This window comes from Achromobacter sp. D7-1 (assembly GCF_059760445.1).
This window is the reverse complement of sequence record NZ_JCBAMT010000031.1, coordinates 1-54,033: the sequence shown is the minus strand read 5'-3', so window position 1 is coordinate 54,033 and position 54,033 is coordinate 1. Positions and strand designations below refer to the sequence as shown.

57 protein-coding genes (1 of these 57 only partly in view) are annotated in these 54,033 nt (G+C 67.2%); 28 read left to right on the top strand and 29 right to left on the bottom strand.

Annotated elements, in window-relative coordinates:
• Nucleotides 1-54, bottom strand: partial view of an amino acid permease gene (locus AC6LKD_RS15480; RefSeq protein WP_492275321.1) — the start only. Its footprint begins 1,482 nt before the window's first position; only the first 54 of its 1,536 coding nucleotides appear in the window; its start codon is at nt 52-54; its stop codon lies beyond the left edge, outside the window.
• Between the two features lie 183 nt (nt 55-237).
• Between AC6LKD_RS15480 and ypfH the strand changes: the two genes are divergently transcribed.
• On the top strand, nt 238-942 hold the full coding sequence (ypfH, locus tag AC6LKD_RS15475) for an esterase (RefSeq protein WP_013394152.1): 705 nt from the start codon (nt 238-240) through the stop codon (nt 940-942).
• Here ypfH and AC6LKD_RS15470 read toward each other — a convergent pair whose 3' ends face one another.
• From AC6LKD_RS15470 to queE, 7 genes are all read right to left on the bottom strand, one after another.
• On the bottom strand, nt 943-2,364 hold the full coding sequence (locus tag AC6LKD_RS15470; protein WP_498116697.1) for an efflux transporter outer membrane subunit: 1,422 nt from the start codon (nt 2,362-2,364) through the stop codon (nt 943-945).
• 52 nt (nt 2,365-2,416) lie between these two features.
• A complete protein-coding gene (locus tag AC6LKD_RS15465; RefSeq protein WP_013394150.1) occupies nt 2,417-3,331 on the bottom strand; it encodes an efflux RND transporter periplasmic adaptor subunit in 915 nt (304 codons plus the stop codon).
• A 2-nt stretch (nt 3,332-3,333) separates the two neighbouring features.
• On the bottom strand, nt 3,334-3,546 hold the full coding sequence (locus tag AC6LKD_RS15460; protein WP_013394149.1) for a DUF1656 domain-containing protein: 213 nt from the start codon (nt 3,544-3,546) through the stop codon (nt 3,334-3,336).
• On the bottom strand, nt 3,543-5,594 hold the full coding sequence (locus AC6LKD_RS15455) for an FUSC family protein (protein WP_498116696.1): 2,052 nt from the start codon (nt 5,592-5,594) through the stop codon (nt 3,543-3,545). The genes AC6LKD_RS15460 and AC6LKD_RS15455 overlap by 4 nt, the downstream gene beginning before the upstream one ends.
• Nucleotides 5,591-6,067, bottom strand: a complete 477-nt coding sequence (locus AC6LKD_RS15450) for a MarR family winged helix-turn-helix transcriptional regulator (RefSeq protein ID WP_013394147.1) — start codon at nt 6,065-6,067, stop codon at nt 5,591-5,593. Before AC6LKD_RS15450 ends, AC6LKD_RS15455 begins: the two co-directional genes overlap by 4 nt.
• 193 nt (nt 6,068-6,260) lie before the next feature.
• Nucleotides 6,261-6,704: a 6-carboxytetrahydropterin synthase QueD gene (gene queD, locus AC6LKD_RS15445; RefSeq protein WP_164793776.1), complete on the bottom strand. Its 444-nt coding sequence runs from the start codon at nt 6,702-6,704 to the stop codon at nt 6,261-6,263.
• Nucleotides 6,705-6,732: 28 nt separating this feature from the next.
• Complete coding sequence (gene queE, locus AC6LKD_RS15440; protein WP_041653863.1) at nt 6,733-7,365, bottom strand: 7-carboxy-7-deazaguanine synthase; 633 nt, start codon at nt 7,363-7,365, stop codon at nt 6,733-6,735.
• Nucleotides 7,366-7,458: 93 nt separating this feature from the next.
• On the opposite strand from queE, the gene arfB reads away from it, so the two are divergent.
• Both arfB and AC6LKD_RS15430 read left to right on the top strand, forming a co-directional pair.
• Nucleotides 7,459-7,875 carry an alternative ribosome rescue aminoacyl-tRNA hydrolase ArfB gene (gene arfB, locus AC6LKD_RS15435; RefSeq protein ID WP_498116695.1) on the top strand — a complete coding sequence of 139 codons (417 nt, stop codon included), beginning with the start codon at nt 7,459-7,461 and terminating at the stop codon, nt 7,873-7,875.
• A 2-nt stretch (nt 7,876-7,877) separates the two neighbouring features.
• Nucleotides 7,878-8,561, top strand: coding sequence for a DUF2238 domain-containing protein (locus AC6LKD_RS15430; RefSeq protein WP_498116694.1), 684 nt, complete (start codon nt 7,878-7,880; stop codon nt 8,559-8,561).
• On the opposite strand, the gene AC6LKD_RS15425 is transcribed toward AC6LKD_RS15430, so the two are convergent.
• Nucleotides 8,533-9,474, bottom strand: a complete 942-nt coding sequence (locus AC6LKD_RS15425; protein ID WP_013394142.1) for a LysR substrate-binding domain-containing protein — start codon at nt 9,472-9,474, stop codon at nt 8,533-8,535. The two genes, AC6LKD_RS15430 and AC6LKD_RS15425, sit on opposite strands and share 29 nt — an antisense overlap.
• Before the next feature lie 131 nt (nt 9,475-9,605).
• Between AC6LKD_RS15425 and AC6LKD_RS15420 the strand changes: the two genes are divergently transcribed.
• From AC6LKD_RS15420 to AC6LKD_RS15405, 4 genes are all read left to right on the top strand, one after another.
• The gene (locus AC6LKD_RS15420) at nt 9,606-10,592 is read left to right on the top strand and encodes a Bug family tripartite tricarboxylate transporter substrate binding protein (protein ID WP_013394141.1); all 987 of its coding nucleotides are present in this window, start codon (nt 9,606-9,608) and stop codon (nt 10,590-10,592) included.
• A gap of 27 nt (nt 10,593-10,619) precedes the next feature.
• Nucleotides 10,620-12,029 (top strand): amidase family protein, encoded by a 1,410-nt coding sequence (locus tag AC6LKD_RS15415; RefSeq protein ID WP_498116692.1) that lies wholly within the window; start codon nt 10,620-10,622, stop codon nt 12,027-12,029.
• Between the two features lie 114 nt (nt 12,030-12,143).
• Nucleotides 12,144-12,491, top strand: coding sequence for an ArsR/SmtB family transcription factor (locus AC6LKD_RS15410; protein WP_013394139.1), 348 nt, complete (start codon nt 12,144-12,146; stop codon nt 12,489-12,491).
• Between the two features lie 49 nt (nt 12,492-12,540).
• The gene (locus AC6LKD_RS15405; protein ID WP_498116691.1) at nt 12,541-13,593 is read left to right on the top strand and encodes an alkene reductase; all 1,053 of its coding nucleotides are present in this window, start codon (nt 12,541-12,543) and stop codon (nt 13,591-13,593) included.
• A 16-nt stretch (nt 13,594-13,609) separates the two neighbouring features.
• Here the strand turns inward: AC6LKD_RS15405 and AC6LKD_RS15400 are convergent, their stop codons facing one another.
• Nucleotides 13,610-14,458 carry a CPBP family intramembrane glutamic endopeptidase gene (locus AC6LKD_RS15400; RefSeq protein WP_498116689.1) on the bottom strand — a complete coding sequence of 283 codons (849 nt, stop codon included), beginning with the start codon at nt 14,456-14,458 and terminating at the stop codon, nt 13,610-13,612.
• Between the two features lie 141 nt (nt 14,459-14,599).
• On the opposite strand from AC6LKD_RS15400, the gene AC6LKD_RS15395 reads away from it, so the two are divergent.
• Entirely contained in the window at nt 14,600-14,974 is a 375-nt protein-coding gene (locus AC6LKD_RS15395; protein ID WP_013394136.1) for an MAPEG family protein, read from the top strand.
• A gap of 12 nt (nt 14,975-14,986) precedes the next feature.
• Nucleotides 14,987-15,964, top strand: coding sequence for a glycerophosphodiester phosphodiesterase family protein (locus AC6LKD_RS15390; protein ID WP_498116688.1), 978 nt, complete (start codon nt 14,987-14,989; stop codon nt 15,962-15,964).
• 6 nt (nt 15,965-15,970) lie between these two features.
• On the opposite strand, the gene AC6LKD_RS15385 is transcribed toward AC6LKD_RS15390, so the two are convergent.
• The 10 genes from AC6LKD_RS15385 to AC6LKD_RS15340 all read right to left on the bottom strand — a co-directional run bounded on the left by AC6LKD_RS15385 (nt 15,971) and on the right by AC6LKD_RS15340 (nt 26,049).
• On the bottom strand, nt 15,971-16,405 hold the full coding sequence (locus tag AC6LKD_RS15385) for a carboxypeptidase-like regulatory domain-containing protein (protein ID WP_013394134.1): 435 nt from the start codon (nt 16,403-16,405) through the stop codon (nt 15,971-15,973).
• A 120-nt stretch (nt 16,406-16,525) separates the two neighbouring features.
• Nucleotides 16,526-17,314, bottom strand: coding sequence for an NRDE family protein (locus tag AC6LKD_RS15380; protein ID WP_498116687.1), 789 nt, complete (start codon nt 17,312-17,314; stop codon nt 16,526-16,528).
• A gap of 3 nt (nt 17,315-17,317) precedes the next feature.
• Nucleotides 17,318-19,297 carry an FUSC family protein gene (locus tag AC6LKD_RS15375; RefSeq protein ID WP_498116686.1) on the bottom strand — a complete coding sequence of 660 codons (1,980 nt, stop codon included), beginning with the start codon at nt 19,295-19,297 and terminating at the stop codon, nt 17,318-17,320.
• Nucleotides 19,298-19,323: 26 nt separating this feature from the next.
• Entirely contained in the window at nt 19,324-19,806 is a 483-nt protein-coding gene (locus AC6LKD_RS15370) for a YbaK/prolyl-tRNA synthetase associated domain-containing protein (protein ID WP_013394131.1), read from the bottom strand.
• 118 nt (nt 19,807-19,924) lie between these two features.
• Nucleotides 19,925-20,641, bottom strand: a complete 717-nt coding sequence (locus tag AC6LKD_RS15365; protein WP_013394130.1) for a transcriptional regulator — start codon at nt 20,639-20,641, stop codon at nt 19,925-19,927.
• Nucleotides 20,642-20,772: 131 nt separating this feature from the next.
• On the bottom strand, nt 20,773-22,254 hold the full coding sequence (locus AC6LKD_RS15360) for an efflux transporter outer membrane subunit (protein ID WP_498116685.1): 1,482 nt from the start codon (nt 22,252-22,254) through the stop codon (nt 20,773-20,775).
• Between the two features lie 6 nt (nt 22,255-22,260).
• Nucleotides 22,261-23,406, bottom strand: coding sequence for an ABC transporter permease (locus AC6LKD_RS15355; RefSeq protein WP_498116684.1), 1,146 nt, complete (start codon nt 23,404-23,406; stop codon nt 22,261-22,263).
• The gene (locus AC6LKD_RS15350; protein ID WP_498116683.1) at nt 23,403-24,365 is read right to left on the bottom strand and encodes an ABC transporter ATP-binding protein; all 963 of its coding nucleotides are present in this window, start codon (nt 24,363-24,365) and stop codon (nt 23,403-23,405) included. Before AC6LKD_RS15350 ends, AC6LKD_RS15355 begins: the two co-directional genes overlap by 4 nt.
• Nucleotides 24,362-25,330 carry an HlyD family secretion protein gene (locus tag AC6LKD_RS15345; RefSeq protein WP_498116682.1) on the bottom strand — a complete coding sequence of 323 codons (969 nt, stop codon included), beginning with the start codon at nt 25,328-25,330 and terminating at the stop codon, nt 24,362-24,364. Before AC6LKD_RS15345 ends, AC6LKD_RS15350 begins: the two co-directional genes overlap by 4 nt.
• A 2-nt stretch (nt 25,331-25,332) precedes the next feature.
• Complete coding sequence (locus AC6LKD_RS15340) at nt 25,333-26,049, bottom strand: TetR/AcrR family transcriptional regulator (protein WP_207465297.1); 717 nt, start codon at nt 26,047-26,049, stop codon at nt 25,333-25,335.
• A gap of 164 nt (nt 26,050-26,213) precedes the next feature.
• Between AC6LKD_RS15340 and curA the strand changes: the two genes are divergently transcribed.
• The 3 genes from curA to AC6LKD_RS15325 all read left to right on the top strand — a co-directional run bounded on the left by curA (nt 26,214) and on the right by AC6LKD_RS15325 (nt 28,705).
• Entirely contained in the window at nt 26,214-27,263 is a 1,050-nt protein-coding gene (gene curA, locus AC6LKD_RS15335) for an NADPH-dependent curcumin/dihydrocurcumin reductase (RefSeq protein WP_498116681.1), read from the top strand.
• Nucleotides 27,260-27,940, top strand: a complete 681-nt coding sequence (locus AC6LKD_RS15330; RefSeq protein ID WP_498116680.1) for a type 1 glutamine amidotransferase domain-containing protein — start codon at nt 27,260-27,262, stop codon at nt 27,938-27,940. Before curA ends, AC6LKD_RS15330 begins: the two co-directional genes overlap by 4 nt.
• Before the next feature lie 165 nt (nt 27,941-28,105).
• Complete coding sequence (locus tag AC6LKD_RS15325; protein ID WP_492275297.1) at nt 28,106-28,705, top strand: HD-GYP domain-containing protein; 600 nt, start codon at nt 28,106-28,108, stop codon at nt 28,703-28,705.
• 73 nt (nt 28,706-28,778) lie between these two features.
• Here AC6LKD_RS15325 and AC6LKD_RS15320 read toward each other — a convergent pair whose 3' ends face one another.
• A complete protein-coding gene (locus AC6LKD_RS15320; protein WP_498116679.1) occupies nt 28,779-30,377 on the bottom strand; it encodes a glycerol-3-phosphate dehydrogenase/oxidase in 1,599 nt (532 codons plus the stop codon).
• Nucleotides 30,378-30,382: 5 nt separating this feature from the next.
• Nucleotides 30,383-31,174 (bottom strand): DeoR/GlpR family DNA-binding transcription regulator, encoded by a 792-nt coding sequence (locus AC6LKD_RS15315; protein WP_013394120.1) that lies wholly within the window; start codon nt 31,172-31,174, stop codon nt 30,383-30,385.
• A 211-nt stretch (nt 31,175-31,385) separates the two neighbouring features.
• Here AC6LKD_RS15315 and AC6LKD_RS15310 point away from each other — a divergent pair, with 211 nt between their 5' ends.
• The 7 genes from AC6LKD_RS15310 to AC6LKD_RS15280 all read left to right on the top strand — a co-directional run bounded on the left by AC6LKD_RS15310 (nt 31,386) and on the right by AC6LKD_RS15280 (nt 39,152).
• Complete coding sequence (locus tag AC6LKD_RS15310; protein ID WP_498116678.1) at nt 31,386-32,471, top strand: ABC transporter ATP-binding protein; 1,086 nt, start codon at nt 31,386-31,388, stop codon at nt 32,469-32,471.
• Entirely contained in the window at nt 32,471-33,559 is a 1,089-nt protein-coding gene (locus tag AC6LKD_RS15305) for an ABC transporter ATP-binding protein (RefSeq protein ID WP_013394118.1), read from the top strand. The genes AC6LKD_RS15310 and AC6LKD_RS15305 overlap by 1 nt, the downstream gene beginning before the upstream one ends.
• The gene (locus tag AC6LKD_RS15300) at nt 33,556-34,446 is read left to right on the top strand and encodes a carbohydrate ABC transporter permease (protein WP_013394117.1); all 891 of its coding nucleotides are present in this window, start codon (nt 33,556-33,558) and stop codon (nt 34,444-34,446) included. The genes AC6LKD_RS15305 and AC6LKD_RS15300 overlap by 4 nt, the downstream gene beginning before the upstream one ends.
• The gene (locus AC6LKD_RS15295) at nt 34,439-35,251 is read left to right on the top strand and encodes a carbohydrate ABC transporter permease (protein ID WP_013394116.1); all 813 of its coding nucleotides are present in this window, start codon (nt 34,439-34,441) and stop codon (nt 35,249-35,251) included. Before AC6LKD_RS15300 ends, AC6LKD_RS15295 begins: the two co-directional genes overlap by 8 nt.
• A 28-nt stretch (nt 35,252-35,279) precedes the next feature.
• Nucleotides 35,280-35,588 carry a DUF2160 domain-containing protein gene (locus AC6LKD_RS15290; RefSeq protein WP_013394115.1) on the top strand — a complete coding sequence of 103 codons (309 nt, stop codon included), beginning with the start codon at nt 35,280-35,282 and terminating at the stop codon, nt 35,586-35,588.
• Between the two features lie 117 nt (nt 35,589-35,705).
• Nucleotides 35,706-37,436, top strand: a complete 1,731-nt coding sequence (locus tag AC6LKD_RS15285; RefSeq protein ID WP_498116677.1) for an ABC transporter substrate-binding protein — start codon at nt 35,706-35,708, stop codon at nt 37,434-37,436.
• 165 nt (nt 37,437-37,601) lie between these two features.
• Nucleotides 37,602-39,152 (top strand): alpha/beta fold hydrolase, encoded by a 1,551-nt coding sequence (locus tag AC6LKD_RS15280; protein ID WP_498116676.1) that lies wholly within the window; start codon nt 37,602-37,604, stop codon nt 39,150-39,152.
• 15 nt (nt 39,153-39,167) lie between these two features.
• Here the strand turns inward: AC6LKD_RS15280 and AC6LKD_RS15275 are convergent, their stop codons facing one another.
• Nucleotides 39,168-40,070 carry a LysR family transcriptional regulator gene (locus AC6LKD_RS15275; protein WP_013394112.1) on the bottom strand — a complete coding sequence of 301 codons (903 nt, stop codon included), beginning with the start codon at nt 40,068-40,070 and terminating at the stop codon, nt 39,168-39,170.
• A gap of 109 nt (nt 40,071-40,179) precedes the next feature.
• Between AC6LKD_RS15275 and AC6LKD_RS15270 the strand changes: the two genes are divergently transcribed.
• The 5 genes from AC6LKD_RS15270 to AC6LKD_RS15250 are packed head-to-tail and all read left to right on the top strand — an operon-like array spanning nt 40,180 to nt 44,818.
• Nucleotides 40,180-41,178, top strand: a complete 999-nt coding sequence (locus tag AC6LKD_RS15270) for a Bug family tripartite tricarboxylate transporter substrate binding protein (RefSeq protein WP_013394111.1) — start codon at nt 40,180-40,182, stop codon at nt 41,176-41,178.
• A gap of 43 nt (nt 41,179-41,221) precedes the next feature.
• Nucleotides 41,222-42,274, top strand: a complete 1,053-nt coding sequence (locus AC6LKD_RS15265) for an Ldh family oxidoreductase (RefSeq protein WP_498116675.1) — start codon at nt 41,222-41,224, stop codon at nt 42,272-42,274.
• Between the two features lie 32 nt (nt 42,275-42,306).
• Nucleotides 42,307-43,287: a Bug family tripartite tricarboxylate transporter substrate binding protein gene (locus AC6LKD_RS15260; RefSeq protein ID WP_498116674.1), complete on the top strand. Its 981-nt coding sequence runs from the start codon at nt 42,307-42,309 to the stop codon at nt 43,285-43,287.
• A gap of 3 nt (nt 43,288-43,290) precedes the next feature.
• Nucleotides 43,291-44,061 (top strand): MBL fold metallo-hydrolase, encoded by a 771-nt coding sequence (locus AC6LKD_RS15255; protein WP_013394108.1) that lies wholly within the window; start codon nt 43,291-43,293, stop codon nt 44,059-44,061.
• Between the two features lie 22 nt (nt 44,062-44,083).
• Entirely contained in the window at nt 44,084-44,818 is a 735-nt protein-coding gene (locus AC6LKD_RS15250; protein ID WP_498116673.1) for an ABC transporter substrate-binding protein, read from the top strand.
• A gap of 19 nt (nt 44,819-44,837) precedes the next feature.
• Here AC6LKD_RS15250 and AC6LKD_RS15245 read toward each other — a convergent pair whose 3' ends face one another.
• Nucleotides 44,838-45,932, bottom strand: a complete 1,095-nt coding sequence (locus AC6LKD_RS15245; RefSeq protein ID WP_498116672.1) for a sensor domain-containing diguanylate cyclase — start codon at nt 45,930-45,932, stop codon at nt 44,838-44,840.
• Nucleotides 45,933-46,092: 160 nt separating this feature from the next.
• Here AC6LKD_RS15245 and AC6LKD_RS15240 point away from each other — a divergent pair, with 160 nt between their 5' ends.
• The 3 genes from AC6LKD_RS15240 (at nt 46,093) to AC6LKD_RS15230 (ending at nt 49,987) form a co-directional block, all read left to right on the top strand.
• Nucleotides 46,093-46,914, top strand: coding sequence for an SDR family oxidoreductase (locus tag AC6LKD_RS15240; RefSeq protein WP_013394105.1), 822 nt, complete (start codon nt 46,093-46,095; stop codon nt 46,912-46,914).
• A gap of 3 nt (nt 46,915-46,917) precedes the next feature.
• The gene (locus AC6LKD_RS15235) at nt 46,918-48,735 is read left to right on the top strand and encodes a glycoside hydrolase family 15 protein (RefSeq protein ID WP_013394104.1); all 1,818 of its coding nucleotides are present in this window, start codon (nt 46,918-46,920) and stop codon (nt 48,733-48,735) included.
• Nucleotides 48,736-48,859: 124 nt separating this feature from the next.
• Complete coding sequence (locus AC6LKD_RS15230) at nt 48,860-49,987, top strand: acyl-CoA dehydrogenase family protein (protein WP_498116671.1); 1,128 nt, start codon at nt 48,860-48,862, stop codon at nt 49,985-49,987.
• A 10-nt stretch (nt 49,988-49,997) separates the two neighbouring features.
• Here AC6LKD_RS15230 and AC6LKD_RS15225 read toward each other — a convergent pair whose 3' ends face one another.
• The 5 genes from AC6LKD_RS15225 to AC6LKD_RS15205 all read right to left on the bottom strand — a co-directional run bounded on the left by AC6LKD_RS15225 (nt 49,998) and on the right by AC6LKD_RS15205 (nt 52,526).
• Nucleotides 49,998-50,372 (bottom strand): DUF2784 domain-containing protein, encoded by a 375-nt coding sequence (locus AC6LKD_RS15225; RefSeq protein WP_498116670.1) that lies wholly within the window; start codon nt 50,370-50,372, stop codon nt 49,998-50,000.
• Between the two features lie 13 nt (nt 50,373-50,385).
• Nucleotides 50,386-50,961, bottom strand: a complete 576-nt coding sequence (locus AC6LKD_RS15220) for a restriction endonuclease (RefSeq protein WP_013394101.1) — start codon at nt 50,959-50,961, stop codon at nt 50,386-50,388.
• A 33-nt stretch (nt 50,962-50,994) separates the two neighbouring features.
• A complete protein-coding gene (locus tag AC6LKD_RS15215) occupies nt 50,995-51,240 on the bottom strand; it encodes an RNA-binding S4 domain-containing protein (protein ID WP_498116669.1) in 246 nt (81 codons plus the stop codon).
• Between the two features lie 33 nt (nt 51,241-51,273).
• Complete coding sequence (locus AC6LKD_RS15210) at nt 51,274-51,933, bottom strand: DUF502 domain-containing protein (RefSeq protein ID WP_498116704.1); 660 nt, start codon at nt 51,931-51,933, stop codon at nt 51,274-51,276.
• A 125-nt stretch (nt 51,934-52,058) separates the two neighbouring features.
• The gene (locus AC6LKD_RS15205; protein WP_013394098.1) at nt 52,059-52,526 is read right to left on the bottom strand and encodes an Lrp/AsnC ligand binding domain-containing protein; all 468 of its coding nucleotides are present in this window, start codon (nt 52,524-52,526) and stop codon (nt 52,059-52,061) included.
• Nucleotides 52,527-52,661: 135 nt separating this feature from the next.
• On the opposite strand from AC6LKD_RS15205, the gene AC6LKD_RS15200 reads away from it, so the two are divergent.
• Nucleotides 52,662-53,963, top strand: a complete 1,302-nt coding sequence (locus AC6LKD_RS15200; protein WP_492275284.1) for a D-amino acid dehydrogenase — start codon at nt 52,662-52,664, stop codon at nt 53,961-53,963.
• Nucleotides 53,964-54,033 lie beyond the last annotated feature (70 nt).

Here is a 54,033-nt window from a genome sequence, read left to right as displayed (position 1 = left end):
CAGCTGGTTCTGGCTGGCAGGCGTGGCGCCGGATTCTGTCGTCGGAGTTTGCATTGCTGGGTAGGTGGTTGCCGGGGCGGCGGACCCATCAGGCACGGGCATGCGGGCCTGCCCGCCGGGCAACGCCGCAAGCCAGCCGGTCCGTGGCGGTGCGGCAAAGGTTGCTTCAAGGCGCGCATTTTACAATGCGGCTATTCCGGGGCTGTTCGGCGGCCCCAGCCAGCACGGAGCGGTTTCATGGCGTCTTCCTCTTCTATCGAATTCCTTCCCGATGCCGGCGTCGACGTGCGCCAGCTGTTCATCCTGCTGCACGGCGTGGGCGGCACCCCCGCTGACATGCAGCCCCTGGCGCAGGCGGTGCGCGCGGCGTTCCCCAGCGCGGCGGTGCTGGTGCCCCAGGGTTTCGAGCCCTTCGACGGCGGTGGCGAGGGCCGGCAATGGTTCTCGGTGCGCGGCGTGACCGAGGAAAACCGCCCCGAGCGCGTGGCGCGGGCGCTGCCGCCCCTGGAAGCCTATATGCGCGAGGCGCAGGCGCGCTTCGGCCTGCTGCAATCGGACACGGCGCTGGCGGGTTTTTCGCAGGGCGCCATCATGGCGCTGGAACTGGTGCAGGCGCACGACGGCATGGCTGGCCGCGTGATCGCGTTTTCAGGCCGCTATGCGCAGTTGCCCAAGTCCGCGCCGCAGTACACCACGCTGCACCTGCTGCATGGCGAGGCCGATCCCATCATGAGCGTGGACCACATCCAGGCCGCCCAGGCGCGCCTGAGCGAACTGCATGGGGATTCGACCATCGATATCGCCAGCAATGTGGGGCACGCGCTGCATCCGGCCCTGATCGAGCGCGCCATCGTGCGCCTGAAGACCTGCGTGCCGCTGCGCAGCTGGGAGGCCGCGCTGGGCCTGAACCAGACGCCGCCGGACGGCGCCTCGGTGCATTGATCACTTTTCCCAGCCGCCGCCCAGCGCCAGGAACAGCGCGATCTGGTCGTTGCTGAGGTCGGCCTGCGAGGCGGCCAGCGCGCTTTCATTGGTAGCCAGCGTGCGTTCGGCGTCCAACACCGTCAGGTAGTCGGTCTTGCCGTACTGGAACAGGCGGCTGGCCTGCGAGGCCGCCTCGGCGCTCTGGTCGCGCGCGGCGCGCAGGGCGGCGTCGCGGTCCAGCTGGCGCGCGTAGACCACCAAGGCACTTTCCGTTTCCCGCAGGGCGTTCAGCACGGTGGCGTCGAAACGCGCCGCCGCGGCCTTGGTGCTGGCCTGGGCCTCGGCGATACGGGCTTGCGCGGCGCCGGTGTTGGGGATGGTCCAGGAGATCAGCGGACCGACGCTCCAGCTGAAGGTGCCGCGGTCGCCGAACATGCTGGCCGGTCCGCCCGAGGCGGACGACAGGCCCAGCGAGATTTTCGGATACAGGTCGGCCGTGGCCACGCCGATGCGGGCGGTGGACGCGGCCAGCGTGCGCTCGGCCTGGCGGATGTCCGGACGGCGGCGCAGCAGTTCGGCGCCATCGCCCACGGGGATGGTCTCGGTCAGGCGCGGCGCTTGGGCGCATTGCAGCAGCGCGGGCGAGATTTCACTCGGCGTCTGGCTGGTCAGCGCCGCCAATCGGTACAGAGCCGTGCGCTGCTGGGCCTGGAACGGCGGCAGGTTGGCCTGCAATTGTTGTAGCTGGCTGCGGGCTCGGGTCACGTCCAGTGTGGTGCCGCGGCCGGCGCGTTGCAGCCGGTCCACTGCGTCCAGCGATTGCTTCTGCACTTGCACCGAATGCTGGGCGGAAGCCAGTTGCATGCCGGCCGCGCACATATTGGCGTAGGCGCGGGCGGTCTCGGCGGCCACGGTGACGCGGGTGGCGTCGTAGGCCGCCTGCGCGGCCTGCTCGTCGCCGCTGGCCGCTTCCACGGCGCGGCGGATCTGGCCGAACAGATCCAGCTGATACGACACGCTGGCGCCCATGGAATAGGACCAGCGGTTGGGCGGATCGATGCCGGGTTGCAGCTCCTGCAAGCCCGACACGTGGCCGAAAGTGGGCGAGGCATTGACGCCGATCGTGGGCTGTTGCTGCGCCTGGGTTTCCTTCACCGCGGCCTGGGCGCGTTCCAGGTTGGCGCTGGCGACGCGCAGGTCGGTGTTGGCCGCCAGGGCTTTCTCCACCAATCCGTCCAGCACGGGATCGTCGTACAGACGCCACCAGTGGCCAGGCACCGCATCCTGCCGGAAGGCCGCGTTGCGCGCTTCCGTGAAAGGCGTTTGCGCGCTCTGCCGCTCGGCCACCGATCCGGCGGGCACCTGATAGTCAGGGCCCACGGTGGTGCATCCGGCCAGCGTCAGGGCCAGCAGCAGCGGCAGGAGGTGTCTGGTGTTCATGGCAATTACGGCTGTGCGTCGATTAGGGGTGAGAGGTTGAAAAAAACGGCGATCAGGACGGCTGGTGAGCCTCGTTCAGCGCATGGGCCGGGCCGGAATCCACCGACACGGTGGCGGTCTGGCCGGCCACCAGGCGCACGCCTTCCGGCACGTCGTCGATCTTCACGCGCACTGGAATGCGCTGCGCCAGGCGGACCCAGTTGAACGTGGGATTGACGTTGGGCAGCAGGTTGGCACCCGTGCTGCGGTCGCGGTCGGCGATGCCCATGGCGATGCTTTCCACGTGGCCGCGGATATGGTGCGAATCGCCCATCAGCGTCACGGTGACGGGATCGCCCTCGTGGATGCCGGGCAGCTTGGTTTCCTCGAAATAGCCTTCGACATAGAACGAACCGGAATCCACCAGCGCCATCACGCCGCGGCCGGCGGTGGCGTAGGAGCCGGCGCGCAGGTCCAGGTTGGTGACACGGCCGTCGTTGACGGCCAGCACCCGGCTGCGGTCCAGGTTCAGGCGCGCGGTATTGAGCTGCACTTCGGCTTGGGCCAGCGCGGCTTCGGTCTGCTGCAGCTTGGTCTGGCTTTGTTCCAGCGCCTCGGCGGCGACCAATTGCCCCAGCGAGCGGTTGCGCTTGGCGTCGCGCACCGCCTGATCGCGCGCCACCTGCGCCGACCGCACCGAGGCCTGGGCCTGATCAAAGGCCAGCTGGAAGCGCGCGCGGTCGATTTCAAACAGCACGTCGCCAGCCTTGACGTCCTGGTTGTCGTGCACCGGCACGCTGGTCACCAGTCCGGAGACATCGGGCGCCACCTGCACCACGTAGGCCTTGACGCGGCCGTCGCGGGTCCAGGGTTCGACTTCATAGTGCACCCAGAGCTGCCAGCCGGCGTAGGCGGCCGCGGCGACGACGACGGCGGTCACCGCGAACTTGCCGATGGCTGCGGGGCGCAGGGCATTGGGGAGTTTCATGCTTATCTCTGGAGTAAATAGGGGGAAATGAGGGATACGCCGTACAGCAGCACCACGAACAGCGCCAGGTCGAATAGCGCGGGGTGCCACACCAGGCGGTACAGCCCGGCGCGGGCCAGCACGCGGCGCACCGCCCAGGCTACGCCCAGGGTCACCACGCCCAGCACCAGCAGCCAGGGGAAATAGACGCCGTAAAGATTGAATTCGCCGATCATGATGCTTGGCCCTCCAGGGTGGGATGGGCGGGTTGGTAGTCGGGCGCGTCGGGGAAGAACGCGCGGCGCAGGCCCACCAGGGCGACCACGGCCCGGTCGCGGGCGGCGGCGCCCGGGGGCGTGGCGGCCACGCTGGCCAGCGCGCGGTCGATCTGCGCCAGGAACTCGGGCGTCTTCTCGCCGACTTGCCAGGCCGAGCGGGCGTGGAAGAATCGGGCCAGACCGTCCAAGACCGGCTGGATGGCCGGTTCCGCCATGGGCAGGTGACGCCGGGCGCGCTGCAGTTCGGTGATGTCGCGGCCCACGCGCAGGTCCTTCAGCGCGTCGGCGGCCACGACATCGTCCGGACGCTGGGCCAGCGCCAGGCGTGGCTGCAACAGGCCGATGCGGTCCAGCATGCGGGCGGCATAGGTATGGCGCGAGGGCGCGCGCGGCGAGCTTGCCAGCGTTTCCAGTTCCTTCCAGTTGGCGGCCTGGATGCGGCGCGCGCTCCAGTCGGCGCTGACGGTGCGGAAGATGGCGGCGATGATGGCCGCCGTGGCCACGCCCATGCACTGCGCGACCTGCGTGTCGATGAACGACACGATGTCGGCGGTGTTGGTGTCCTGCAGCGCCATGGTGCCGAGGAAGCCGAACAGCATCGCCATGGCCTTGCCGGCCGTGGCCGGACGGGCGATGAAGATGCCCAGCACGAAGGTCGTGGGCAGCATGGCCAGGGCCAGCATTTCGAACGAGTGCAGGGCGGGCATGATGCCCAGCAGGTACAGCGCCGACAACGGAATCGAATACACCGTGTAGGTCAGGAACTGCATGATGCCGGGGACGGGGTTGTCCTGCGACGCGAAAAAGCAGCTGAAGATGGCGGCCATGAGCGCGGCGGTGGCGCCGTTGCTCCAGGCCGTGCCGATCCAGAAAGCGCAGCAGACTGAAATGGCCACGCCGGCGGCCAGGGCCGACAGCAGCGCCATGCCGCGGTCGCGGTGCAGCGCGGCGTTGGGCGCGGGCTTGGAGCGCGGCGCGCGCAGCGGCGCGCCGGCCAGGCCTGCGCGGATCTCGCGGCGCAGCGCCAGGCATTCGTCATAGGTGTCGACCAGTTCGCGCAGCCGCGTCATCAGGCTGGCCAGCAACACGTCGCGCCAGCTGGAGCGGCTGTCGATGGCGGGCGTGAGTTGGGTCGCGGTGGCGCGCAACTGCACCGCGGTCTCGTGCGTGGCCTGGGCGCCGGCGTTGATCCATTCGGAGATGTCTGCCAGCAGGGCCGAGACTGGCTCCGGCAGCGGCTGGCCGCCGGCCTGCAGGGCGCGCATGCGGTCTTCCACGGCGGACACGGTAGGCGTCAGGGCCGCGATCTGGTCCTGCATGGCGCGCACCGCGCCCGAGGTCCAGCGCAGGTTGCTGGTGTCGAAAGGCACGTGGGTGGACATCAGGCGCAACTGGGTGATGTCGTTGGCCAGCACGCGACGGTCGCGGTCCTTCTGTTCGGTGGCCTGGCCGCTGAGCGTGTCGTGCATCCAGTTGCGGGCGTCGCGCACGGCCTTGTCCAGCATCAGCGTCAGGGCCGGGGCCAGGCCGCGCGGCAGCACGATGCTGTGGATCAGGGTGGCGCAGACGATGCCCAGGCTGATTTCCTCGACGCGGGCGAGCGCGGTGTCGAACACCAGGGCAGGAGCCGTCACGCTGGGAAAGCCGATCATCGCGGCGGTGTAGCCCGCCAGCATGAAAAGGTAGGAGCGCGGAGTGCGGTCCAGCACCGACAGGTACAGGCAGGCGCCCACCCACAGCACCATGGCGGCGGTCATGACCACCGGCGAATTCGACAGCCGCGGCACCAGGTAGACGGTGGCGGCCGAGCCGAAGAAGGTGCCGGCCAAGCGGTACAGCGCTTTGGAGCGCACCGCGCCCGACCAGGGCTGGGCTACCACATAGGCCGTAGTCATGGCCCAGAACGGACGCGGCAAACCCATGCTGTAGGCCAGGTAGAGCGCCATGATGGCGCTCAGGTAGCTCTTGAGCGAGAAGATGGATTCGCGGACGTTGGGGAGTTTCACGCTTGTTCGTCCTGTGGCTGGGTGCCCGCGCCGCCGCGGCCCAGGGTGACTTTCAGGCTGTCGAAGACCCGCAGGCAGGCTTCCAGATCCGCTTCGCTCACGCCGCGGAACAGACGGCGGCGCAGGTCGACCAGCACGTCCTCGACCGTGGCGCGCAGCGCCTGGCCGGCGTCGGTCAGGTGCAGGGTCTTGGCGCGGCGGTCGTGCGGGTCTTCGCGGCGTTCCATCAGGCCGGCGGCGACCAACTGGTCCAGCACCCGCACCAGCGAGGGGCCTTCCACGCCCAGCGCCTCGGCCAATGCGCCCTGGCGCACGCCGTCTCCCAGCCGGCCGGCCAGGATCACGGGCCAGGCGGTGGCCTGGGACAGGCCGTAGTCGGCCAGGGCTTTGTCGGCGGCGCCGCGGTAGGCGCGCGACAGCACCATCAGGGCAGAGGTGGTGGCCATGAGCTGGGAGTCGGTGGGCGTGTTCATGGAATAGATTGTATCCTATCTATTAGCTTACTAATAATTGAAAATGGCGATTATCTCCATGGATTTTCTCAATCGGGAAAATAGGGGGCGGACTTTCCAGCTATGGAAAGCCGGAGAGCGCGGCTAGGAATTTGGTGTCGCGGAGGCGACTCGGGCGCAAATCGGGCGCGGCAGCGGCGGCCGCGCCCGGCGTTCAGCCGTTGCAGTCCGCCCAGCAGTTGGGCGTTTCGTACAGCCGCACGCGGGTCAGGCGCAGTTCGGCGCCGTAGTGGCCGTGATAGTGCGGCGCCAGGGTCTCGAAGACGATGGCGGCCAGGTTTTCGGCCGTGGGGATGCGGTCCAGCACCACGGTCTTGTGGCCGGGCAGGCTGTCCAGGAAGCCGCGCACCGCGGCGTCGCCTTCATAGACCAGGAAGGCATGGTCCCAGACGTCCACGATGTGGGTCTTGGCGATGTGCTTGATTTCGGAGAAATCCATCAGCATGCCGTTGTCGGACTCGCCGGGCGCCTGCACCACGTCGCCGGTCAGGGTGATTTCCAGCACATAGCGGTGGCCGTGCAGGTTGCGGCACTGGCTGCGGTGGTCGGGAATGCGGTGGCCGGCGTCGAACTCCAGCCTGCGGGTCACGGAAATCATGGCGCGCTCCGCAGGGGGCAAGGGTAAATCATGGAATGCCTATGTATTTGTGGGTCTGCAGGCTGAGCCGCCATTGCGGGTGCTGCATACAGTACTGGACAGCTTGCTCGGTGTTGGCCGCGCGCGCGGGGCCGTCCATGGGTTGCAGGAAGAAGTGGTCGAAGTCCAGGTGCGCAAAGGCTTCGGGGCGCGCGTTGGCTTGCGGATAGACCAGCTTGAGCTCGTCGCCGCGTTCCAGGACCACGGGCGCCGTGCCCTTGGGGCTGACGCAGATCCAGTCGATGCCGGCGGGCGGCTTGATGGTGCCATTGGTTTCGATGGCAATGGTGAAGCCGCGCGCGTGCACGGCAGTCAGCAGGGGCGCGTCCAGCTGCAGCAGCGGTTCGCCGCCGGTAAAGACCACGTAGCGGTCAGTGGCGCCGGGGCCCCAGGCCGCGGCGATGGCGTCGGCCAGCAGCTCGGGCGTGGCGAACTTGCCGCCGCCTTCGCCGTCAGTGCCGATGAAGTCGGTGTCGCAGAAGGTGCAGGCGGCGCTGGCGCGGTCGCTTTCGCGGCCGGTCCAGAGGTTACAGCCGGCAAAGCGGCAGAAAACCGCCGCGCGGCCGGCGTGGGCGCCTTCGCCCTGCAGCGTCTTGAAGATTTCTTTGGCGGAATAAGTCATGGTGGTGCCGGCGGCCGGATAAGGCCGGACCTCGGATAAATCAGGCAAAAGCGCATTATTTTACTTTGCGCGGCGCATCTATACTTGCGGCCTATGTTTCACGTCCAAGATTCCATCTACCTCGATGAACGCGACCTGGCGTTCACCATGATCCGCGCCCAGGGCGCGGGCGGCCAGAACGTCAACAAGGTGTCCAGCGCTGTGCACCTGCGTTTCGACGTGCGCGCCTCCAACCTGCCCGAGGAAATCAAGGAAGCGTTGTGCGCGTTGAGCGATCACCGCGTCTCCAAGGACGGGGTCATCGTCATCAAGTCGCAGGCGTTCCGCAGCCAGGAAAAGAACCGCGCCGAAGCCATCGAATGCCTGATCTCCATGGTGCGCGCGGCGGCGCGCACCGACAAGCCGCGCCGCCCGACCAAGCCCACCCGCGCCTCGCAACGCCGGCGCGTGCAGCGCAAGGTGCTGCACGGCGAAGTCAAGCGCCTGCGCGGCCGGGTCCAGGGAGACTGACCGTGGCCGACCCGCGCCGGCGCTACCTGTACACGCTGGGCGCGCTGTTCGCGCTCATCTGGACGGCATTGGCCATCGCGCCGCACGACCGCGCGGACTGGGCCCTGGAGAACGCGCTGGTGCTGGCTTTCGGCGCGGCGCTGTTCTTCACGCGCCGCTGGTTCGTGTTTTCGCGGACCTCGTACACGCTGATCTTTCTTTACCTGTGCCTGCATGCGGTCGGCGCGCATTACACCTATTCGCTGGTGCCTTATGACGACTGGTGGCGGGCGCTGACGGGCCACAGCTTCAACGGCATGATTGGCTGGGAACGCAATAATTTCGACCGCGTGGTGCATTTTTCCTACGGCCTGCTGCTGGCCTATCCCATCCGCGAGATCTTCCTGCGCGTGGTCGAGGTGCGGGGCTTCTGGGCCTACTTCCTGCCCATGGACGTTACGCTGTCGACCTCGGCGCTCTACGAATTGCTGGAATGGGGCGCCGCCGCCACCGTGGGCAGCGAGCTGGGAGCGGCCTATCTGGGCACGCAGGGCGACATCTGGGACGCGCAGAAGGACATGGCGCTGGCGGCCGGGGGCGCGGTCATCGCCATGGCTATCACCGCTTTGGTCAACCGGCGCGCCCGCCGTGACCTGGCGCGCGATTGGGCCGACAGTCTCAAGCCGCGCCGCCAGCCTGGCGGTTAGCTACGGCACCTGCCTGGGTCAGTCGCTGGATGCGGCGCCGGAACAGGTCCGCCATGGTGGACGCCGCCAGCGACAGTGGCGTCCCCCGCAGCGTCATGATGCCTATGCTGGCGACCGGCATGGGCGCCTCCGTCAGGATTTGGCTGGCTTCAGCGCCGTAGGGCGGGATATCGAGCATGCCCGCCGGGCAGACGATCAACGCGTCGCTGCGGACCATCAGGTTCCACATCACCCCGAACGTATCGCAGTCGATGACGCGTTCGGGTGGCTTCAGACCGTTTGCGCGCAAGCCTTGCAGAAAGGCGTCGGTGTGGCTGCCGCCCGAGGTGTTGAGCAGCCATTCGCAGCCCGCGATGTCGTGCCATCGCGTGGCGCCCGCCAGCGGATGCCCGCGGCGGCAGGCGACCATGAATTCGAGCGGCCGCAGTTCCTCGAAGTCGAATTCCTGCCCGCCATGGTTGTCCGCCATGCTGGACGCCAACGCGAAATCCAGCGTGCCGTTGCGCAGCGCGGGCAGGACCGCCGCCAGCAAGCCTTCCGAAACCTTGAGTTTGGCCGCGGGCATGCTTTGCCTGAAATCGCTCAGCACCTCGGGCAGCACGCTCAGCATCACCATGGGCGTCACGCCCACGGCCACCCGCGCCTGGGCGCCGCTGAGCAGTTGGCGGATGTCCTGGCGCGCCAATGAGAGTTGGGCCTGGGCGAGTTGCGCCCGCACCGTCAGGTGCGCGCCGCATTCGGTGACCTCGATGCCCTGGGGGCTGCGCGTGAGCAGCGGCGCTTCGAGTTCGGTTTCCAGTTCCTTGATGGCCTTGGTCACCGCGGCCTGGCTCAGGTGCAGGCTGCGGGCGGCGGCCCGGATGCTGCGCAGTTCGGCGACCTTCAGCCAAGCCCGGAGATGGTGGTCTTTCATGCGCCCTCGATAGCGACAACTTGAAGTTGTCACCTTAACAAAGAAATAGCCTTATGCGCAGCGCGGGCGGTCTCTAAGCTTCACGACGACAAGACTCGGTGCAGTCCCGTACTTCAGTTCAGGAGCAAGCCATGCAGATCTTTTCCCCTCGTGTCCGTCAGGCCATTTCTTTGTGCTTTGCCTTGCTGGGAGCGGCCGGCGCCGGCACGGCCCAGGCGGATTGGCCCGAGCGGCCGGTCAAGCTGATCGTGCCGTATGTGGCGGGATCCGGGCCCGACGTGGTGCTGCGGCCGATAGCCGATGCCCTGGGGCGCGAACTGGGCCAGCCGGTGATCGTCGACAACCGCGGCGGGGCGGGCGGCATCGTCGGCACCCAGGCCCTGGCCGCGGCGGCGCCGGACGGCTACACGATAGGCTTCGGCAATCTGGTGACGCTGGCGATCAACAAGAGCATGTATTCGAAGCTGCCTTATGACCCGCAACGCAGCCTTGCGCCCATCAGCCTTGCCATCAGCAATGCCCTGGTGCTGATCGCCCGCAACGACTTCCCGGCAAGCAATGTGCAGGACCTGATCAGCTATGCCAGGCAACATCCGGGCAAGGTCAGCGTCGGTTCGTTGGGCGTGGGTTCCAGCGCCCACCTGGCCGGAGAAATGCTCAAGAGCGAAACCGGCACGACCATGCTGCACGTCCCTTACAAGAGCGGCCAGCAGGCGGTGGGCGACATCGTGGGCGGCCAGCTCGACGTGATGATCGACAACGTTGCGGGCGTGCTGCCCTTCATCCGCTCCGGCCAAGTCAAGGTGCTGGGCGCGACCAGCCTTGCGCGCGTGCCGGTCCTGCCGGGCGTGCCTACCGTCGACGAATCCGGCTTGAAGGGATTCGAAGTGGTGTCCTGGGGCGGCATCGTCGCACCCGCCGGCACTCCCAAGCCCATCATCGACAAGCTCAACGCCGCCATCGCCAAGGCGCTGCGGGATCCCGCGGTCCTCAAGCTCAATGAAACGCTGTCCGTCGACGCGACGCCTTCCACGCCTGAACAATTCGCCAGCCTCATCGCCACCGAGATTCCGCGCTGGGGCGAAATGGTGAAGCGCTCCGGCGCGTCGGCCGACTGACCGCGTTCACAATCATCCGGAGCCATCATGACGAACGAACTCTGGCGCTGGAGCGCCGTCGACCTGGCCCTTGCCATCCGCAAGCGGGAAGTTTCCAGCCGCGAAGCCGTGCAGAGCTGCCTGCAACGGGCGGAGCAACTCAACCCGGTCTTCAATCCGCTGACCGAGATCTGCGCCGAGCAGGCCCTGAAGGCGGCCGACGCCGCCGACGCCGCGGTGCGCGAGGGGGCGCAGTTAGGCCTCCTGCACGGCGTGCCAGTGACGATCAAGGCCAATGCCGATCTGGCGGGATCGGCCACGACCAATGGCGTCGTCGCGTACCGTGACCTTATTGCCCGCGAGAACAATCCGGCGGTCGACAACTGGCTCAAGGCGGGCGCGGTCGTGATCGGCCGCAGCAACGTCCCGGCATTTTCCTGGCGCTGGTTCTCGGACAACGACCTGCATGGCCGGACCCTCAACCCATTCGATGCCGCGCGCACGCCGGGCGGATCCAGCGGCGGCGCGGCCGTCGCCGCCGCCCTGGGCATGGGCCCGCTGGCGCACGGCAGCGACCAGGGCGGATCGATCCGCTACCCGGCCTATGCCTGCGGCGTGGCGGGGCTGCGGCCATCGCAAGGCCGGGTGCCGGCCTACAACGCCACCCAGAAGTCGGAGCGTCCGGTCGCCTCCCAACTGGCTGCGACCCAGGGGCCATTGGGCCGCAGCATCGCCGACCTGCGGCTGGGCCTGGAAGCCATGTCCGCCGGCGATACCCGCGATCCGTGGTGGGTGCCGGCGCCGCTGGATCTGCGGCGGCCCGGCGATAGCCGGCGGGTGGCGCTATTCTGCGGCACCTCGGCCTTGCAGCCCGATCCCGCCGTAGTGGACGCCTTGCTGCGTGCCGCCAAAAGCCTGGAAGACGCCGGCTACATCGTCGAAACGGCGGCGCCGCCCAGGTTCGAGGAGGCTGCCGAGCTCTGGCGCAATGTGCTGATGAACGAGGCGTCCGGCTCCATGGGCCGCGAAATCGAGCGCGCCGGCGACGCGGCGATCCAGCGCGCGTACCGCAGCATGCTGGCCCACACCTCGTCCCTGGACAAGGACGGCTTGGTGCTGGCGCTGGCCGTGCGCACCACGCTCCTGCGGGAGTGGGGCGCGTTCTTCGACCGCTATCCGGTTCTGCTCATGCCGGTGTCGTTCGAACGCCCGTTCCCGATCGACCAGGACCAGCAAGGCGACGCGGCCATGGGCGACATGCTGCGCGCCCAGAGCCCGCTGGTCTCGACCGCGATACTCGGCTTGCCGGGCTTGTCGGTCCCCGTCGGCCTGGCGGACGGCGTGCCGATGGGCGTCCAGCTGGTGGCGGGGCGTTTCCGGGAAGACCTGTGCCTGGCCGCGGGCGAGGCCATCGAGGCGCGCGCGGGATGGTCCGTGTTGGACCGGTGCCCGGTCTGAGCGGTACGGCACGGGGAAGGGCGCCGCCGGGGCGGATAGCCCTGACCACCGCAGGGGCATGACTATATATCGAATAGTTCCGATATAAGATTCGGTAAATTGCGATATTTGAATATGACTGCCCCCACTCCCAGCCCAGACTCCGCCGCCGCGCTACCTGCCGTCGACGCCGACGCCATCCTCAAGGCGCTGGCCAATCCGGTACGGCGCGACATCCTGACGTGGTTGAAGACGCCGCATGCGTACTTCGAAGAGCGCCCGGGCCATACGCTGGAGCATGGCGTATGCGCGGGCCACATCGATGAACGCTGCGGACTGTCACAGTCCACCGTGTCCTCGCACCTGGCCGTTTTGCAGCGCGCGGGCCTGATATCGGCCACCAAGGTGGGGCAGTGGATCTTCTACCGTCGCAACGAAGCCGTAATCGCCGCGTTCCTGCGGCGCTTGAACCAGGATATGTAGCCCCCGCTACGTCGCCAGCGGCCCCAGAGCAGGGGCCAAGGATTTACGCATGAGCCAACTTTTCGAACCCCTGCGCGCAGGCGATCTGACGCTGCGCAACCGCATCGTCATGGCGCCCATGACGCGCATGCATTCCAGCCCGGGCCGCGTGCCCAATGAGCTGATGGTCGAGTACTACACCCAGCGCGCCGGCGCCGGCATGATCCTGACCGAAGCCACGGCCGTCACGCCGCAAGGCGTGGGCTATGCCGACACGCCTGGCCTGTGGACTCCCGAGCAGGTTCAGGGTTGGCGCAAGGTCACGTCCTCCGTGCACCAGGCCGGCGGCCTGATCGTGGCGCAGCTCTGGCACGTGGGCCGCATTTCCGATCCCATGTTCCTGGACGGCGAACTGCCCGTGGCGCCCAGCGCCATCGCTGCCAAGGGCCACGTCAGCCACGTGCGCCCGCAGCGCGCCTACGTCACGCCGCGCGCGCTGGAAACGGCCGAGATTCCGGGCGTGGTCGAGGCTTACCGCCATGGCGCGAAGATGGCCATGGAGGCCGGTTTCGACGGCGTGGAAGTGCATGCCGCCAACGGCTATCTGCTGGACCAGTTCCTGCAGGACAGCACCAACCACCGCACTGACGCCTATGGCGGCTCGTTGGAAAACCGCGCGCGGCTGCTGCTGGAAGCGGTGGATGCCTGTATATCGGTATGGGGCGCGGGCCGCGTGGGCGTGCATCTGTCGCCGCGCGGGGAAATCCACACCATGGGCGATTCCAACCCCGCCGCCACGTTCGGTTATGTGGCGCGCGAACTGGGCAAGCGCGGCATCGCCTTCCTGTGCGTGCGCGAATACGAAGCCGCCGATAGCCTGGGCCGGATGCTCAAGGCCGAATTCGGCGGGACCTACATCGCCAACGAAGGGTTCGGCCGCGAGTCCGCCGAGGCTGCCATTGCCGCGGGCCGGGCCGATGCCGTGGCCTTCGGCGTGCAGTACATCGCCAACCCGGACCTGGCGCGCCGTTTCGAACTCAAGGCGGCGCTGAACCGGCCCAACCCGGCCACGTTCTATGCGCCGGGCCCGGGCGGCTATACCGACTATCCGGCACTGGCGTAGATGAAAGGCCCAGCCTTCAGAGCGCGGCGCGCATCGGATAGGTGAACAAGCCGAAGTGCGCCGCGTTCAGACCCAGATGCGCCAGCACCGCCGCGGCCAGGCCGCCGTAGCGGTAGGCCAGGCCGTAGGCCGCGCCCGCCAGGCTGGCCAGCAGCATCCACTGCCAACCGCCAGCGTAATGCGCCAGGCCGAACAGCACGGCCGCGATGATCAATGCCGCCCACGGCCCCCAGGCGCGGCCGCTCCACAAGTCCGTCAGCCGCTGCTGCAGGTAGCCGCGGAACAGCGCCTCTTCCGCCAGCGTTACCAGCAGGGCGTTGTTGATCAGCCAGATCCAGCCCGATGGCGGCCATTTGGGCGTCCAGCCCACCACGCCCAGCGCCAGGGCGCAACCCAGGCAGACGGCCACCGCGGCCGCGCAGGCCAGGAACGCCGCCGATAGCGTTGCGCGGAAATCCGTTCCCGCCATCGGCGGCGCCATGGCCAGCACCACCCAGAACGCCACCAGCGGCTTGTCCAGGTTCAGGTACATGCCGAAAGGCACGGCGTCCGGAGTCAGCGGCGCCGGCGCGATGACTAGCGGGTTGTGAAAGCCCGGCAGCAGATGCAGGAACAGCAGCGCCGCCAGCGCAATGAAGAGCGCGTGGCCGGCGGTGCGCGCCGTTGCGTTCGATGCCGGGCGGACCAGCGCCGCGGCCAGGATCAGCAGTGCGGGCCCGGCCAGCGCCACGGGCTCTATCGCGCCCTCGGCCCAGGCCCAGGCGTAGGCGGCGGCCAACGGCGCCAGCGCCCAGCGCCGCGTGGCGGGCGGCCACAGCATGGCCGCAGCAAGAAACAGGGCGGACCAGGGACTAAGCAGGGGCATGGGTGTGGAGGAACCTCGAAAGCGCTGAGTGTAAACGCGGCCCGGCGCGAGGCGCACGGCCTCGACCCTGCGCCTCATCCCCTGACGCCGTGACCCGAACAAAGGTATCCTGGCGCCTGCCGGATACCAGGGAGCCAGACTATGAAAATGATCGCGTGGTTGATGTTGGCGGCGGCGCTGCTGCCTTTCGTATCGGCGATAGTCGCCAAGGCGGGCGGACAGAAGTTCGACAACAATGATCCGCGTGCCTGGCTGGCGCGCCAGGAAGGCTGGCGGGCACGCGCCAACGCGGCGCAGACCAATACCTTCGAATCGCTGCCGTTCTTCTATGCGGCCGTGCTGTTCGCGCTGTATACCCAGGCGCCGCCCGCGCATGTCGCCACCTTGATGGCCTGCTGGCTGGGCGTGCGGTTGGGCTATCTGGCCATGTACCTGGCAGGCTGGGGCGCGCTGCGCTCGCTGGTCTGGACGATCAGCGTGGGCTTCATCATCGCGATCCTGTTCTCCGGCGTCTAAGGGGCAGCAGGCATGCGCAAGCGGCGCGTTGCGGCGCTGGCAGCCATCGCGTTGCTGGGCTTCGTCTATCTCAACAATGCCGACCGGACCGTTCCCGATCCCGGCGCGAGGGCGACGCTGCTGGCGCATCGCGGCATTGCGCAGCGCTACGACACGGCGGGCATGGTGCAGGACACCTGCACCGCCACCCGCATCGTCGCGCCCACGCACGGCTATCTGGAAAACACCATCGCGTCCATGCGCGCCAGCTTCGACGCCGGCGCCGACATCGTGGAGATCGACGTCCATCCCACTACCGACGGCCAATTCGCCGTGTTCCACGACTGGACGGTCGACTGCCGCACCGAGGGCCGCGGCGAGACGCGCGCGCACACGATGGCCGAGCTCAAGGCGCTGGACATCGGCTACGGCTATACCGCCGACGGCGGCAAGACCTTTCCGTTCCGCGGGCGCGGCGTGGGTCTGATGCCCACGCTGTCCGAAGTGCTGGAGGCGTTTCCGCGCCAGCGTTTCCTGATCAACGTCAAGAGCCGCGACCCGGCCGAGGGCGCGGCGCTGGCGGCCGTGCTCAATGGCATGCCATCCGCAAGGCGGGCCGACTTCATGGTGTACGGGGGCGAGGAGCCGGTAGGCCGGCTGCGCCAGCTGGCGCCGGACCTGCGGACGCTGACGCGTTCGGACTTGAAGTCCTGCCTGTTGCGCTACGTGGCCGCAGGCTGGAGCGGCCATGTGCCGCAGGTCTGCCGCGGCATGGTGTTGATGGTGCCGGTGAACGTGGCGCCCTGGCTGTGGGGTTGGCCCGGCCGCTTCCTGGAACGCATGGATGCCGCAGGCAGCAGCGCGTTCCTGATCGGCCCTTACGGCGGCGAGGGGTTTTCCACGGGCATCGACACGCCCGAGGACATCCGCCGCGTGCCGGCGGGTTACGCGGGCGGAATCTGGACCAACGAAATCGAAGCCGTGGCGCGCGCGTTCAAGCGCGTGCCATGACGCCCGCTACTTCCATTCGAACACGGCGCGCGCGGTGCCCGCGTTCTGCACGGACACTTCGCGTTGCTGCGCCTGGCCGTTGTAGGTGGCCGAGATCTTGTAGTTGCCGGCCGGCAGCTTCACCAGCATGTACGGACCTTCGGCGGTAACTTGCAAGACGGACTTGCCATGCGCGTCAGTGATGGTGACGGCGACATTGGCGACGTAGTCTGCCTTGCCGTCGCGTTGCGCGGCGAACGTCAGCGCCAGTGGATAGTCTTTGGCGGCAGCCTTCATGGCTTCGGATTCGTCCAGCCCAATGCCGCCGCTGACGTACTGCACCGAACCTTGCTGCTGTACCGGCGGCAGGCCCGCCTGCGCGGTGGACAGGATGCCGGCAAAGGCCATGCTGCCCAGCGCCATCGCGGCGGCCATGGTGCAGCGTTCTATACGCTTGTTCATGAGACTCTCCTGAATAGGACGATCTGCACGCCTGCCCGGCGCGCATGAACAGTTCGACCCGCATGCCGGCGCGGAGTTCGCTCCCGCGGGCCTCCGATATCAACCGATTGTTTCCGCAGCCTATGCAAGCGTACCGCTAGTCGCGCGCCAGGAAAATGTCAGTCTGCTTTCGCCGCTGACGGTGCCGTCCGGGCCAAAGCGCCTTTCATCCAGCTGTCCGGCGCCATCGTCGCGCAGCGCCAGCACGCTGGAACTGCGGGTGCCATAGTTCGGACTGACGATGAAGGGGCTGCTCAATAGCCTTTCCCGATCCAGCGGCAGGCCGGTGGCAGGCAGCTCGGCGTCTCCGGCTGGCTGGCGGTCAGCCAGCGCGGCCATCAACGCGGGCAGGTCTGGTTGCGGCCCGCTGCGCAGCACGGCTTCGAAAGCCGCCTTGGTGCGCGCCAGCTTGGGCCAGGGCGTGTCCAGCAAATGGTTGGACAAGGCATAGACGCCGGGAGCCAGGCGGCGCGGGCCGCCGTCGCGGTTGCTGAGATACCAGGCTTCATGCACGTCGCCCACGATCAGGTTGAAGCCGTTGTAGGCCTGGCCGGCGGCATGGACCTGCGCCAGGTAGTCGGCCGGGGACGCCGCGCCGCGCAGATAGTCTTCCACCAGCGCGCCGCGCGAAGGTGCGTTCTGGATGAGCTTGCCGGGTTCGCGGAAGTTGGTCACCAGGGCATGGCGGCCGCCGGTCGTGACTCCCATCCAGCTGCCGCCGGCCAGGCCGTCGCGGCCCGCGTAGACCTCGGGCGCGTCCGGCCATTGCGCGGCCGGCAAGGTGGGGCGTTGATGGAACTCGTCGCGGTTGGCGGCGATCAGGACGGGGATGCCCGGCAGGGCATGCAGGGCCAGTACGGCAAGACACATGGTTCAGACCTGGTTGGCGGGTTTGTGGGGAAGGGCTTTGCCTGGCGCGGCGGCGAAATCCGGGCCGGCCAGCGCGGCGCGCAAGGCTTCGATCTGGGCCGCCACGTCGCGCAGCGCGGGCGCGGACGAGGCGATGGCGGCGGACGGCATGGCTACGCCCTGGACGACCGCGGCGCTCATTTGATGCAGGCTCGCGGCCAACTGCGCCAGTTCGGCGGCGCTGGGCGCGGCCTGATCGGCGGGCAGCGACCATGCCGTGTCGGAAATGGCGTTGGCGACCCGTTCCAGCGCCACCTCCACTGGCCACCACGCCAGCGCGCGGCGGCTGACCAGGCGGGGCTCGGACAGCCCGCGCTGCAAGGCGATGCGCAGGTCGGAAAGCCGCGCATAGGCGCTGGCGCGCAGGTCGTGGCGGCCCGTGAGGTCGGCCTGGAACACGGTGTTCAGATAGGCGGCCAGCGTGTCCATGGCGGCGGCGACCGCGTTGTCCAGGTTGCCGCGTTCGATGCGTATCCAGGGCAGGTAGCCCACCAGCAGCACGATGCCCGCGGCCACTGCCACGTCGATCAGGCGTGCCAGCGCGATGGGCCAACTGCCCGGTTGCAGGGCGCCGATCAGCAGCATCAGGATGGGCAGCATGATGGCCGAGAACAAGCCGTAGTTGCGCCGCACCGACCAGGGCAGCAGGGACGCCAGCGCCGCCACCGTGAGCAGGCTGACGATGCCGTTGCGGTCCAGCGCCAGCACGGTCGCGCTGATCGCCACGCCGACCACGCTGCCGGCGCAGCTTTGCAGCGCCCGCGCGAACACCGAGCCGAAGTTGGGCTTGAACACCACCACCACGATCAGCGGCACCCAGTAGGAGCGCGGCAGCGAGGCCGCCATCGCCACCACCTCGGCGGCGATCAGGCACAGGCCCAGCCGAACCAGATAACGCAGCGTGGTGGGCCCCGGCCGGTAGGTGCGCGCCAGCACGCGCCAGGGCGTGCGCGGCCGCGCCGGCGGCAGGCCGGCGAAGGCGTCGGCCTCGGTCAGCGCGGCGCCGTCCAGCAGCGGCTGCACCTGGGCCAGCGCGTCGGCCAATGGATCCATGCCCGCCTGGCGCAAGGTAGCGATGTCGTCGCGCGGGTCCGGCGTCGCGTCGTTTTCCACGCGGTCGGCCAGCCGGTTCATGACACGGGCGCAATCGTGCGGCAGCACCCGCCCGGCGCGGGCCAACGCCAGCGCGGCGTTGGTCAGCGGCGTGCAGGCCTGCAACTGCGCGGCCAGCCGCGCCAGCCGGGGCGAGGGGCCGGCCGCGCCGCGGCGGGCGGCCAGCACGGTGTCGTAGGCGGTGGTCATGGCCGCTTCCATGTCGCGCCGCGCGCTCATGGTGCGCGAGGTGCCGATGGCGGCGAACATGGCCGCCAGCTTGCGGTAGGCCATGGCGACCGCGGCGCGCTCGGGCGCTATCGGGTTGACCACCCAGCCCGTCAGGGTCAGCGCCAGGCCGAACAGGCCGCCGGCGCCCACCAGGACCGAAGGCAGCCAGGGCGGCAGGGTGGAAGTCAGGCTGGCGCCGACGATGACGTAGACGGCGAATTGCAGCGTAGCGACGGCGGCAATGTTGTTGAAGGTGCCGACCAGGCTGGCCGCCAGCACCAGCAGGGTCATGGCGGCGGAGGTCCACAGGCCATGTCCGGCAATCATCGTGCCCAGGAAATACCCCAGCGCGCCGCCGAACACGGTGGCACCGATGGACAGCGCGCGGTTGCGGTAGGGGCCGCCGTTGTCGCCGGTGATGGCGGGCAGCGCGCCCAGCGCGACCAGGGCCGCGGCCGCGCTCTGGTCCAGCGCCAGTCCGACCGCCGACGGCAGGCCGATGGCGAGGGCGGCGCGCAGCGCCACCCAGCGGCTGACGGGCGAAGGCTCCATGTGCGCCAGGCTCATCAGCCAACGCATATTGGAGCCGCTTGCGGCATGTTTCAGCGAGGAGCGGAACATGGCGGCCTCGTGGCGCGGCCTGGGGATCAGGCCTTGATCAGCGGCGCCTCTGCGGGCGCGGCCAGCCGGAAATAGTCTTCCGTGTTCAGGAGGATGGAGGCGTCCAGGCGCCCCGCGTTGAACACGATTTCACCATGGCGCAGGCGCAGGCTGGGATCCACCAGCAGGTGCAGTTCGGGGTTGAAGCTGAAAGGCGGGATAGCGCCGATTTCGCAGCCGGTGAGTTCGCGCGCCAAGTCCTGCGACGCCAGCGAGGCCTTCTTGCCGCCCGCCGCGCGGGCGATGGCGTCCAGGTCGGCCTGCTTGTCGGCAGGGAACACCGCCAGCACGTTCTTGCGTTGATTGGACGATATCTTCACGCGGCACACCAGCGCCTTGGCGCCCTGGCTGACCTCGGTGCCGCGGATCGCCGCGACCTCGACGGAGCGGCCGGCCGCGGGGTGTTCAATCAGGCGGTAGCGGGCCTGGTTCAGGGCAAGCAGGGCTTGCAGGCGTTCGAAGACTTCCATGTCGGGCGCGAAGGAGGGAGCGTGGCGGGCGCAGGCCGGGAATCGGCCTCGTACGCCGCATGATACGCCCGCCGCGGGCCGCGGCGGCGGGCGCGCCCGCGGGGCCGGGCCAGCGGTCTCAGATTTCTCCGGTGAAGGCGTAGCCCCAGCCCCAGACCGTGCGGATCGGCAGTTCCAGGTTCAGGTCTTGCGCCTTGCGCCGCAGGCGGCTGACCAGCACGTCGGTGCGGCGCATCGATTCGTGGCCGCCGTGCGTGTCGGTGCTGGCCGCGTCGGCGCGCGGCAGGCGCTTGTCGGCGGAAGCCGTCAGCTTGAGCAGGAACTCCCGCTCGGCCAGCGTCAATGCCAGCCGCGTGCCTTGCGGACTGACCAGGGTCCAGGCCGCGTCATGGAACTGCCATTTGCCGGCGGCTTCGCTTGGCGCGGCTTGCGCCGGGCGCGGCTCGGCGTCCGCGGCCCGCCTGGCGGCGGGTATCCGACGTACCAGCGCTTGCAGTGCGGCTGCGATTTCCGCGGCGCATACATCGGGCGGCAGGCAGACGTCGGCGCCGCAATGCAGGCCGAGGATGCGGTTTTCAGGGGAATCGAAGGTGGACACGGCGACGATGCCGGCGGTGGTGTCCATGGCGCGCAGGCCGGCCACCGCCATGCAGAGCTCGGAGAGTCCGGCTTCCATCACCAGCAGTGGAGTGCGGTGGGCCTGGAACAGCCGGAACAGGCTGTTGGAGTCTTCGCACGGCCGGGGCGAGAAGCCCATTTCCGCCAGCGCCGCGCTGCGCTGCGCGCGTACTCCGGGGGCGGGAGAGAAGACGATCAGGTCTAGTAGGTCATTCATGAATCGTTGTGTCTGTGCAGCATGAGCGCATGCATGATGCATCGGATACAGCGATTTCCTAAACCTCGCACAACGCCAGTTTCTTACCCGAATTCTCGGACATGGTTACGCATTGCGCATAGACGGCACCGTTATGGTGCGTCGCCGGGCGCTTCGTTCCACCAGCCGCCGCCCAGCGCCTGCAACAGGGCGGCGGTGTCGGCATGGCGCGCCGCGTCCGCGGCGGTGCGCGCGATGCGTGTCTGCAACAGCTGGCGTTGGCTGTCCAGCAGGCTCAGGTGGCTGATGCCGCCGGCCTGGTAGCGGCCTTGCGCGATACGCTCGGCCTGGTCGGCGCGGCGCCACGCCTCGTCGCTGGCCTGGTAGGCATCGCCGTCCGTCTGGACCGCGCGCAAGGCATCGGCCACCTGGCGAAAGCCCTCCAACACTGTTTGCCGGTATCCGGCGGCAGCCGCATCGTAGGCGGCCTCGGCCGAGCGTGTGCGCGCGCGCAGTTCGCCGCCGTGGAACAGCGGCTGGACCAGCCCCAGGCCCAGGCTCCAGACGTTCAGGCCATTGGACAGGTCGCCCACGCGGGTGCGTTGCGAACCGAAGCTGGCGGTCAGGGTGAACTGCGGATACTGGTTGGCGACGGCCACGCCGACGTTGGCCGAGGCCTGGTGCCAGAGCGCTTCGGCGGCAAGGATGTCGGGGCGCTGGCGCGTCAAGGCCGAGGGCACGCCGGTGGGCACGTCGGCAGGCAGCGTCAGGTCCGCGAGCCGCAGCGGCGCCGAGCGCAGATCGGCCGGCGCCAGGCCCAGGTAGGCCGCCAGTTGGTGCGTGGCCTGCGCCAGCTGGTACTCCAGCGGCGGCAGCGTCGCCCGCGTCTGCGCGACCAGCAGCTCCTGGTTGCGGAGGTCGGCCTCGGAAACGCCGCCCGCCTGCTGGCGCTGGCGCATGATGTCCTGCTGCCGCACTTGGGCCGCCAGCAGTTCGCGGGTGTCGGCCAGGCGTTCGTCCAGGTCGGCCTGGCGGATGGCGGCGGTGACCACATTGGCGGCCAGCGACATGCGCGCGGCCTGCAGCTCATGCGCCTGGTAGTCGACCTGCGCGCCCAGCCCTTCCAGCGCGCGGCGGTTGCCGCCGAACACGTCCAGCGTGTAGGACACGTCGATGGACGCGTTGTAGAGCGTGAAAGGCGCGGGCTGCTCGGCCACCGGCACGCCGAAGGCCGACGGATCCACCTTTTGCCGCGTCACCGACAGGTTGCCGTCGACCTGGGGCAGCATGCGGCCGCCGGTTTCCGCGTTCAGGTCCTCACCCGCCTGACGCAAGCGTGCGCGCGCTTGCTCCAGCGTAGGGCTGGCTTGCAGCGCCTGCCTCACCAGTTGGTCCAGCGCCTCGGAACGGAACAGCCGCCACCATTGCGCGGGGATGTCGGCGCCGGCCTGCAGGCGCTGCGCGTCCAAGGACGGGGCGGCCGCGCGTGGCGCGGCGTAGGCGTCGACCTGCGGCGGCGCAGGCCGCTCGAAGTCCGGTCCGACCGCGCAGCCCGCGAGCAGCGCGCACAGGACCGGCGCGGCCAGCCTGTGCGCGGCGGCGGACGGAAGGGGCAGGGGCTTGAGGCGGGACATGGCGGTTCAATCCAGGGTGCGGCGGTAGAACTTCCCGGCGGCGGTCATCACGACCAAGGTAAACAGCAGCAGCGGCCAGATGCTGGGCCACAGGTCCCACCAGCCGTTGCCCTTGAGCAGGATGCCGCGGATCAGCCGGTTGAAATGGGTCAGCGGCAACAGGTTGCCCAGGTATTGCGCCCACAGCGGCATGCCCTGGAACGGGAACATGAAGCCGGACAGCAGCATATTGGGCAGGAAATAAAACATGGTCAGCTGCATGGCCTGCAACTGGTTCTGCGCCAGCGACGACAGCGTGATGCCCACCGTCAGGTTGGCGGCGACGAACACCAGCGCCGACAGGTACACGGCCAGCAGCGACCCCAGGAACGGCACGTGGAACACGAAGTGCGCGGCCAGCAGGATGATGCTGGACTGGATCAGGCCGATCGCGATGTAAGGCACGATCTTGCCCGTCATCACTTCGAGCGGCCGCACCGGCATGGCCAGCAGGTTTTCCATGGTGCCGCGTTCGCGCTCGCGCGTCATGGCCAGGCCGGTCATCATCACCAGCGTCATGGTCAGGATCACGCCCATCAGGCCGGGCACGGTGTTGTACTGCGAGATCTGCTCTTCGTTGTAGAGCTGGTGCACCAATACGTCGAAGGGCGGCTGGCCGCCCGCCAGGCTGGCCAGCGGGCCGGTCAGGTCCTTGGTCGCCACCGCCTGCGACAGCTGCGTGGCCGCGCCCAGAGCCAAGCCGGTCGCCATGGGGTCGGTGGCGTCGGCCTCGATCAGCAGCGCGGGACGCTCGCCGCGCAGCAGCTTGCGGCTGAAGTCCGGCGGGATGGTCAACACGAACAGCACGCGGCCCTGGGCCAGCGCCGTGCGTCCGGCCTCTTCGGTGTCCAGTTCCTCGATGATGTGGAAGTAGTCCGACGATTTCATCGCCGCGACGAAACTGCGCGTGAAGGGGCTGTGGTCGGTGGTGATGACCGCCGTCGGCATCTGCTTGGGATTGGTGTTGATGGCGTAGCCGAACAGCGCCAGTTGCATGATGGGCAGGCCCACTATCATGCCGAAGGTGATGCGGTCGCGGCGCAGCTGCAGGAACTCCTTGAGCACCATGCTCCACCAGCGCGACCAGGAAAAGCCTTGCAGATGGCGCATCATGGCGGGCTCGCGAAATTGTCGGTGGAACGCTTCATCAGGTAGATGAAGACGTCTTCCAGGCTGGTGTCGATGCGTTCCAGGCTCAGGTCCTGGCCGGCGATGGCATCCCGTAGCGTGCGTTCCAGCAGCGCCGCGTCGCGGCCGCTGATGTGCAGGGCGGAGCCGAAGGCCACGGTCTGGTCCACGCCTGGCGCGCCGCGCAGCCGCTGCGCCAGCGGCACCAGGTTGTGGCCGTGGATGGCCCAGGTGGTCAGGCCCTGTTCGGCGATGACGTCCTCGGCCGTGCCTTGCGTCAGCAGCTTGCCGTAGGAGATGTAGGCCAGCTTGTGGCAGCGCTCGGCCTCGTCCATGTAGTGCGTGCTGACCAGCACCGATATGCCGCGCGCCGCCAGCTCATGCAACTGCTCCCAGAAGTCGCGGCGGGCGGTCGGGTCCACGCCGGCGGTGGGTTCGTCCAGCAGCAGCAGTTTCGGCTGATGCAGCAGGCAGGCCGCCAGCGCCAGGCGCTGCTTCCAGCCGCCGGACAAGGATCCGGTCAGCTGTTTGGCGCGGCTTTGCAGGCCCAGGTCTTCCAGCGCGCGGTCCACGGTGGCTTTGCGGTCCGGCATGCCATACATGCGCGCCACGAAATCCAGGTTCTCGCGTATGGTCAGATCGTCCCAATAGGAGAACTTCTGCGTCATGTAGCCGACTTGCCGCTTGATCTGCTCGCTGTCGCGCAGGATGTCGTAGCCCAGGCAAGTGCCGCTGCCTGAGTCCGGCGTCAACAGGCCGCACATCAGGCGGATGCAGGTGGTCTTGCCGCTGCCGTTGGGACCCAGGAAGCCGAAGATCTCGCCCTCGCGCACCTGCAGCGACACGTCGTTGACGACGTGCTTGTCGCCGAAGCGCTTGTTCAGCCCGTGCACGTCGATGACGTATTGCCCGTTGGACGCTTGCGTGGCGGCCGGCGCGTTCATTGCTGCGTCACCTCCACCGGCTGACCTGGGTGCAGCCGCGCGGCGGCCTCGGGCGCGGGCCGGGCCTGCACCATGTACACCAGCTTGCTGCGGCTTTCGCGGCTGTAGATCACGGGCGGCGTGTACTCGGCCTGGGTCGAGATGTAGTCGATGCGCACGGGTATGGGATCGCCGCAGGCGTCGCAGCGCACGGTGGCCTGCTGGCCCATCTTGAGCGCGCCGAGAGCTTCCTCCGGCACGAAGAAGCGCACCTTGATATTGCCCGGCGGCAACAGGCTGACCACCGGACTGCCCGCCGGTACCCATTCGCCCACGCGGTAGAGCGTGTCGAACACCAGTCCCGCGGCCGGCGCGGCCAGGCGCTTCTGCGCCAGCGTCCATTCCGCCTGGGCCAGGGCGGCCTTGGCCGCATCGACCTCGGCGGCCTGGGCGCGGCGCTGTTCGTCGCGGCCGGGCAGGCGGGCCACTTCCAGCTGGGCCTGTAGTTCGCGTACCCGCGCCGCGTCCGACTGCGCCTGCTCGCGGCTGTCGTCCAACTGCGCGCGGGCGATGCCGCCGATGCGGAACTGGTCGGTATCGCGCCGCAGTTGCGCCGCGGAGCGACGGCTGGCGGCCTCGGCCTGCGCCAGCTGGGCGCGGCTGACGTCGACTTCCGCCGGGCGTTTACCGGTGGCGATGTCTTCCTGCTGCGCCACGGCGGCGGCCAATTGCGCGCTGGCCTGGTCGCGCGCCGCGGTTTCGCGCGTGGCTTCCAGCGCGAACAGCGGCGCGTCGGCCGCCACTTGCTGGCCGCGCCGCACCGGCAGCTCGGCCAGCCTGCCGGCCTCGGAGGACGCCACGTAGACGTATTCGCCTTCGGCGTAGCCCTGGAAGAAGGCGTGGTCTTCCTTGCCGCAGCCGCCCAGGGCAAGCAAGACCAGCGCGCTGGCGGGCAGGGGGCGGCGCAAGACGGGAGGGATGCGCATGGTCAGCGTCCTGGAGGAGCGGAAATCGAAACGGACGGCGAGAACAGGCCGCCCGTCAGCATGGCGATTGCGTGCGCCGCGATCGCGCGAGTGTCGATGGATTGCGCCTGGGCGTCGTCCTGCAGCACGCGCCGCCACAGGCTGGAGGTGGCAAGCGGCAGCAAGGTCAGGCCCAGGATGGAAAGAAACACCAGGCGCGGCTCCACACCCGGCGTGATGGCGCCCACGCGTTGGCTTTCGGCGATCAGGCCAATCAGAGTCTGCAGGCGTTCAACAGGCAGATGGCGCAGCACGCGGTCACGCAATTGGCCGCCTTCATTGACGACCTCATGCAGCCACAAGGCGGGCAGCCAGGGCCGTTCGGCGGCGCTTTGCACCAGGCGGCCGACAACCTCGGTGATGAAGGCCCGCACGGCGGCGGGAGGGTCCGCCGCGGGATCCTGCGCCTGCGGCACGGGCGACCAGACAAAACCGATGACCGGCAGGATCCGCTCCTCCACCACCGCGTCTATGAGTTGGTCGCGGCTCTTGAAGTAGTAGTGCACCATCGCCGTGGTGACGCCGGCGCGCTGCGCGATATGCGTAAGCGTGGTGGCCGCGACGCCCTGGGCCGCGAACAGGCCGGTGGCGACGTCCAGCAGATTGGCGCGCGCGGCGGCGTTGTCGGGGCGCGGCGGACGGCCGGGCCGGCGAGGTGGGGTGGAGGAAGTAGAACGCATGCGGCCTATGTTAATTAAATTATTAATTAATTAAAAGAGGAGCAGCGGCCAGGGTTACAGGTCGGCTGCGCGGGCATCGATGGTGTAATGGGCCGGTACCCATCCCGCCACCCGGGCTGTTCCCGCAAGGCCCAGGCGGCTTCCTTGCAGGAGGCTGGACCGTCATGCCGCAATCGTCTTCCATCAACCGTCGCATCGTGCTCGCCGCGCGCCCGCAGGGCGAGCCGGCCGACAGCGATTTCCGCCTGGAAACCGGCGAAGTTCCACAGCCGGGGCCAGGCCAGGTGCTGCTGCGCACCGTGTACCTGTCGCTCGATCCCTATATGCGCGGCCGCATGAGCGACGCGCCGTCCTATGCCGAACCGGTGCAGGTCGGCGCGGTCATGGTCGGCGGCACCGTCACGCGGGTCGAGGCCTCCAACCACCCCGACTACCGCCCGGGCGAGTGGGTGCTGGCGCAATCCGGCTGGCAGGACTACGCCCTGTCCGACGGCGCCGGCCTGCTGCGCCTGCGGCCCGATCCCGAGCACCCGTCCTATTCGCTGGGCGTGCTGGGCATGCCGGGCTTCACCGGCTACATGGGCCTGCTGGACATCGGCCAGCCCAAGGCGGGCGAGACCGTGGTGGTGGCCGCGGCCAGCGGGGCGGTCGGCGCGGTGGTCGGCCAGATCGCCAAGATCCACGGCTGCAAAGTGGTCGGCATCGCCGGCGGCGCGGACAAGTGCCGTTACGCGGTCCAGGAACTGGGCTTTGACGACTGCCTGGACCACAAGGCGCACGATCTGCCGGGCCGCCTGGCGCGCGCCGTGCCGCAGGGCATCGACGTGTATTTCGAAAACGTGGGCGGCGCGGTCTTCGACGCGGTGCTGCCGCTTTTGAATCCGCGCGCGCGGATACCGGTCTGCGGCCTGATCTCGGCCTACAACGCCACCAGCCAGCCGCAGGGGCCGGACCGCCTCGGCCTGCTGATGCGCACCATCCTCACCAAGCGCCTCAAGATGCAGGGCTTCATCATCTTCAACGAGTACGCTCACCGTTACGGCGAATTCCGCGAGGCGATGGAAGGCCTGATCAAGCAAGGCCGCATCAAATACCGCGAGGACGTGGTCGATGGGCTGGAAAACGCGCCGCGCGGCCTGATCGGGCTGCTCAAGGGTGAAAACGCCGGCAAGCGCATCGTGCGCGTCGGCCCGGATGAAAGGAGCGCCACATGAACATCCTGATCGTGCTGACTTCCCACGACACGCTGGGCAACACCGGCCGCAAGACCGGATTCTGGCTGGAGGAATTCGCCGCGCCGTACTACGCGTTCGTCGACGCGGGCGCCAAGGTCACGCTGGCGTCGCCCGCGGGCGGACAACCGCCGCTGGATCCCAAGAGCGACGATCCCGACGCCCAGACCGACGATACGCGGCGCTTTCGCCAGGACCAGGACGCGCAGCGCCAACTGGCCGCCACGCTGCGGCTTGCGCAGGTGCAGGCGGCCGATTACGACGCCGTGTTCTATCCCGGCGGCCACGGCCCCTTATGGGATCTGGCGGAAGATCCGAATTCGGTCGCGCTGATCGAAACCATGCTGGCGGCGGGCAAGCCGGTGGCGGCCGTGTGCCATGCGCCCGGCGTGCTGCGTCACGCCAAGACGGCCGACGCCAAGCCGCTGGTGCAGGGCAGGCAGGTCACCGGTTTCTCCAATGCGGAAGAGGCCGCGGTGCAGTTGACCGACGTGGTGCCGTTCCTGGTGGAGGATGAGCTCAAGCAATTGGGCGGGCTGTACACCAGCGGTCCCGACTGGCAGCCGCATGTGGTCGGCGACGGCCTGCTGGTCACGGGCCAGAATCCGGCGTCGTCCGTGGGCGTGGCGAGCGCGCTGCTGGACAGGTTGAAGGGCTGAGGCCTGGCGCAGCCGGCGCCATCGCGCGGCAAGTCCGCGGACGGCCCGGCTCTGCTTTGGTCTGGGGCGCGGCATCTGATCGGCAAGGATTGCTGCGCAATGTGTCAGAATCGCGACCTTTTGCTACAGCGCAACGCGGCGCGACCCGCTTGCGCGCGATGACCGATGCCCCCAGACGTACCCGAATATCCTGCTGGTTCCTGCGTGGCGGCCTTGTTCGCCGCCATGCGGGCGCGCGACCCGGCCACAGGTCGCCATTCCGAAAGAGTTGTTGCGCTGAGCGTGGCGCTGGCCGGGGCCTGCGGCCTGCCCGAAGCGGAGCAGGAGGCGATCGCGGTTGCCGCCCGCCTGCACGACATCGGCAAGATCGGCACGCCGGACCGCGTGCTGTATTCCCCCAAGCGGCTGGACCCGGACGATTGGGAAATCATGAAGGCGCACGCCGCGGCGGGCGCCGACATCATCATGCACAGCGATATTCCGCAGCGCGAGTTGATCGCGCTGGCGGTGCGCCACCACCACGAGCATTTCGACGGTTCGGGCTATCCGGCCGGCCTGTCCGGCGAGGACATCCCGCTGCATTCGCGCATCATTTCGCTGGCCGATTCCTACGACGCCCTGGGCGACGCGCGGCCCTATCACCCCGCGCGCACGCACGCGGAAATCATGCGCATCCTGAACCAGGAGGCCGGCTCCAAGTGCGACCCGGCGCTGCTGCGCACGTTCGAGGCGATGATCCAGAAGAGCCGGCTAAGAGTCCCGTAGGCGAGGGGTGCGGCGCGTGAGAGCGAGCGCAAGAAAGCCGCTCGCAAGCACGCGCGACCCATTGCCCACCGCGCTACTTGAGACGGTAATTCGCCGCGACCACTTCAAGGTCCTGCAAGGTGCGCTGCTGCCAGGCGGCATCGTGTCCCAGTTCTTCCGCCAGGATGCGCGCCACTTCCGGCGCGGCCAGCATCGCAGCCTCGGCGTCCAGGAACAGGGCGCGGTTGCGGCGCGCCAGCACGTCCTCGGCGCTGCGCGCCAGTTCGTAGCGCGCGGCGAAACGCACGTGCGCTTCCGACAGGCCGCTGCTCTTGACCAGCATGCGCTCGGCGCCAGGCAGCGCCTTCAAGGCCGGCAGGTCGCTGCCGTAGTAGCTGTCCGGCGTACCGGCATGTTCCTGCGAGGGCGCCAGGCCCGCCGCGCCGTGCAGCGGCAGCGATTCCGTGCGGCAGGTAGCCTGCGTCAGCAGCTGGTGCTGGATGGCCGTGTCCACCACGTCCTGCGCCATGCGGCGGTAGGTGGTCCACTTGCCGCCGGTGACGGTCACCAGCCCGGCCTTGGACACCAGGATGGTGTGCTCGCGCGACAGCGACTTGGTGGAGGCTTCGCCGGTGGCCTTGACCAGCGGACGCAGCCCGGCCCAGACGCTGGTGACGTCATCGCGCGTGGGCTTGCGGCTGAGGTAGCGCGCCGCCGTGCTCAGAATGAAATCCACGTCCTGGGCGCCGGCCTGCGGATCCAGCGGCAGGTCGTCGCGCGGCGTATCGGTGGTGCCGACGATGGTGTGGCCGTTCCATGGCACCACGAACAGCACGCGGCCGTCGTCGGTCTTGGGGATCAGGATGGCGCGCTTGCCCGGCAGGAAGTCCTGCGGCAAGGTCAGGTGCACGCCCTGGCTGGGCGCGACCATGGTCTGCGCATTCTTGTCTTCCATGCGGCGCACCGCGTCTACCCACACGCCGGTGGCGTTGACCACGCAGCGCGCGCGCAGCGTGAAGCTGGCGCCGCCGATCGCGTCCTGCACCGTCACGCCGTCGACCTTGCCGCCCGTCATGGTCAGGCCGGTGGCGCGCATGTAGTTCACCGCCGTGCCGCCCAGGTCGAACAGCGTGCGCATCAGGCTCATCGCCAGGCGCGCGTCGTCGAACTGGCCGTCGTAATACAGCACGCCGCCCTTGAGGTTCTTGCCCTGCACGTTCTCGGCCAGGGTCGGCGCGTTGGCCAGCGTGTCGCGGCGCGACAGCCAGCGGCTGGGCGCCAGGTTCAGCTTGCCGGCCAGCATGTCGTACATCTTCAGGCCGACGCCGTAGAAGGGCTGGTCGAACAGGTTGTAGGCCGGCACCACGAAGCCCAGCGGCCACACCAGGTGCGGCGCATTGCGGTTGAGCAGGCCGCGTTCATGCAGCGCTTCGCGCACCAGGCTGACATTGCCCTGCGCCAGATAGCGCACGCCGCCATGCACCAGCTTGGTGGCCTTGCTGGAAGTGCCCTTGGCGAAGTCCGCGCCTTCGATCAGCAGGGTGCGATAGCCGCGCGAAGCGGCGTCGACGGCCGTGCCCAGGCCGGTGGCGCCGCCGCCGATGACAATCACGTCCCAGGAGTGCGTGTTGTCCAGCGTGTTCAGAAGGCGGTTGCGGTCGGGCGGGGCGACGGAGGCTAGCGGTTGGTTCATGGGATTCAAGGTGTTTGCTTCAAGGTATTCGGGGCGGCCGCGACGTCGCAGCGCACGCCGGCGTCCAGCAGGACCTGGGCCAGCGGCTCTTGCGGATGCGCATCGGTGAAGAAGCGGTCGATTTGCGAGATGTGCGCCAGTTCCACCATGGCCTGGCGCTTGAATTTGCTGCTGTCGGCGGCCAGCCAGACTTCGCGCGATTGTTCGATGATGGTCCGCGCGACCCGCACTTCGCGGAAGTCGTAGTCGCGCAGGGTGCCGTCGGCCTCGATGCCGGAAATGCCGATCAGGCCGATGTCGACCTTGAACTGGCGGATGAAGTCCATGGTGGCTTCGCCGACGATGCCGCGGTCGCGCGAACGCACCACGCCGCCGGCCACGATGACTTCGCAGTCCGGGTTGTCCGAGAGAATGTCGGCAACGTGCAGGTTGTTGGTGATGACGCGCAGGCCGCGGTGGCGCAGCAGGGCGCGCGCGATGGCTTCGGTGGTGGTGCCGATGTTCAGGATCAGCGAACAGCCGTCCGGCACGGCGCGCGCCACGGCTTCGGCGATGCGCTGCTTGCCGGCGGCGTGCAGGCCCTGGCGCTTGCGGTAGGCGATGTTCTCGATGGTGGACGCCTCGATGCGCACACCGCCATGAAAGCGCGACAGCAGGCCCGCTTCGGAAAGAATGTTGACGTCGCGCCGCACCGTCTGCAGCGTGACGTCAAAGCGTTTGGCGAGTTCCTCGATCGAAGCCGAGCCTTGGGCTCGCACCATTTCGATCAGGGCGCTCTGTCTGGGGTTCAGTGTCATGTTCGTATAGTAAAACAACAAAAGCGAAAAATAATGACGCGCCGCAAGATTGTTTTTTGTTCGCTTCTTGAGTAAAACGCACAATAAACGAAAGCTATCTGAAAGAGTATGCTCATCCTGTTGTTCGATTGAATGCAGGCCGAGCCGCTGTACCGAATACCGAAGTCCGCCGTAAAAAAACAGGGACGTATTAGTAGGTAGAGGAGACCAGATGCAGCTGAACTTGGACAGGATAGGTTTGCGCGCCGGCTCGCAGACGCACCTGTATCCCATGAGCCTGGCCCCCGTCGCGGGCGCCATGACGGTATTGCTGGGGGCCACCCTGGCGGGCAAGACCTCGCTGATGCGCATCATGGCCGGACTGGACCGGCCCACCGAAGGCCGCGTGCTGGCCGATGGCGCCGACGTGACCGGGGTGCCGGTGCGGCAGCGCAACGTCGCCATGGTCTACCAGCAGTTCATCAATTACCCGTCCATGTCGGTCTACGACAACATCGCCTCGCCGCTCAAGCTGCGCGGGGCGGGCGACATTGCCGAAAAGGTCCGCGCCATGGCGGCGCGGCTGCATATCGACCATCTGCTGGAACGCTATCCCTCGGAACTGTCCGGCGGACAGCAGCAGCGGGTGGCGCTGGCGCGGGCCCTGGCCAAGGACGCGCCGCTGATCCTGCTGGACGAGCCCCTGGTCAATCTGGACTACAAGCTGCGCGAGGAATTGCGCGACGAACTTTCCGAATTGTTCGCCGAAGGACGTTCCACGGTGGTCTACGCCACCACCGAACCGGGCGAGGCCCTGTTACTGGGCGGCCACACCGCGGTGCTCGACGCAGGCGAATTGCTGCAATACGGCCCCACGGCCGAAGTCTTCCACCGGCCCAACTCCATACGCGTGGCGCGCGCCTTCAGCGATCCGCCCATGAACTTGTTCTCCGCCAAGCGCACAGCCACCGGCTTCGTCCTGCAGGGAGACGTGGCGGTCGAACGGGCGCTGCCGGCAGGCGCCGATGCGGACATCACCGCCGGCCTGCGCGCCGGCGCGCTGGACGTGGAAGCGCGGCCGGGCCACATTGTGCTGCCCGGCGTGGTGAAACTGGCCGAGATTTCCGGGTCCGACACCTTCGTGCACGCGCAGACGCCGGCGGGCGACGTGGTGGCGCAACTGCCCGGCGTACACCGCTATACCTTGGACCACCGCGTGCAGCTGTACTTCGACCCGGCGCAGACCTATGCCTTCGGCGCGGGCGGCGGGCTGCTGGCCGCGCCCCGGCAGCCGGTGGGCGCGGGGGAGACGGCCTGATGGCGCAGATCGAGCTGGACCTGTCCCATTCCTACGTGGCCGATCCCAAGACCGACGAGGACTACGCCCTGCTGCCGCTGGCCTTCACCTTCAGGGACGGCGGAGCCTATGCCTTGCTGGGGCCGTCGGGCTGCGGCAAGACCACCTTGCTGAACTGCGTGTCGGGCCTGCTGCGGCCGTCGCACGGGCGCATCCTGTTCGACGGCCAGGACGTCACCGACAAGACGCCGCAGGCGCGCAACATCGCCCAGGTGTTCCAGTTCCCGGTGGTGTACGACACCATGACGGTGGCCGAGAACCTGGCATTTCCGCTGCGCAACCGCGGCATGGCGCCCAAGCTCATCCGCGAGCGCGTCGGGCGCATCGCCGAGATGCTGGAAATGTCCAATGTGCTGGACCGGCGCGCCAGCGGCCTCACGGCCGATGCCAAGCAGAAGATCTCGCTGGGGCGCGGACTGGTGCGCAGCGACGTGTCGGCGATCCTGTTCGACGAGCCGCTGACCGTCATCGATCCGCAGCTCAAATGGGAGTTGCGCCGCAAGCTCAAGGAAATCCACCACGAGTTCAAGCTGACGCTGATCTACGTGACGCACGACCAGACCGAGGCGCTGACCTTCGCCGACGAGGTCATGGTGATGGCGCGCGGCCGCGCGGTGCAGGTCGGTTCGGCGGATGACCTGTTCCAGCGGCCGGCGCACACCTTCGTGGGCCATTTCATCGGTTCGCCGGGCATGAACTTCCTGCCGGCGCAATGGCGCGACGGCGGGCTGGAAGTGGGCAAGAGCCGCGTCGTCGGGGTCCCGGCGGAGATGGCGGCCAAGCTGGACGGCGCGGGTCCCGTGAAACTGGGCGTGCGTCCGGAGTACCTGCGCATCACCGAGCCGGGCGCGCCTGGCGCCGTGGCCATGCGCGTGGAGCGGGTACAGGACGTAGGCACGTATACGCTGCTGGTGGCGGATTTCGAGGGCACGCCGGTACGGGCCCGGTTGGGCAGCAACATCGTTCCGGCCGCCGCCGGCGGCACGGTCTGGCTGTCGGTCGTGAATCCGCACACCTGCTTCTACCGCAACGAGGAGCTGATCCGATGAAACCCATAGATCACCGGGCCTGGTTCCTGGTCCTGCCCGTGGTGCTGTGCGTGGCGTTTTCGGCCATCCTGCCGTTGATGACCATCGTCAACTACTCGGTACAGGACATCATCTCGCCCGAACGCCGCGTCTTCGTCGGCACCGAGTGGTATGCCGCCGTGCTGCAGGACGAAGAGCTGCATGGCGCGTTGTTCCGCCAGATCGGCTTTTCGCTGGCGGTGCTGGCCATTGAGATCCCGCTGGGCATCCTGCTGGCCTTGTCCATGCCGGCCAGCGGCTGGCGCGCGTCCGCCGTGCTGGTGATCATCGCGCTGTCGCTGCTGATCCCGTGGAACGTGGTCGGCACCATCTGGCAGGTGTTCGGGCGCACCGACATCGGTCTGCTGGGCGCCACGCTGTCCTGGCTGGGGGTGGACTACAACTACACCGGCAACGATTTCGATGCCTGGATCACGGTGCTGATCATGGACGTCTGGCACTGGACGCCGCTGGTGGCGCTGCTGTGCTATGCCGGCCTGCGCGCCATCCCGGACGCCTATTACCAGGCCGCCCGCATCGACGGCGCGTCGCGCCTGGCGGTGTTCCGCTACATCCAGCTGCCCAAGATGCGCGGGGTGCTCATGATCGCGGTGCTGCTGCGCTTCATGGACAGCTTCATGATCTACACCGAGCCCTTCGTGCTGACGGGCGGCGGGCCGGGCAACGCCACCACTTTCCTGTCGCAGTACCTGACGCAGAAGGCGGTGGGCCAGTTCGACCTGGGGCCGGCGGCTGCCTTCTCGATCGTCTATTTCCTCATCATCCTGCTCTTGTGCTTCATTCTCTACAACTGGATGCAGCGCGCCGGCACCACCGGCGGCTTCGACGAGGAGCGCGCAAATGCGTGAGAAAAATTCCCGCTGGCGCGGCGTCTTCCTGACCCTGTACCTGGTCTTCGCCATCCTGCCGCTGTACTGGATGCTGAACATGTCGTTCAAGACCAATACCGAAATCGTCAGCTCCCTGACGCTGTGGCCGCGCGACTTCACCTTCGAGCACTACCGCACCATCTTCACCGACCCAGCCTGGTACTCCGGCTACATCAACTCGCTGATCTACGTGGTCATCAACACGGTGATTTCATTGGCCGTGGCGCTGCCGGCGGCCTACGCGTTCTCGCGCTACCGCTTCATTGGCGACAAGCACGTGTTCTTCTGGCTGCTGACCAACCGCATGACGCCGCCCGCGGTGTTCCTGCTGCCGTTCTTCCAGCTCTACAGCTCGTTCGGCCTGATGGACACGCACCTGGCGGTGGCGCTGGCGCACCTGGTGTTCAACGTGCCGCTGGCGGTATGGATCCTGGAGGGCTTCATGTCCGGCGTGCCGCGCGAGATCGACGAAACCGCCTATGTCGACGGCTATTCCTTCCCACGCTTTTTCCTGACCATCTTCCTGCCCCTGATCAAGTCGGGCGTGGGCGTGGCGGCATTCTTCTGCTTCATGTTCAGCTGGGTGGAGCTGCTGCTGGCGCGCACGCTGACCTCGGTCAACGCCAAGCCCATCGTCGCCACCATGACCCGCACCGTGTCGGCTTCCGGCATGGACTGGGGCGTGCTGGCGGCGGCCGGCGTGCTGACCATCGTGCCGGGCGGCATCGTGATCTGGTTCGTGCGGCACTACATCGCGAAGGGCTTCGCGATGGGCCGGGTGTAGTTGCAAGGAATACCAGGAGAGCTCGATCATGTTCAGCTGGATGGTATGGACCACGCCCGTCGCCGTGTTCTTTTCCTGCATCGTTTTGATGCTGGTCGGCATGACGGTCTGGGAATTGAAATCGCCCACGATGGAGCGCAAGGGCTTCCTGCCCCTGCGCACCACGCGCGGCGACCGTCTTTTTATCGGCCTGATGGCCGCGGCCTGGCTCAACCTGGCATTCCTGGGACTGGGCCAGAAGGCGGCGGAATGGTTTTCACTGGACGAGCCACCATCGGTGTGGATCAGCTTCATTGCGTCCATGCTGCTGCTGGCCTTCGTCATGCGGAAAGGCTGAAGAGGGGCGCCAGACCCCTTGCATATTCAAGAGGTAGTGGAAGGACTATCGGCCAGCATCTTCCCCGGCCAGCGGTCCGCAGCAAACGATGGGGAAGATTTATCGAGGAGACAGGTCATGAAATTGCGCATGCACGCCATGGCGGCCGCTATCGCCCTGATCGGGACTTCGGCGGCCTGGGCCGGCGAACCGGAAGCGAAGAAGTGGGTCGATTCGGAGTTCCAGCCTTCATCGCTGTCCAAGGACCAGCAGATGGCCGAGATGAAATGGTTCATCGACGCCGCCGCCAAGCTCAAGGCTAAAGGGGTGAACGAGATCAGCGTGGTGTCCGAAACCATCACCACGCACGAGTACGAGTCCAAGACTTTGGCGAAGGCCTTCGCCGAGATCACCGGCATCAAGGTCAACCATGACCTGATCCAGGAAGGCGACGTGGTCGAGAAGCTGCAGACTTCCATGCAGTCCGGCAAGTCCATCTACGACGGCTGGATCTCCGATTCGGACCTGATCGGTACGCACTACCGCTACGGCGCCATCCTGCCGCTGTCGGACTACATGGCGGGCGCGGGCAAGGAGTGGACCAATCCCAACCTGGACCTCAAGGATTTCATCGGCACCAAGTTCACCACCGCGCCCGACGGCAAGCTCTATCAGCTGCCCGACCAGCAGTTCGCCAACGTCTACTGGTTCCGCGCCGACTGGTTCGCGCGCCAGGACCTGAAGGACAAATTCAAGGCCAAGTACGGCTACGAACTCGGCGTGCCCACCAACTGGTCGGCCTACGAGGACATCGCCGACTTCTTCTCCAACGACGTCAAGGAACTGGACGGCAAGAAGGTCTATGGCCACATGGACTACGGCAAGAAGGACCCGTCGCTGGGCTGGCGCTTCACCGACGCGTGGCTGTCCATGGCCGGCGCCGCCGACAAGGGCCTGCCCAACGGCATGCCGGTGGACGAGTGGGGCATCCGCGTGGCCGACGATAAGTGCACGCCGGTGGGCGCGTCGGTTGCGCGCGGCGGAGCCACCAACAGCCCGGCCGCGGTCTATGCCCTGACCAAGTACGTGGACTGGATGAAGAAATACGCGCCGCAGCAGGCCATGGGCATGACCTTCTCGGAATCCGGCCCGGTGCCCGCCCAGGGCCAGATCGCCCAGCAGATCTTCTGGTACACGGCCTTCACTGCCGACATGACCAAGAAGGGCCTGCCGGTGGTCAACGACGACGGCACGCCGAAGTGGCGCATGGCGCCGTCGCCGTATGGACCGTACTGGAAGGACGGCATGCAGAACGGCTACCAGGACGTGGGCTCGTGGACCTTCTTCAAGTCCACCAACCCCGACAAGATGGCCGCAGCCTGGCTGTACGCGCAGTTCGTCACGTCCAAGTCGGTGTCGCTGAAGAAGTCGATTACCGGCCTGACCTTCATCCGCGACAGCGACATCAACAGCGAGTTCTTCACCAAGAACGCGGCGAACTACGGCGGCCTGATCGAGTTCTACCGCAGCCCGGCGCGCGTGGCGTGGACGCCCACTGGCAACAACGTGCCTGACTATCCCAAGCTGGCGCAGCTATGGTGGAAGAACGTCGCCACCGCGGTCACCGGCGAAAAGACCCCGCAGGCCGCCATGGACAACCTGGCCAATGAAATGGACCAAGTCATGGCGCGGCTGGAACGGGCCGGCATGGCGCAGTGCGCGCCCAAGCTCAACGCCAAGAGCGATCCCAGCAAGTGGCTGTCCGACCAGCACGCGCCGTGGAAGAAGCTGGCCAACGAAAAGCCCAAGGGCGAGACGATCGCTTATGAGAAGCTGCTGGATGCGTGGAAGCAGGGCAAGGTGAGGTAAGACGCTGACACTCCCTGAATAAAGCGTCGCTGGAAGGCGGCGCTTTTTTTTTGGACTGGAATGTTGCGGCCATCGTGCGCACAGCAGACTCTCGAGGCGGCTTGTGGCGAAGGATCTAATTTGATAGATTAATTTACCATTAGTTACTTCAACCTTCAGGCATAGATGGACCCGGCCGTACCTTTGCACAGTTCTCCGGCGATAGCTGCTGTCCTTGCCACTCCATTGGCCTTGATGGGTGGATTCCTGGCGACGGGTGGCGGCGTTTTCTTGATCTGGAGCGTGAAGCTTTTGCTGAGTGCGCTTTTTTCGATCCCGGATCAGTGCATGTACGTGTTCAAGCATCGCCGCGCCATCCTGTTTTCCGTCGGTAGCCGATTCCGCAATTTTGCGTATCGGCGCACGGGGCAGGAAATGGAGGCCGCAAGTATCCGCCTATTGAGTGAGATGTCCTGCGGCCAATCTTTCCAAAGTCATGAGCGACTTCGGACAGCCCTCATTATTCCCGGCACTTGGAGTGGGCCCAGGTACGACTGGGCGCGGTGGGATCAATGCCGAAAGGGCCTTGAGTCCGCTGGCTTGACGGTGTACGGCCTGTGCTGGGAGTCTGGAAACAAGCAGCTATCGCGAAGCGTCGCTGCGGAGAACGTCAGAAAGTGGCTTGATGAGGCCAAGTTTCCACTGAATACCGTGGTGCTGATCGGCCATTCGTATGGCGGCCAAGTGGCGGCAATGGCGGCCGACCATCCTGCGGTTGAAAGGGCGGTCACGATTGCTGCGCCATTTGTCTCGTTGAGGAAGTTGACGATTGAAGAAATCGCCTCTGGAGGGATGGCGGTATTCAGTCGCTTCGTGCTGTTGATAATTGTGTTCTTTGGCTTGTTGGCCAGCGCGCCGTATACGGGTTTGGACGCGCTGTGGCCAACCATTTCCTGGAGTACATGGGAATCAGTGACGATCGCTGTCGGTGTTGCGGTTCTTGATTTCGTCCGCACGGTTGTTGGCATTGTGGGGGCTTGGTCACGGTGGCGGCCCATAGCGGACGAGCTGCCTGCGGCGCGCAGGGTGATAGCTTTGCGGGTGGACGAGGATGAAATCCTGGACGAAATGCTGGACGCATCCGTTAGCGCAGGTGTCGAACCTGGAAGCAGCCCGGCTTTTGTGGAGCAAAAGTCGCTGCGCAGGGAGCAGTTCAGGAAGTGGTCTCTGCCTCTGTATGTTTGGTGTGTTGTTTTGGAACTAATTTGGCTAGTCGCCACAACCAACGGAAAGGCCCTTTCGATGGAATCGGTCTTGCTCTATGGACTGACCGCGTTTTTGCGCGGGTTTTTCTACGTCATCGCTTTCATCATCCTGCTCGCATGCGCAAAGAGCATCAGCAAGATGGCTCGGGATATTCATGCCTTGATGCGCGATCTGCTCGGTTTGGTGGATTACGCTGCGCTGCTCCGATTCAATCGCCGAAAAGTGGTGGCGCGGATCGCAGGCCTCACCAGCCATGAACTGCTGGTTCACGGCGCGAGCATCGAAGCTAGCCACGGGCCCGGTTGCGAACAGCGCAGAGTCCACATGCCCAATGGGCGTTGGACCCTGCGAGATGGCAGGCGATCCTTGATGAACGGTCGGCATTCGAAAGCGATTGAAGATGCCACGATGGCAAAGGCGGTAGTGGACGCGCTCGGTCTGGCATCGACTCCCGGATCAGGCGAGTCCTGAGCTGGGAGTCACCGTTCAAACATCCTGCCGCTCGCCGACCCTGGCCGCCAGCAGGTCATAGAACAGCTTGGCGACCGGGTTGATCGCCTTGCCCCGGCTATGGATCAATCCTATGGTCCGCGTGATGGCCGGCTCGCGCAGCGGCACGCTGACCAGATCGGCATGTTCCCCGGCTGGCATGGCCAACCGTGGCACGACGCCTACCCCCAGGCCAGCCTCGACCATGCTCACCAGCGCCGGCACATGCTGGACCTCGCAGAAATGGCGAGGCCGCACGCCGCTGTGCGCCAGCGCCTGATCTATCAGGAAGCGGTTGCCGCTGCCCTGGGCCAGGCTGATGTAGGGATGGGTGTCCAGGTCGGCCCAGGTGACCGATTCTCTTTGCGCGAAAGGGTGCTGGCGGCTGACCGCGGCCACGAAGGGCTCTTCCAGCAAGGGTTTGAATTCGATGTCGGCGTCGTTCGCGCCTATGTAGGTCAGGCCGAAATCGGCATCGCCGCGCGCGACGGCGGTCAGGATCTGCGACGAGGACTCATCGATGATCCGGATGCGTATGCGCGGGTATTGCTCATGGTAGCTGCGGATCACGCCAGGCAGGAAATAGGCCACCGCCGAAGGCACGCAAGCGATGGTGACCAGGCCCGACAGGCGTTCGGCCACGTCCTGTATGCCGACCAGGGCGCTTTCAAGTTCGTTGAGCACGTTGCGCGCGCGCGGCACGAAGCCGCGGCCTATGGTCGTCAGTTCGACCTTGCGGGTGGTGCGCGTCAGCAACTGCACGCCTAGCGCAGCTTCCAGCTTGTCGGCGCGTCGCGACAGGGCGGATTGAGAAAGATGCAGGGCTTCGGAGGCGGCGCGGAAGCTGCCCAGGTCGGCGACCGCCAGGAAGGCGCGCAAATCGGCCAAATCGAATTTCATGCGTTTTCGTCAAGAATTGATCTAATTTTTGCACTTTACTCTATTGTGCGTGCTGCGCATCATGTCTTCCAAGCCGCCCCGAGCGCGGCACATACCAGGAGACAAGCTCATGATTCGCGTCCGCCGCCTACGCCGGCAATTCGCCCTTGCACTGGCCTGCGTGCCATTGATGGCGCTTTTGGCGCCGGCCTCGCGCGCCGAGAGCGGGGACTGGCCGCAACGTCCGATCCGCCTGCTGGTGCCCTACGGTCCCGGCGGCAGTTCGGATGTGGTGGCACGCGCGGTGGCGGTAGAGATGTCGCGCGATCTGGGCAAGCAGGTCATCGTGGAAAACAAGGGCGGCGGGCAGGGGATGATCGCCACGGTGGAAGCGGCGCGCGCCGCTCCCGATGGCTACACCCTCATCCTGGGCCATGTGGGCACGCTGGCCGTGAACCCGTCCATGGTGGCCAAGCTGCCGTATGACCCGCGCGGCGACTTCGCGCCCATCGTGCTGCTGGCGAAGCTGCCCATGGTGTTCGCGGTGGGCGGCAAGGTCCAGGCGTCGACGCTGCCGGAGTTCGTGGCATTGGCGCGCGCCCGGCCGGGAGCCTTGAACTACGGGTCCGCCGGCAACGGCAGCGCGGGCCATCTGGCGTTCGAGATGCTCAAGACGGCGACCGGCATCGACGTGGTGCATGTGCCTTACAAGGGGACCGGCGCGCAGGTGACCGATCTGCTGGCGGGCAACATCGACGCTGCGGCGGCCGGCACGCCCGGACTGCTGCCGCATGCCCAGGCGGGCAAGATCCGCATCGTGGCGGTGGGATCGGAACGGCGCCTGCCCGTGCTCCCTGATGTGCCCACCGTGGCAGAGCAGGGCTATCCGGGCTTTGAAAGTTCGCAGTGGTTCGGCCTGTTGGCGCCTGCGGGCACGCCGGCCCCCGTCATCGAGCGCCTGCACCAGGCCGCGCTCAAGGCGCTGCAGACCGATTCCGTGCGCGAACGCCTGGCGCACGACGCCAGCGAGGCGTCCGGCGCGGGACCGGCCGAATTTGCCGCCTTCATCGACGCCGAAGAGAAGCGCTGGGGGCAGGTGGTGCGCAGCGCCCGCCTGTCCGCCGAATGATCCATCTTTCACGAATCCCCATTCTTTTTCGAGAAGCATTGCCATGAGTAGCCAAAAGCAAGACCCGATTCTTATCGCCGAAGAGGAGCTGACGCAGCTCGGCATACGCGCGTTCGAAAGCCTGGGGCTGCCTGCCCAGGATGCCGCCGATGTTGTCCAGGTGTTGGTGTTGGCGGACCTGTTCGGCCTGTCCACCCATGGCCTGAGCCGCATTGAATCGTACGGCGAGCGCCTGCAGGTGGGCGGCATCAATCCCCGCGCCCGGATTCAAGTCGAGCGCCCCGCGCCCGGCCTGTGCCTGGTCGATGGCGACAACGGCGTCGGGCCGCTGGTCGGCATGCACGCGCTGCGCGCCGCCATGCAGGCCGCCAGCGAGTGCGGGGTAGGCATGGCGTTCGCTCGCCAGAGCAATCATTTCGGTCCCATTTCTCCCTATGGCCTGATCGCGGCGCAAGCGGGTTATGCCAGCATCATCGGCAGCAACGCCACCACTACCATCGCGCCCTGGGGCGGCACCGACGCCCGGGTCGGCAACAGTCCGATCGGCTTCGCCGTGCCCAATCCGGAGGGCGCGCACTTTCTGCTGGACATGGCGATGAGCGTGGTGGCGCGCGCCAAGATCCGCAACGCCCTGAAAGCCGGGCAGGAGATTCCCGACAGCTGGGCCACCGACGCGGCCGGACAGCCGACGACCAGTCCCAAGGATGCGCTTGACGGCTTTCTGCTTCCGATCGGCGGGCACAAGGGCTACGGCCTGGCGCTGATGGTCGACCTGTTCGCCGGGCTGCTGTCGAACGCGGCTTATCTGACGCATGTGAAGTCATGGGTGGATGCGCCCGATCAGCCACAGAACCTTGGCCACTTTTTCCTGCTGATAGACACCCGCAGGCTGGGTTCGACGCAATGGCTCGCCCAACGCATGGCCGACTTCGCGCAGATCCTGCACGGCAGCGCGCCGGCCGATACCGCGCGGCCGGTGATTCAGCCCGGCGAGATCGAACTGGCCAAGATGGCGCGCCAGAAGGAGCAGGGGATTGCACTGGACGCGGATGTCCTGGCGTTGTTGCGCCGCCATGCGGATTCCCTGCCGGCCTGACCTGCGCTGGCGGCAGCATTTCGGAGACAGACATGAAATACACAGCCATGGCTACGGCAATGATGGCGGGCGCGTTGGGCATGATGGCGGCCGGCGCGGCGCTGGCGTCGGACTATCCCAGCAAACCGGTGCGCCTGATCGTGCCCTATGTCGCGGGCGGCGCAGCGGACATCACCGCCCGTGTGATCGCGCAAAAACTGTCGGTCAGCATGGGCGCAACCTTCGTCGTGGAGAACAAGCCGGGCGCCAACGGCATGATAGGCACTGATTTTGTCGCCAAGGCCGCGCCTGACGGCTACACGCTGCTGCTGGATGCGAGCGGGCCGCTGGTGGTGAATCCCTCGCTGTACAAGAAGACGCCATATGATCCGGTGGCCGACTTGGCGCCGATCAGCCAGATCACCAGCTATCAGTACGTGCTGGTCGTGCCGCAGCAATCGCCGATACGCAGCGTGGATGACCTGATCGCGGCGGCGCGGGCCAAGCCGGGCCAGATAAGCTACGGCTCCGCGGGCGTGGGGGCGGGCGGGCATCTGGCGGGCGAACTGTTGGCGGTCATGACGCAGACGCAGCTCACGCATATTCCCTACAAGGGCAATGCCCAGGCCCTGACCGACGTGCTGGGCGGGCAGCTCAGCTTCACGTTCGACACGGTGGTGACGGCCACGCCACATCTGCGTTCCGGCAAGCTGCGCGGGTATGCGGTGTCGGGACCGAACCGCGCGCAAGGCCTGCCCGGTATCCCGACGATGGAGGAACTGGGCTTCAAGGATTTCGTGGTCACGCAATTCCAGGGTTTGCTGGCGCCGGCTGGCATCGATCCCAAGATCCTGTCGCGCCTGCATGAAGAGGTGGTCAAGGCCGCACGCGAGCCCGACGTGATCCAGAAGCTCCAGACCGAAGGCGGCAACGAGATCGTTGCGGGCACGCCGCAGGAATTCGCGCGCCTGATCCAGGAAGACCTGCAACGCTACCGCAAGCTGATCGCGGATGCGCATGTGCAAGCGGAGTAGGCCATGTATGACATCGAGGTATTGATACAAGGCTATCCAGGGCGTTCGCTGTGCCATGGCGGACTGGGCTGGAGCACCACCACGCTTTTGCGGGGCGGCGGGCGCAACATACTGGTGGACGTGGGCGCGTTCGGTGTGCGCCATCTGCTGGGCCAGCACCTGAGCCGCTGCGGCGTGGCCGCGGCCGACATCACCGACGTGGTGCTGACGCACGCCCACTATGATCACGCCGTCAATTTCACGCTGTTTCCCAACGCCACCGTCTGGATCGGCGAGCTGGAGTTGGCCTGGGCGGCCGCCCAGCCGCCCGGGTTCAATCCGCTGCCGGAGCTCTACGTGCGCGAACTGGCGTCGTCGGAGCGTGTCCGGCGCATACGCGATGGCGACGAATTCCTGCCGTACCTGCGCGCGATTGCGTCGCCGGGGCACACGCCGGGCCACTTGCTGTTCTACGTCGACGATGGTCGGCAAACGGTTCTGTTCACCGGCGATGCCGCGAAGAACCGGGCCGAACTGCTGTCGGGCACGGTCAATGACACCGCCGATATGGACGCCAGCCGCGCTACGCTGGCCCGCATCTGGGAGCTGTGGCGCAAGACGCCCGGAACGCTGCTGGTGCCGGGCCATGACCTGGGCATGAAGCTCGGCACGGACGGGCAGCCGGTGTATGTCGGCGAACGGCGCGCGGCGTTGAACGCCTGGTTCGGCGACACGCTGGAGCCGACGCGCATCGACCTCTGCTGCGGCGGCGTCTTCAGCCGCCATGGTTCATGATCTTCCCACCCTGCACAAACCTATGAAGCTGAACACGAACATCATTTCCGCCTTCGCGCCAACCGGCCGGCTGCGGGCATCCATCAACCTGGGCAATCCCATCCTGGCGGGGCGCGATGCCGGCGGCGCGCCGGCCGGCGTGTCCGTGGACCTGGCGTGCGCCTTCGCCGAAAGGCTGGGCGTGCCGCTGGACCTGGTCGTGCTGGATAGCGCGGGCGCTTCCGTGGAGACCGTCACGCGGGAGGACGCGGACATCGGCTTCTTCGCCATCGATCCGCTGCGCGCGGCCGGCATTGCCTTTACCGACGCCTATGTCCTGATCCAGGGCGCCTACCTCGTGCGCGAAGATTCTGCGCTACGCGCATTGGACGAGGTCGACCGCGAGGGACATCGCGTCACCGTCGGACAAGGCAGCGCGTACGACCTGTACCTGAGCCGTGAACTGAAGCGGGCGACCATTACGCGTGCGCCTACCTCGCCGGCCGTGGTCGACACTTTTTTGGCCGAGGGCACGGACGTGGCGGCGGGTGTGCTGCAGCAGCTGGAGGCGGACGCCAGGCGGTTGCAGGGCTTGCGCTTGCTGCCCGGCAGCTTCATGACCATACGCCAGGCCATGGGCGCGCCCAAGAACCGTGGCGCCGAAGCCATGGAAGTCCTGTCGGGGTTTGTCGAAGAGATGAAGGCCAGCGGCTTCGTCGCAAACGCGTTGCGCCGCCACGGCATAGAAGGCGCCGCGGTAGCGCCCGCGGCAGCCTGAACAAGGCGCCTTTCTCGCGCTAGTGAATGACGCGCGCCGTCTTGCGCGCCCGCTTGACCTCATACATGCGGGCGTCGGCCAAACGCACGGCGGCTTCCGCGTCCAGGCCGCGCGGATCCAGCGCCACCACGCCTACGCTGGCGCCCTCGTACGGCACGGCATCTTCGCCGAGCTGGTAGCGCCCCACGGTGGCGGCGGTGGCGCGTTCTTCCAGCGACCGGGCGGCTTCTTCGGCCTCGCCGCGCGGCGCGTGCACGCCATGCGGCCCGTCGCCGGCTGCCAGGGCCGGGCCCGGCCCGATCAGCACGAACTCGTCGCCGCCCAGCCGCCCCAGCATGTCCGAGCCGCGCAGGGCAGCGGCGATGCGGCGCGACACCTCCTGCAGGAATACGTCGCCTTGCTGGTGGCCGTAGACGTCGTTGATGCCCTTGAAGCCGTCCAGGTCGACCACGCCGACCAGCACGCTGCCGCCTTCGCGGACGGCGCGCGCCTGCAGGCGGTCCAGCGCCTCGTAGAGGGCGCGCCGGTTGGGCAGGCCGGTCAGCGTGTCGGTCAGCGCATAGGACATGAGCTGGACGTTGGCGGCGTGCAGCTGCTCCATCAGCATTTGGCGTTCCAGGAAGCGGGCGATTACGCTGGAGAAGAGCTTCAGTACCAATTCCGCCCGAGGCTCGATCTGGCGTTGCGTGGCGCTGGCGGCGCACAGGGTGCCGAACAGGACGCCGTCATCCGTGCGCACTGGCGCGCTCAGATAGGTTTGTATGCCCAGTTGGCGGGCGGCGTCGGAATCGGGCCAGCAGCTGGAGACATCGCTGGTGCACAGGCGTCCTTCGTCCAGCGCGCGCTTGCACAGCGTGTCGTCCCAGGGTACGGACAGCCCTTCGGGGATCTGCAGTGCTCCGGCGTTGCGCGCGTAGCGGATGTGTTGGAGATCCGCCTTCAGGTCGATCGACGTGAGATAGGTGGACTCCAGCCCGGTCACCGCGCCCAGCATGTCCAGCAGCGGGCGCGTCAATTGTTCGACGGACTTGGCCTCGGGCAGGGTGGTCGACAGTTCTGCAAGTATCGGATCCAGCACGGCGTCTCCAGGAAGCGAGGGCATACGGGTGGGCATATGGACCTGCGGCCCGTCGCTCCATGGGGAGCGCGGGCCGGCATAGCCGTCATTATGCACGCTGCGCAATGGGTTGCATGGAACCTGTGCGCGGTACTACCCTGGACTTTCTACACGCGGCGGCCGGCCACGATGGGTAGCGGCCGCCAGGGAGGCAGGCATGCAACACCCGAGTGAACTGCGCGGCCGGGTGGCCGTGGTGACAGGGGCGTCCTCCGGCATAGGCCGCGCCACCGCGATCGGGCTGGCCGCGGCCGGCGCGCGGGTGGTGGTGAATCATCGCGCGGGCGGCGATTCCCAGGGGCGCGCGGCGGCAGTCGCCGAAGCAATCCAGCGCCAGGGAGGGTCGGCCGTCACGGCGGCCGGCGACATCAGCAAGGAGGCCGAGGTGGAGCACCTGTTTGCGCAGGCGCTGCAGCACTACGGACGACTGGACATCCTGGTCAATAATGCGGGCATAGAGCATCCGGCCCCGGTCGCCGACATGACGCTGGCCGATTGGCAACGTGTCATCGATGTGAACCTGACGGGGCATTTCCTGTGCGCGCGCGCCGCGGCCAGGCTGTTTCAATCGCAGCCGGCCGACCCGGCGCGGCAGGGGCTGGCGACGGGCAACATCCTCTTCATCAGTTCGGTGCACGAGGTCATACCCTGGGCCTTCCAGGTGAATTACGCGGCCTCCAAGGGCGGCGTGTCCATGCTGATGAAATCGCTGGCGCAGGAACTGGCTCCGGCCCGGATACGGGTCAATTCCATCGCGCCGGGCGCCATACGCACCGCCATCAACCAGCCGGCCTGGGACACCCCGGAAAGCCTGGCCAAACTGTTGAAGCTGATTCCCTACGGCCGTATCGGCGAACCCGAAGACGTGGCGCGCGCGGCGGTATGGCTGGCCAGTGACGCCTCGGACTACGTCACTGGCACGACCTTGTTCGTCGACGGCGGCATGACGCTGTATCCCGAGTTCCGGGGCGCGGGCTAGACCATGTCCAAGCCCCTGGAAGACTACGGATTGATCGGCAACATGCTGTCGGCCGCGCTGGTGGCGCGCGACGGCTCCATCGATTGGCTGTGCCTGCCGCACTTCGATTCACCGGCGTGCTTCGCGGCGCTGCTGGGGGACGAACGGCACGGACACTGGCGCATCGCGCCGCATGCGCAGAAATACACGGTCTCGCGCCGCTACGTGCCCGATACCGCGGTGCTGGAAACGCGCTACGAGACCAGCTCGGGCGCGGCGCTGCTGTACGACTTCATGCCCCTGAGCGACGACGATGAGCGCGCCGACGTAGTGCGCATCGTGCGCGGCGAATCCGGACACGTGCAGATGGACATGGAGATGGCGCTGCGCTTCAACTATGGGCAGGCCGTCCCCTGGGTACGCCGGCGCGACTACGGCCTGAGCGCCATCGCCGGCCCCGACGCGGTCGAGCTGCATACGCCGGTGGACCTGGCGGGGCACGAGCTCACGACCACGGCGCGCTTCTCGGTGCATCCGGGCCGGGTGGTGCCGTTCACGCTGTCCTATCACCGCTCGCACCGCACGCCGCATTTCGTGCCGGACCGCGTGGAAAGCATGGACCGCACCATCTCCTGGTGGCAGGAGTGGGCCAAGCGCTGCCGCTGGGAAGGCAGCGAGGAAGGGCGCGATGCCGTGGTCCGCTCGCTGATCACGCTCAAGCTGCTGACCTTCCAGCCCACTGGCGGCATCATCGCCGCGCCCACCACCTCGTTGCCGGAAGCCCTGGGCGGCAGCCGCAATTGGGACTACCGGCATTGCTGGCTGCGCGACTCGGCGCTGACCTTGTACGCCTTGCTCAATGCCGGCTACCGCGAAGAGGCCGAGGCCTGGCGCCAATGGCTGCTGCGCGCCGTGGCCGGGCATCCCGACCAGTTGCAGATCATGTACGGCATCGCCGGCGAGCGCTGGCTGCCCGAGCTGGAAATCCCCTGGCTGCCGGGATATGAGGGCAGCCTGCCGGTGAGGCGCGGCAACGGCGCCGCCGGGCAGAGCCAGCTGGACGTCTACGGCGAGCTCATCGAGACCCTGTACGCCGCGCGCGCCGCGGACCTGGCGCCGCTGGCCGAGGCCTGGCGCCTGCAGAACGTGCTGCTGGAGCCGCTGAAGCACCGTTGGCAGGACCTGGACCATGGCATCTGGGAGGTGCGGGGCGAGCGCCGCGCCTTCACGCATTCGCGGCTGATGTGCTGGGTCGCGTTCGACCGCGCGGTGCAGTCCTGCGACCGATTCGGCCTGCGCGGGCCGCGCGATGAATGGCAGCGCCTTGCCGACCGCATCCGCGCGGATATCTGCAAGCACGGCTACAACCCGGCGCGCGGCTGCTTCGTGCAGAGCTACGGATCGGAGGAACTGGATGCCAGCCTGCTGCTGATCCCCCAAGTGGGCTTCCTGCCCGCGGACGATCCGCGCGTGGCGGGCACGGTGCGCGCGATCGAACGCGAACTGCTGCGTGACGGCCTGCTGTTGCGTTATTCCACCCAGCACGCCAGCGACGGCCTGCCGGGCGAGGAGGGCGTGTTCCTGGCCTGCAGCTTCTGGCTGGCCGACGCCTATGTCATGCAGGGGCGCATCGCCGACGCCGAACGCCTGTTCGAACACTTGCTGGCGCTGCGCAATGACCTGGGCCTGCTGGCGGAAGAATACGACGTCGGCCGGCGCCGCCTGGTGGGCAATTTTCCGCAAGGGTTTTCGCACATCGGACTGGTGAACACCGCCTACAACCTGAGCCGCGCCAGCGGTCCGGCGCGTCAGCGCGCCGAGCAGGACGCGCCGCGCGAATAGGCGCGTCCGGCGCGCGCGCCGGCCCGGTGTATTCTGGCGATCTGACGGCCGTCCCAAGCGGACGCCGAAACGCAGAACAGAGCAGGCCGCGCGCCGGCCGCCACCGCATCCAGGAGAGACAGACATGCTTTTGACGGAAGAACAGCTCAGCGTCCAGGAAATGGCGCGCCGCTTCGCGCAGGAGCGCCTGGCGGCCAACTCGGAGGCCTGGGACCGTGACCACGCCTATCCCGCCGACGCCATCGCCGAAATGGCGCAGCTGGGCTTTTTCGGCATGCTGGTGCCCGAATCCTGGGACGGCAACGACAGCGGCTATATCTCGTACGCGGTCGCCCTAGAGGAAATCGCCGCCGGCAATGGCGCCTGCTCCACCATCATGAGCGTGCACAATTCGGTCGCCTGCATGCCCATCCTGAAGTTCGGCACCGACGCGCAGAAAGAGCAGTTCCTGCGGCCGTTGGCAACCGGCGAACATATCGGCGGATTCGCGCTGACCGAGCCGCAGGCCGGGTCGGACGCCAGCAGCCTGCACACCCGGGCGCGGCGCGATGGCGACGACTACATCCTGAATGGCGCCAAGCAGTTCATCACGTCGGGGCGCAGCGGCCAGGTCGTGATCGTGTTCGCGGTGACCGACCCCGAGGCCGGCAAACGCGGCATTTCCGCCTTCATCGTGCCCACCGACACCCCGGGCTACAAGGTGCTGCGGGTGGAGGACAAGCTGGGCCAGCATGCTTCGGACACCTGCCAGATCGCGTTCGAGGACATGCGTATCCCGGCGGCCTACCGCCTCGGCGCGGAAGGCGAGGGCTACAAGATTGCGCTGTCCAACCTGGAAGGCGGGCGCATTGGCATTGCATCCCAATCCGTGGGCATGGCGCGGGCCGCGTTCGAGTGCGCGCGCGACTACGCGCGCGACCGGCAGGCCTTTGGCAAGCCCATCATGGAGCATCAGGCAGTGGCTTTCCGCCTGGCCGACATGGCCACCCAGATCCACGCGGCGCGGCAAATGGTGCTGCACGCCGCGGCGCTGCGCGAAGCCGGCAGGCCGGCGCTGACGGAGGCGTCCATGGCCAAGCTGTTCGCCTCCGAGATGGCCGAAAAAGTGTGTTCGGCCGCCATCCAGACCCTGGGCGGCTATGGCTATCTGAAGGATTTCCCGGTCGAACGGATCTATCGCGATGTGCGCGTGTGCCAGATCTACGAAGGCACCAGCGACATCCAGCGCCTGGTGATCGCGCGGGGCTTGTAAACGGTGCGGTCTAGGCGGCCGGCTGGCGCCGGCCGCGCCGCGCCCACAGCGTGTAGACGATGATATTGCCCACGATCAGCAAGGCCGCCAGCACGATCTGCGTCACGCGCGTGATGCCCTCGGGGTAGATCAGCTCCAGCACGTAGTGTTCGATGAAGCCGCCGCCATAGCCTTGCTGGCCGGCCTGCTGCCGCAGCGAAATCTCCAGCGGCGTCAGCGGGCAGATCCAGCCCATGCCTATGACCAAAGCGCCCCAGGCCAGGGCCGGCAGGTGCAGGTAGGCGACCCAGCGCTTCCATAACGCCAGCAGTCCGCCGAACACCACGAAGGCGACGAAGAGGCCGTGCACGATGAGCACGAGGTCGGCAAGCAGGCGGTAGCTCATTGCCGTACCGAGGTCAGGGCTTGAGGTCCCGCAGCAGCTTGGCCAGTTCGGGCGCCATCATCAGCGACACCCCCTGCGACTTGGCATATTGCAGCGCATTGTCCGAAACCTCGCCCAGTGCGATATAGATGGCTTCGCGCGCGCCGCGTTTCTCGCGCGCCGCCTGTAGCTCGCGCAAGGGCTCGACGCCGACGCGGGCGGCTTTCCAGCGTTTGGCGCTGACCAGGGCGACATGGCCGTCCTTGGTGAGCGCGAAATCGGCGCCGGGCAGTTGCAGGCGCTGCACTTCACAGCCGTCGCGGCGAAAGCCTGCTTCGACGGTCTTGGAGAAGTCGGCCCAGGACATGCCGGCGGCGGCCTCGGCCACGGCCTGCACCCGCGCGCCCGAGGGCGAGCGCAGCTGCTTGTAGGCCGCCATGATGGCGATGACCGCGAACGGCACCGCGGCGAACACGCCCATCGCGGCGTACTCCAGCGGCAGCGCGGCAAAGCCGGCGGCCGACAGCAGCACGGCCACGCCGGCGCTCATCCACCAGGGCGAGCGCAGCAGCACGGCAAAGATGGAGTTCTGGGACATCTTGAATTTCATGGCGGCTCGCGGTGATGCAGGGGGTGTAGGGCTTCAGGCGTCTTGATCGCCGGCGTCGGGAGCGCGCACGACGATGCGCACGTCGCCGCAGGTGACGATCTGGCCGGCGCGGATCTTCGCCGTCTTGCGGCTTTCGACCACGCCGCCCACGCTGACGTGGCCTTCGGCCACGAGCATCTTGCCCGCGCCGCCGCTGTCGCAGACGCCGGTGGCCTTGAGCAGCTGGTTCACTTCAATATAGGGGCTGTCGTCGGCCAGCGTGAATTCGATGATGGGCATAGCGTGAGTTTCGTAGAGGTGAGGGCGGGGCGTTCAGGCCTGGCCGCCGCCGTTGGCGCCGTCCTGCGCGGGGGCGGGAGGCTCCTGCGGGGCCGGACGGTTGTTGTTGGTTTCGGCGCGCGCCATCCAGGCGATCAGGGACGAACGCATGGCTTCCTCGACCGACATCTGGATGGGCTGGACCCATTCCTGCGGCACGAACACGGTATAGCCGCCGATCATGTAGCCCATCGGCAGGTACACGGCCACGCGCTCGCCTTGGGTGAAGCCTTCGGGCAGGCCTTCCAGGTTGCGGCGGGTGACCAGGCCGACCAGTTCCAGCTGCTGGCCCGGCACGCGCAGGATCACGACCTGCTGGGCGGTGTTCTTGGAGCTGGGCGAAAAATAATCCGCGAAGCTCTTCAGGGACGAGTAGATGCTCTTGACCACCGGCAGGTTGGTGAACGGCATTTCCAGCAGCACCAGCACCCGCTGCACGCGTTCCTTGGACACCAGGTAGCCGATGGCCAGGATGCCGAGGATGCCCAGCGCCAGGCCCATGCCCGGCACGTAGAACCCGCCGATGAAGGGACGCAGGAAGGTCAGCGCCACGGCTTCGGTCCAGGCCAGGAAGATATACAGCAGGTAGATGGTCAGGGCCAGCGGCAGGACCGTGATCAGGCCGCGGAAGAAGTACTTGTAGAGACGGGTCATAGACATAGGCAAATAAATTAGGGTCGGATTACGCGGCATAGGCACGCGCCGAAGGGCCGCCAGCATAGCAGCCAGCGCGGACCCGACCGGTAACAATCGGCGTGCAATCCGCGCAGGCGGCGCGCCTAGCGGTCCACAGGCAGGTACAGCGTCTCCTTGATCTCCTCCATGACCACGTAGCTGCGCGATTCGGCGGACGCGGGCAGGCGTTTGAGGATTTCGCCGAGGAGACGGCGGTATTCGTTCATTTCAGTCAGGCGGGCCTTGACCAGATAGTCGAAGTCGCCGGACACCAGGTGGCATTCCATGACTTCGGGCACATATAGCAGCTCTTTCTTGACCTTGTCGAACACGTCGCCGGACTTGGCCGACAACTTGATCTCCAGGAAGACGAGCAGGTTCTTGCCCAGCGCCGCCGGATTGACGCGCGCATGGTAACCCGTGATGACGCCTTCGCGCTCCATGCGCTTGACGCGGTCGGAGCAGGGGGTGGCGGACAGGCTGATCCGGTCGGCCAGTTCGGTCACGGAAATACGGCCTTCCCGTTGCAGGATATCCAGGATTTTCAGGTCGATACGGTCTAGCTCGCGCATTTCACTTTTGGCGATCAAAAAACAGGAGGGGGCCGGGAAAAAGCACTGCCAAAGAAAAATCTTCAGTGCTTTTCACTACTGAGAGGCCCATAGACTACCGAAATTCCTGAACAAAACCAATCATCGGAAAGAATCATGCACGTCATCGTCCTCGGCAGCGGCGTCATCGGCACCACCACCGCTTATTACCTGGCCCGCCAGGGAGCCAAAGTCACGGTGCTGGACCGCCAGCCCGCGGCGGCGCAGGAGACCAGCTACGCCAACGCGGGGCAGGTGTCGCCGGGCTATTCCACGCCTTGGGCGGCGCCCGGCATTCCGTTGAAGGCCATCAAGTGGCTGTTCCAGAAGCACGCCCCGCTGGCCATCCGCCTGGACGGCAGCCTGTTCCAACTGAAGTGGATGGCGGCCATGCTGGCCAACTGTTCCGCCGAACGCTACTCCGTCAACAAGGAACGCATGCTGCGCCTGTCCGAGTACAGCCGCGATTGCCTGCGCGAATTGCGTACCTCCACCGGCATCCACTACGAAGAGCGCACCCGCGGCACCCTGCAGCTGTTCCGCACCGAGGCCCAGCTGGAAGCCGCCCGCCGCGACATCGCCGTGCTGGAAGAAGTGGGCGTGCCCTACGAACTGCTGGACCGCAACCGCCTGGTGACGGCCGAGCCGGCCCTGGCGCGCTCGCTGCACAAGCTGTCGGGCGGCCTGCGCCTGCCCAATGACGAAACCGGCGACTGCCAGCTGTTCACCACGCGCCTGGCCGAATTGGCCAAGGGTCTGGGCGTGGAGTTCCGCTTCGGCCAGTCGGTGTCGGGCCTGAACACGGCCGGTGGCCAAATCACCGGTGTGCGCGTGGGCAACGAAGTGCTGACCGCCGACCGCTACGTCGCCGCCTTCGGCAGCTACACGCGCGATTTCCTCGCGCCGTTGGGCCTGGACCTGCCGGTGTATCCGCTGAAGGGCTATTCGCTCACCATCCCCATGGCCGACGAATCGGCCGCGCCGGTGTCGACCATCCTGGACGAAACCTACAAGATCGCCGTCACGCGCTTCGACCAGCGCATCCGCGTGGGCGGCATGGCCGAGATCGCGGGCTTCGACTTGCGTCTGAAAGAGGCCCGTCGCAAGACGCTGGAACTGGTCGTCAACGACCTGTTCCCGGGCAGCGGCCACGTGGCCCAGGCCGAGTTCTGGACCGGCTTGCGTCCCATGACCCCGGACGGCACGCCCGTGGTCGGCGCGACGCGCTACGGCAACCTGTACCTGAACACCGGCCACGGCACGCTGGGCTGGACCATGGCCTGCGGCTCCGGCAAGCTGGTGGCCGATCAGGTCATGGGCCAGCGTCCCGCCATCCGCACGGACGGCCTGGACCTGTCGCGCTACGACCGCAAGGCGGCGTCCAACCAGTCGCTGGTGCTGGACGGCAAGAGCGCCTGACTCCTGTTTTTCTCTGGCCCGGGCCGCAAGCCCGGCCCCGCGGAGGCCCCGCCAGCACAGAACGCTGGCG

Bases quoted from the DNA above. Each gene is read 5' to 3' on its own strand.
- AC6LKD_RS15340 (WP_207465297.1), bottom strand. From the start codon at position 26,049: ATGCGTTCTACTTCCTCCACCCCACCTCGCCGGCCCGGCCGTCCGCCG.
- AC6LKD_RS15390 (WP_498116688.1), top strand. From the start codon at position 14,987: ATGCGCAAGCGGCGCGTTGCGGCGCTGGCAGCCATCGCGTTGCTGGGC.
- AC6LKD_RS15420 (WP_013394141.1), top strand. From the start codon at position 9,606: ATGCAGATCTTTTCCCCTCGTGTCCGTCAGGCCATTTCTTTGTGCTTT.
- AC6LKD_RS15220 (WP_013394101.1), bottom strand. From the start codon at position 50,961: ATGAAATTCAAGATGTCCCAGAACTCCATCTTTGCCGTGCTGCTGCGC.
- AC6LKD_RS15405 (WP_498116691.1), top strand. From the start codon at position 12,541: ATGAGCCAACTTTTCGAACCCCTGCGCGCAGGCGATCTGACGCTGCGC.
- AC6LKD_RS15400 (WP_498116689.1), bottom strand. From the start codon at position 14,458: ATGCCCCTGCTTAGTCCCTGGTCCGCCCTGTTTCTTGCTGCGGCCATG.
- AC6LKD_RS15200 (WP_492275284.1), top strand. From the start codon at position 52,662: ATGCACGTCATCGTCCTCGGCAGCGGCGTCATCGGCACCACCACCGCT.
- AC6LKD_RS15355 (WP_498116684.1), bottom strand. From the start codon at position 23,406: ATGATGCGCCATCTGCAAGGCTTTTCCTGGTCGCGCTGGTGGAGCATG.
- AC6LKD_RS15460 (WP_013394149.1), bottom strand. From the start codon at position 3,546: ATGATCGGCGAATTCAATCTTTACGGCGTCTATTTCCCCTGGCTGCTG.
- AC6LKD_RS15295 (WP_013394116.1), top strand. From the start codon at position 34,439: ATGCGTGAGAAAAATTCCCGCTGGCGCGGCGTCTTCCTGACCCTGTAC.
- AC6LKD_RS15245 (WP_498116672.1), bottom strand. From the start codon at position 45,932: ATGCCCACCCGTATGCCCTCGCTTCCTGGAGACGCCGTGCTGGATCCG.
- ypfH (WP_013394152.1), top strand. From the start codon at position 238: ATGGCGTCTTCCTCTTCTATCGAATTCCTTCCCGATGCCGGCGTCGAC.
- AC6LKD_RS15450 (WP_013394147.1), bottom strand. From the start codon at position 6,067: ATGAACACGCCCACCGACTCCCAGCTCATGGCCACCACCTCTGCCCTG.
- AC6LKD_RS15265 (WP_498116675.1), top strand. From the start codon at position 41,222: ATGAGTAGCCAAAAGCAAGACCCGATTCTTATCGCCGAAGAGGAGCTG.
- AC6LKD_RS15465 (WP_013394150.1), bottom strand. From the start codon at position 3,331: ATGAAACTCCCCAATGCCCTGCGCCCCGCAGCCATCGGCAAGTTCGCG.
- AC6LKD_RS15280 (WP_498116676.1), top strand. From the start codon at position 37,602: ATGGACCCGGCCGTACCTTTGCACAGTTCTCCGGCGATAGCTGCTGTC.
- AC6LKD_RS15235 (WP_013394104.1), top strand. From the start codon at position 46,918: ATGTCCAAGCCCCTGGAAGACTACGGATTGATCGGCAACATGCTGTCG.
- AC6LKD_RS15360 (WP_498116685.1), bottom strand. From the start codon at position 22,254: ATGTCCCGCCTCAAGCCCCTGCCCCTTCCGTCCGCCGCCGCGCACAGG.
- AC6LKD_RS15330 (WP_498116680.1), top strand. From the start codon at position 27,260: ATGAACATCCTGATCGTGCTGACTTCCCACGACACGCTGGGCAACACC.
- AC6LKD_RS15255 (WP_013394108.1), top strand. From the start codon at position 43,291: ATGTATGACATCGAGGTATTGATACAAGGCTATCCAGGGCGTTCGCTG.
- AC6LKD_RS15375 (WP_498116686.1), bottom strand. From the start codon at position 19,297: ATGTTCCGCTCCTCGCTGAAACATGCCGCAAGCGGCTCCAATATGCGT.
- AC6LKD_RS15290 (WP_013394115.1), top strand. From the start codon at position 35,280: ATGTTCAGCTGGATGGTATGGACCACGCCCGTCGCCGTGTTCTTTTCC.
- AC6LKD_RS15395 (WP_013394136.1), top strand. From the start codon at position 14,600: ATGAAAATGATCGCGTGGTTGATGTTGGCGGCGGCGCTGCTGCCTTTC.
- AC6LKD_RS15240 (WP_013394105.1), top strand. From the start codon at position 46,093: ATGCAACACCCGAGTGAACTGCGCGGCCGGGTGGCCGTGGTGACAGGG.
- AC6LKD_RS15305 (WP_013394118.1), top strand. From the start codon at position 32,471: ATGGCGCAGATCGAGCTGGACCTGTCCCATTCCTACGTGGCCGATCCC.
- queD (WP_164793776.1), bottom strand. From the start codon at position 6,704: ATGATTTCCGTGACCCGCAGGCTGGAGTTCGACGCCGGCCACCGCATT.
- AC6LKD_RS15425 (WP_013394142.1), bottom strand. From the start codon at position 9,474: ATGAAAGACCACCATCTCCGGGCTTGGCTGAAGGTCGCCGAACTGCGC.
- queE (WP_041653863.1), bottom strand. From the start codon at position 7,365: ATGACTTATTCCGCCAAAGAAATCTTCAAGACGCTGCAGGGCGAAGGC.
- AC6LKD_RS15310 (WP_498116678.1), top strand. From the start codon at position 31,386: ATGCAGCTGAACTTGGACAGGATAGGTTTGCGCGCCGGCTCGCAGACG.
- curA (WP_498116681.1), top strand. From the start codon at position 26,214: ATGCCGCAATCGTCTTCCATCAACCGTCGCATCGTGCTCGCCGCGCGC.
- AC6LKD_RS15470 (WP_498116697.1), bottom strand. From the start codon at position 2,364: ATGAACACCAGACACCTCCTGCCGCTGCTGCTGGCCCTGACGCTGGCC.
- AC6LKD_RS15225 (WP_498116670.1), bottom strand. From the start codon at position 50,372: ATGAGCTACCGCCTGCTTGCCGACCTCGTGCTCATCGTGCACGGCCTC.
- AC6LKD_RS15325 (WP_492275297.1), top strand. From the start codon at position 28,106: ATGCCCCCAGACGTACCCGAATATCCTGCTGGTTCCTGCGTGGCGGCC.
- AC6LKD_RS15300 (WP_013394117.1), top strand. From the start codon at position 33,556: ATGAAACCCATAGATCACCGGGCCTGGTTCCTGGTCCTGCCCGTGGTG.
- AC6LKD_RS15270 (WP_013394111.1), top strand. From the start codon at position 40,180: ATGATTCGCGTCCGCCGCCTACGCCGGCAATTCGCCCTTGCACTGGCC.
- arfB (WP_498116695.1), top strand. From the start codon at position 7,459: ATGTTTCACGTCCAAGATTCCATCTACCTCGATGAACGCGACCTGGCG.
- AC6LKD_RS15210 (WP_498116704.1), bottom strand. From the start codon at position 51,933: ATGACCCGTCTCTACAAGTACTTCTTCCGCGGCCTGATCACGGTCCTG.
- AC6LKD_RS15260 (WP_498116674.1), top strand. From the start codon at position 42,307: ATGAAATACACAGCCATGGCTACGGCAATGATGGCGGGCGCGTTGGGC.
- AC6LKD_RS15215 (WP_498116669.1), bottom strand. From the start codon at position 51,240: ATGCCCATCATCGAATTCACGCTGGCCGACGACAGCCCCTATATTGAA.
- AC6LKD_RS15370 (WP_013394131.1), bottom strand. From the start codon at position 19,806: ATGGAAGTCTTCGAACGCCTGCAAGCCCTGCTTGCCCTGAACCAGGCC.
- AC6LKD_RS15410 (WP_013394139.1), top strand. From the start codon at position 12,144: ATGACTGCCCCCACTCCCAGCCCAGACTCCGCCGCCGCGCTACCTGCC.
- AC6LKD_RS15320 (WP_498116679.1), bottom strand. From the start codon at position 30,377: ATGAACCAACCGCTAGCCTCCGTCGCCCCGCCCGACCGCAACCGCCTT.
- AC6LKD_RS15415 (WP_498116692.1), top strand. From the start codon at position 10,620: ATGACGAACGAACTCTGGCGCTGGAGCGCCGTCGACCTGGCCCTTGCC.
- AC6LKD_RS15365 (WP_013394130.1), bottom strand. From the start codon at position 20,641: ATGAATGACCTACTAGACCTGATCGTCTTCTCTCCCGCCCCCGGAGTA.
- AC6LKD_RS15230 (WP_498116671.1), top strand. From the start codon at position 48,860: ATGCTTTTGACGGAAGAACAGCTCAGCGTCCAGGAAATGGCGCGCCGC.
- AC6LKD_RS15315 (WP_013394120.1), bottom strand. From the start codon at position 31,174: ATGACACTGAACCCCAGACAGAGCGCCCTGATCGAAATGGTGCGAGCC.
- AC6LKD_RS15345 (WP_498116682.1), bottom strand. From the start codon at position 25,330: ATGCGCATCCCTCCCGTCTTGCGCCGCCCCCTGCCCGCCAGCGCGCTG.
- AC6LKD_RS15205 (WP_013394098.1), bottom strand. From the start codon at position 52,526: ATGCGCGAGCTAGACCGTATCGACCTGAAAATCCTGGATATCCTGCAA.
- AC6LKD_RS15250 (WP_498116673.1), top strand. From the start codon at position 44,084: ATGAAGCTGAACACGAACATCATTTCCGCCTTCGCGCCAACCGGCCGG.
- AC6LKD_RS15385 (WP_013394134.1), bottom strand. From the start codon at position 16,405: ATGAACAAGCGTATAGAACGCTGCACCATGGCCGCCGCGATGGCGCTG.
- AC6LKD_RS15275 (WP_013394112.1), bottom strand. From the start codon at position 40,070: ATGAAATTCGATTTGGCCGATTTGCGCGCCTTCCTGGCGGTCGCCGAC.
- AC6LKD_RS15350 (WP_498116683.1), bottom strand. From the start codon at position 24,365: ATGAACGCGCCGGCCGCCACGCAAGCGTCCAACGGGCAATACGTCATC.
- AC6LKD_RS15380 (WP_498116687.1), bottom strand. From the start codon at position 17,314: ATGTGTCTTGCCGTACTGGCCCTGCATGCCCTGCCGGGCATCCCCGTC.
- AC6LKD_RS15285 (WP_498116677.1), top strand. From the start codon at position 35,706: ATGAAATTGCGCATGCACGCCATGGCGGCCGCTATCGCCCTGATCGGG.